This window comes from Streptomyces sp. NPDC005574 (assembly GCF_040605435.1).
Classification (GTDB): domain Bacteria; phylum Actinomycetota; class Actinomycetes; order Streptomycetales; family Streptomycetaceae; genus Streptomyces.
Genome location: NZ_JBEXCW010000003.1, coordinates 170,227 through 227,897 on the forward strand (window position 1 = coordinate 170,227; position 57,671 = coordinate 227,897).

Genomic DNA, 57,671 nt, shown 5'->3' on the forward strand with positions numbered 1-57,671 from the left:
GGTCGTCCCGCCCGTCACCGGTGAGGTCGCGGTAGTACGCCCGGAGAACGGGACACCCACGGCCACTCGCGCCGGTACCGGGTGTGGCCCCCTCGGCCGCCGCCCCGCCCCCGGTCGCCGTCCCGCCGCAGTCGTCCATCCGGCGGACCGTCTCGCGGTAGGTCGCCTTGGGGCCGGTGTACGCGGCCGGGTGCCGGCGGATCTCCGCGCGGACGACATCCACCGGATCCACCCGGTGGATGTCGTCGCCGGGGGCGGTGACGCCCCGCACGAGTTCGGAGTCCCCGTCCTCGTAGTCCCAGGCGGGGCTGGAGGCGGGCCGCAGATCGGGCCACAGCTTGTCGGGACCGGTCGCAGTCGGGGTGGCACCGGCCGCGTGCAGCCCGCCGCCGTCGCCGCAGCCCACGGCGCCGGCCAGCAGGACGGCGGCCGCGGCGGCGGCGCGGACGAGGTGGCGGGGCGGCACGGTGCTCCTGAGGTGACTGGGCAGGGGGCTGGGCCATGGCGGCCTCGCACACCTTATTCGTACGGACGTCCTTTTTGCCTTGCGGACCGCCTCCCCGGGCGAACCGCCCCAGGACCGCGAGGAAACGATTGCTCGCCTACTCGGTGAGCTCCTCCAGGAGCCGGGCCGTCGCCAGCCCCGTCCGCAGGTACTCGACGAAGAGCTCGTTGTGCAGTGCCCAGGGCGAGCGGCGGGCCCGGATCAGCCGGATCGCCTCGTCGCCGGAATGTCCCCGGCGGACCAGCGCGTGCGCGACGACCAGGCCGGAACGGTTGTACCCGTGGTAGCAGCGCACGAGGACCTCGCGGCCGTCGTCCAGCGCGTCGCACGCTGTCTGCGCCAGCCGGATCACGCCCGCGAGCTGCGTCCCGTCCAGCGGGCCGTCCGGAATCGGCCACACATGGTGCTCGACGCCCGGGTCGGGCCCGTGCCCGGGAAGCCTCAGCAGGGTGAGCACCAGATCGAACTGGTCCCGTACGACCGCGAACTCGACCTGTCCCGGAGGCACCCTGAACTCGTGCCCGCCCATCCACAGCCCCGGCACGATCTCGCTCCACGGGCTGTCCGGAGGCGGTACGTCGGACTGCTTCCCGCGCGTCCGCAAGGGTGCCTCCCCGGGGGCCGGCCAACTCCTCACAAAGGTAGCCGGGTTCTTGCCCCCGGAGCACCCCGCCTGTTCCCATGGTCGTGGGGTGATGGTGCATGAACCAGCTGCGCGTCATACCGACCTGGCGACACGGCCAGGAACGGCTGTACGTCTGTCTCCAGGACGGCAGGAACATCGCCTGGTACGACCGTGAGGCCGCCCGGGTCAACCTGCTGAGCGAGGACCGCCGCGACGACGTCCTGGAAGCCCTGGGGCCCTTCCTCACGGGCCAGGTCGCGGTGGGCCCGCCCCCCGTCCCGACCCCGGCGGAGCTCGCCCGCCTCTCCCTCCACCCCGACGACGACCTGGCGCCCAACCGCCCGGGCGAGGCCCTCCAGGTCGCCCTGGACCGCGACCCGGGCCCGCCGCACCGGCTGCGCCCCGACCCCCGCCGCCGCGCCCTGTCGGCGGAACAGACGGTGGGGGAGATGCTGGACCACCTGGACGGCGCCGGCTGGCACGCCCTGCACTCCGTCCCGCTCCCCGGCGGCGACCGCATCCACCACCTGGTGATCGGCCCCGGCGGCCTCTTCGCCATCCACACGCTGTACGCCCACAAGTCCCGGGTGACCGTCGCCGACCCCGTGGTCGCGCTCAGCCGCCGGGACACGAGCCCGGTGCTGCGCCGCGTCCGCGCCGACGCCGACCGGGCCTCCTACGCCCTCACGGCCGAGGTCCACCCGGTCCTCGCCCTGGTCGGCCCCGCGAACGTCACGATCACCACCGAACCGCGCGACGTCCGCGTCCTGACGGACACCGGCATCGCGACCCTGGCGAGACTCGGCGGAGTCCTCAAACCGGCAGACGTGGAATCCCTCCACGCAGCGGCCCGCGACCGGCAGACGTGGGGGCGGGTTTGAGGGGGATGGGGGATGCCGGGTCGGCGTATCCAGCCCGTCCGGCGTTTGAGGACGAGGCCCGGAGGGCCGATGGGGGTCCGGGGGCGCAGCCCCTGGAGGGTGACCGCCCCCACGTCCACTACCTCACCCCGATAGGGCACCGCACCCCGGCAGGGCCCCGCCCCGCCCCCACCTCACGGCAACGGCCCCCCACCCTCGGGATCGAGCAACGCCCCCAACAGGTCCCCGAACTCCTCCACGCGACCCGCGATGTCCTCCGCCCGGAACGCCAGCCGCCCAGGCACCTCGCACCCCTCGACCTCACCCCACGTCACCGGCGCCGACACCCACGGCTCGGCCCGCGCCCGCAGCGTGTAGGGCGTCGCGGTCGTCTTGCGGCCGGCGTTCTGACTCCAGTCGACGAACACCTTCCCGGGCCGCAGGCTCCGCGTCATGCGGTGGACGACGAGGTCGGGCATGGCCTTCTCCGCCTCCACGGCGAGTTCCTTCGCGTACTCGGTGGTCCGCTCGGAGGACGCCCCACGCACCGCCGCCAGCAGATGCAGCCCCTTCGACCCGGAGGTCTTGGCGTACGCCTCGATCCCGTCCGCCGCCAGCCGCTCCCGCAGCCACAGGGCGACCCGGCAGCAGTCCACGACGGTGGCCGGCGGCCCGGGGTCGAGGTCGAAGACGATCCGGTCGGCCTGGCCAGGCGCGTCGATGACCCATTGGTGCGTGTGGAACTCGGTGACCAGGTTCGCGGCCCACATCAGGCTCGGCAGATCCTGCACGAGCACCATCCGGGCCGGCCCCTCCGACCGGGGCACCTCGACGGTGGTGACCCAGTCGGGCGTACCCGGCGGAACGTTCTTGGCGAAGAAGACCTGCCCGCCGGGCCCGTCCGGATACCGCAGGAACGACACCGGCCGGTCCCGCAGATGCGGCAGCAGCACGCCGGCCGTGGTCGCGTAGTAGTGCAGCAGCTCACCCTTGGTGAACCCGGTCGCGGGATACAGCACCTTGTCCAGGTTGCTGAGCGCGAGCCGCCGTCCCTCCACCTCTGTGATCGGCATCATACGATGAGAATCCCACGCATACGCTGACAGAACGGCGGAAACCGATCGAAAGGGTGCGGCACGTGCGATCCATCTGGAACGGCGCCATCTCGTTCGGCCTGGTCAGCATCCCCGTCAAGCTGATGAACGCCACGGAGAGCCATTCGATCTCGTTCCGCCAGATCCACCTGGAGGACGGCGGCCGCGTCCGCTACCGAAAGGTCTGCGAGCTGGAGGACCGCGAGGTCAGCGGGTCGGAGATCGGCAAGGCGTACGAGGACGCCGACGGCACGGTCATCCCGATCACGGACGACGACCTGGCCCACCTGCCGCTCCCGACGGCGAAGACGATCGAGATCGTGGCGTTCGTGCCGGCCGACCGGATCGACCCGCTGCAGATGGACACCGCGTACTACCTCGCGATGGGAAGCGCGCCCGCGGCGAAGCCGTACACCCTGCTGCGGGAGGCGCTGAAGCGCAGCGAGAAGGTGGCGGTGGCGAAATTCGCCCTGCGGGGACGGGAACGCCTCGGCATGCTCCGGGTGGTCGACGACGCCATCGTCCTGCACGGCCTGCTCTGGCCGGACGAGGTCCGCCCCCCGCAGGGCGTGGCGCCCGACGCGAAGGTCACGGTCAACAACAAGGAACTCGACCTCGCGGACGCCCTCATGGACACCCTCGGCGAGATCGACCTCGACGACCTGCACGACGAATACCGCGAGGCCCTGGAAGAAGTGGTCGCCGCGAAAGCCGCCGGTGAATCCCCACCGGAAGCCCCCCACCCCCCGGAGGGCGGCAAGGTCCTGGACCTGACGGCAGCCTTGGAAAAAAGCGTCCAGGCGGCCAGAAAATCAAAATCCCCAGAAACCCAGGCCGAAATAAGGAACCTCCCCCAACCAGCAAAGAAATCCACCGCCCAAAAAAGAACCAAAAAATCCCCCTCCCCCCACCACCACCCCGCCTGACTCACGCTCAGGGGCACGGGAACTGCGCAAAACCCAAACGATCCGGCACCCACTCACGCACCGGAGCCACGATTCTCCCCAGGGGCGCGGGGAACTGCGCAAAAACAACAACGAGCCCGCACAGGCTCACGCCCCGAGCCACAACCCCCTCAGGGGGCGCGGGGAACTGCGCAAAACCCCAACGAACCCGCACTGTTCACCCCCGCAGGCCCCACCCCCACCCCCACCCCCAAACCCCGCAGGACACCCACCGGTTGCCACGATTTAACGTCCGCCCCCTAGGTGACCCGACCTCTACGCGCGTAACTTGAGCCGACCCCCAGGCAATGGTGAAGCCCGTCCCCGACGGCGCACGCCCGTACGCCCCGAGCCCCGCGCCGGACGTACCCGAGGTACGAGGAGACCGCCAGCGTGTCCACCCCCGCAGACGACAGACCCCGCGCGCGCCGAGCCACCTACCCCCTCATCTCCCTCGGCGCGGCCGGCGCCCTCGCCCTCACCGCCCTCCCCACCGCCTACGCCGCCCCCTCGACCACCGCGGTGATCACCGAGGCGTACGGCGGCGGAGGCAACTCGGGAGCCACCCTGACCAGGGACTTCGTGGAACTCGGCAACGCCGGTTCCGCCGCCTACGACCTGTCGGGCTACAGCGTGCAGTACCTGCCGGGTACACCGTCCGCCGGCTCCCTCTGGCAGGTGACCCCCCTCAGCGGAACGATCGCCCCCGGCGCCCGCTACCTCGTCGCGGAAGGCGCGGGCGCGGGCGGCACGACGGCGCTCCCGACCCCCGACGCGAGCGGTTCGGTCGCGATGAGCGCCACGTCCGGCACCGTCGCCCTGGTCACCGGCACCACCGCGCTGACCTGCAAGACGGCGGCGGACTGCGCGGCGGACAGCCGCATCGTCGACCTCGCGGGCTACGGCAGCGCGGTGGTCCGCGAGGGCGGCGGCCCGGCCACCGGCGCCTCGAACACGTCCTCCGTGTCGCGGGCGCCGTCCCTGGCCGACACCGACGACAACGCGGCGGACTTCACCGCAGGCCCACCGTCCCCCGTCAACTCGGCCGGTCAGACGCCGGGTTCGGGTGACGAAGGCGGGGACGGCGGCGGTGGCACCGACCCCGGCACGGTCCGCGTCCACGACATCCAGGGCGGAACCCGCCTCTCCCCGTACGCCGGCCGGACGGTCACCCGTGTCCCCGGCATCGTCACGGGCGTCCGTACGAGCGGCTCCCTCGGGTACTGGATCCAGGACCCGCAGCCCGACACCGACCCCCGTACCAGCGAGGGCGTCTTCGTCTACACCGGTTCCACCGCCCCCACCGTGGCGGTCGGCGACTCGGTTCTGGTCTCCGGCAAGGTCAGCGAGTACTACCCGAGCAGCACCAGCCAGTCCGCCACCGAGATCACCGCCCCTACGGCGACCGTCCTGTCCGGGGGCAACACGCTCCCCGCGGCCGAGACCCTGGACGCCATCACGGTCCCGGACGCCTACATCCCGACGGCGGCCGGTGCGGGCGTGGAGTCCCTCGCCCTCCAACCGGCCGTCTACGCCCAGGACTTCTTCGAGTCGCTGGAAGGCATGAGGGTGACCTTCACGGACGCCCGCGTGGTCGGCGCGACGGACACGTACGGCGAGCTGTGGGTCACGGTGAAGCCGGGGGAGAACACGACGGCGCGCGGCGGCACCCTGTACTCCTCCTACGACCAGCCCAACACGGGCCGTATCGAGGTGATGTCGCTGGACAAGGCTGCCCCCTTCCCCGTGGCGAACGTCGGCGACGACCTGACCGGCCCGACCACCGGCCCCCTCGACTACTCCACCTACGGCGGCTACAACGTCCAGGCCACCCAGCTCGGCACCCTCGTGGACAACGGCCTGAAGCGGGAGGTGACCCGCAGGCAGAAGGGCGACGAGCTCGCGGTCGCCACGTACAACGTGGAGAACCTGGACGCGCTCGACGACCAGGAGAAGTTCGACCGTCTCGCCGAGGGCGTCGCCGTCAACCTCAACTCGCCCGACGTCGTGGCCCTGGAGGAGATCCAGGACGACAACGGCGCGGTGAACGACGGCACGGTGACCGCGGAGGCGACCCTCAGGCGCTTCGCCGACGCCATCCGCGCGGCCGGCGGCCCGAGTTACACCTGGCGCTACGTCGCCCCCGAGAACGACAAGGACGGCGGCGAGCCCGGCGGCAACATCCGCCAGGTCTTCCTCTTCAACCCCAAGCGGGTCTCCTTCACCGACCGTTCGGCCGGCGACGCGACGACGGCCACCAGCGTGGAGAAGACCCGCAAGGGAGTCCAGCTCACCCACTCCCCGGGCCGCATCGACCCGACGAGCGACGCGTGGACCAGCAGCCGTAAGCCCCTGGTCGGCGAGTTCACCTTCCACGGCCGGCAGGTCTTCGTGATCGCCAACCACTTCACGTCGAAGGGCGGCGACCAGCCCCTGCACGGCCGCTACCAGCCGCCGGCCCGCAGCTCGGAAACCCAGCGCGCGTAGCAGGCGGCCGAGGTCAACACCTTCGTGAAGACACTCCTGGCCGCCGACAGGAACGCCAAGGCGGTCGTACTGGGCGACCTCAACGACTACGAGTTCTCCCCGACGCTCACCGCCCTCACCGCCGCCCGGGTCCTCAAGCCGCTGATCACCACACTCCCGGCCGCCGAGCGCTACACCTACGTCTACGACGGCAACTCCCAGACCCTGGACCACATCCTGACGACCCCGTCGATCACGTCGCTCGACTACGACGTGGTCCACATCAACGCGGAGTTCGCCGACCAGGCGAGCGACCACGACCCGCAGATAGTCCGGATCGACGTGTCGAAGTGCCGCAACCACTGAGAACACAACGCCGAAGCGGGCGCCCACGTCCACCTGACCGACCCGGGCGCACCTGACTTCGGCCGGCCCCGTAGTCTCGTCCCTTTCGATCACGAGGACGGGGGCGTCGCACGATGGCGAAGCCGGTACGAGCAGCACTGGGGGACGTCTGGCTCACCTGCCAGGTCTGCAAGGGAGACCGGTTCCGGGAGCGGGGCGTCCTGCTCAACAGCACGGGCATGGAGTTCATGAAACTGGCCTGGGCCGACGAGAACGCCACCGGCCTGATCTGCTGGCAATGCGGCTACGTCCACCTCTTCGTCAACAAAAACATAAAGCTATACAAAGCAGACAAATAGCCGACGCCAACTTCCGGCCACTCGCCCACACGGACGCTGTCAGCTCACAGCACCCGCTTCCGGATGAAGGCTGGACCCCGCTTCGGAGCGAGCTTCTCAGCAACATCTGCGCCGAGCCGAAACCGCGACCGCCCGACAGCGGTTTCACCTTTGGCGAAGAGCGCAGCTTCCGATTCTCGCTACCCCTCGGACGAGCACGTCGAGCCGGCGCTGTCGGCGTCCTGCTGACCCGCTGAGCGAAGTGCCTCGACGGACGGCAGGACGTCGCCAACTGGCGTATCGAGGACCTGCTGCGCGAATACGAGTGACAGGACCTGATCATTTCCGAGGCCCCTGAGCGTTCTGGCCAGGGGCCTCGGGGTTCGGACTATGCGCTATGCAGATCGGTTGGCGTGCGTCTGCTCTGAGTTGAGTTGACGTTCAAGGCTTTTCCGCTCAGTGTCGAGGACGGTGAGACCCCGCATGCGAGAGCGCTCGAAGTCGGGTTTTACCTCGACACCGAGGTCATGTCGCAAAGTGACCCGCAGTAGATACACGCCGTCGGACAGCGGACCGCTGAACCAGGTATTTGCCCGACTGTATGCGACTTCTGAACCGGGGCCGCTCGGCAACCGTTTTACAACGGTGTACCCGGCGCCCAAGGCCCGGTTAAGGGTCGAGGTCACCTCCAGGACGTCCTTCGTCAGTGCCATCTGTGCCTGAGAATATTCGTCTGCCCAGGCCTCTTTGGCGGCGTCGAGGACGGATGAATCGATGGTTTCACCTCGCTCGGCTGCTCGGACTGCATCTCTGGCAGCTACTCGATAGGCGCGAGCCGTGGTGTTCAGACGGGCATAGAGATCACGTCTTGCCTGCTGCACTCCGTCGTCGCGTTCCTGCACCCGTTGTTGATCAGCGCGCCTTTCGCGCTTCTGGCTGGCGAACTCGTTGAACATCGCCCCACCCAGAGTTCCTCCAGCGGTGATCAGCCCAACAGCCAGAGTGGTCACGTCCATGAGTCCCCCAACTCGTCTCTTCATCCGCCTTGAGCCAGCGTTTGTAGGCAGCTCGACAGCCCGCCTCCGCCAGCCCGATGTCCCCTCCGCGGCGGCCCCCAGGGCCAGCACGACGATAGCGAGGAGCCGGCCTACTCGACTCGGATCAGACTCACTACTTGCGGGAACGCTCCAAGATCCCGTCGACCCCTCGCCCACAGACCGGACATGGAGCCGCTTCGGGCTGCATCCGCCTGCACATACGCGAAGACCCCGGCCTCAGCGTTTCCGCTGGTGACGGGGTCTTTGGGCACCTCATGAGGGGTGCCCCCGGCAGGATTCGAACCTGCGCACACGGCTCCGGAGGCCGTTGCTCTATCCCCTGAGCTACGGGGGCGTGTCGGTCGCGGTGTTCGCGGCGACGGGTAGAACCCTACCAGCTCGTCAGGGGTGTTCATCAACGCGTTTTGGCGCGTCGGGGAGGTCATGGGTGGGGCGTGCGGGGCGGGTGGTTCGACGGCTCCGGAGGGGGGAGGGGCGGAAGTGGGGAAAAGCCGGACGCGGTGGCCGGTCCCCACCTACTCTCGAGTTGTGCCAGGCGCTTCGGGCCGGGTGCTTGTTGTGGACGACAACAAGGTCATCCGGCAGTTGATCAGGGTCAATCTCGAGCTTGAGGGGCTTGAGGTCGTGACCGCGGCCGATGGTGCCGAGTGTCTGGATGTCGTGCATCAGGTGCGCCCCGATGTCGTCACCCTCGATGTCGTGATGCCCCGTCTGGACGGTCTCCGGACCGCCGCCCGGCTGCGTTCCGATCCTCGGACCCGTCACCTTCCCCTCGCCATCGTCAGTGCCTGTACGCAGTACGAGGTCGAGAGCGGACTCGATGTCGGCGTCGACGCCTTCCTCGCCAAGCCCTTCGAACCCGCCGAACTCGTGCGGCTCGTACGGCAGTTGGTCGAGCGGACGCGGAGTGTGCCGGCTGCGGACGGTGAGGCCTCGGTGCTCGGGGGCGATGACGTCTTCGACGTACCGGAGGGCGAGCGCCCCGACCCCGTCGATCGGCACCCTGATCGACACACCGAAGGGCCTGACCGACACACCGAACGCGCCCCGCACAGTGAACGGGCCCCGTACGGAGAACGAGCCCCGCACGGAGAACGCGCCGGTCAGGCCGGCGGGTGACCTGAGGGCCGGTGGCACGAGCCCCGAGGACCCACGTCCGTCTCCCGGCCGTCCATCATCGGCCGCCCCCGCCAGTGTCCCCGCCGCCACCGTCACCCCACCGCACGCATCCCCACCCACCCCCGTCCACATCCCAAACCACTTCGCGCCCCCACCCCCCCTCCTCCCCTACGCTGGTCCCGTGACCCCCGTCGAGCTGTCCCGTACCGTGCTGGGCGCGGTGCGTCGTGCCGTGGACGAGGGGGAGCTACGCGTGACCGTGCCCGGGCGGGCTGTCGTGACGCCTCCCGGGGCCGGGGGGTGCGGTGACTACGCCACCAGCATCGCGCTGCAGCTGTCGCGGCCGGCCGGGCGGGCCCCGTTGTGGGTCGCCGAGGTGGTGCGGGCGCATCTGATCTCCGCCCCCGGCATCGCCGACGTGGTCGTCACCGGGGCGGGATTCCTCAACATCAGCCTGGAGCGCTCCGCCTCAGCCGGCCTCGTCGGGGAGATCCTGCGGCTCGGGCCGCGGCGGTACGGGTTGGCCGAGGCGCCCACCGGGCAGCTCGTGCGGCTCCACGCGGCCCACGAGGTCCGTGCCGCCGTCGTCACCGAGGTCACCGCGCGGCTGCTGCGCTCGCAGGGCGCCGACGTCCGCACCAGCCGCGACGCACCACCGGAACCACGGTGGACCGACGGCCTCGACCTCGATCCCGACCTCGGACCCGGACCCGACCTCGACCTCGGACCCGACCTCGACCTCGGACCCGCAGCCGACCTCGACCTCGGACCCGGACCCGACCTCGATCCCGACCTCGGACTCGGACCCGGCCTCGGACCCCGCCTCGGCCGAGACACCGACGCCCACCACACCCCGCAGCCACCGTCACCCCTGTCACCGTCACCCCTGTCACCGGCACCGGCACCCGCACCCGCACCCGAAGCCACCCCCGCACCCCCCTCCCCCCACCCCCTCACCATCCGACCGGTCCCCGCCCCCGCCGACCCCGTTTCGCTCGGGCGGGACGCCGGGCGGTGGGCGTTGCTGTACCCCGCCGCCCACGACCGGCCCCGTGTCGGTGACGAGCACCTCGTCCAGCGGGAGAGCAACCCTCTCTTCCGCGTCCGGTACGCGCACGCCCGCACCCGGGCCCTCAGCCGCAACGCCGACGACCTCGGCTTCGCCGCCGAACCCGGCCCCACCCCCGGGGCCGAAGCCCTGCTCGCCGCTCTCGCCGATCACCCCCGGGTGCTCGGTGCCGCCGCGGCGCACCACGCCCCCGACCGCCTCGCCCGGCACCTCGTCACCGTCGCCGATGCCGCGCTGCCCTTCCTGCTCACCGTCCTGCCGTACGGCGAGGAGAAACCCTCGGCCGCCCACCGGGCCCGGCTCGCGCTCGCCGAAGCGACCGGGACGGTGCTGGCCGGCGGCCTGACCCTGCTCGGTATCGACGCCCCCGACCACCTCTGATCAGAGCCTTCGGCCCGCCACCCCGGGTGTTCCGGGAGACCTCGGCGGGCCAGGCCGCGACCGACCGCGGGACACCGCGAGACACAGAGAGCCACCGAAGAACATGAGCCGTTCCGCACACCCCGCCGGGCCCCGTCACGCCGACGTCCTTCCCGAGGGCCACTACGCCGCCCCGGCCGCCGACCTCAACGCCCTGGACCCCAAGGTGTGGGCGCAGACCGTCGGGCGGGACGCCGACGGGGTCGTCCGCGTCGGCGGGGTCGACGTCAAGAGCCTCGCCGAACAGCACGGCACCCCCGCCTACGTCGTCGACGAGACGGACTTCCGCGCCCGGGCCCGCGCCTGGCGCAGCGCGTTCGGGACCGACGCCGACGTCTTCTACGCCGGCAAGGCGTTCCTCTCCCGCGCGGTCGTGCGCTGGCTGCACGAGGAGGGGCTCAACCTCGACGTCTGCTCCGGCGGCGAACTCGCCACCGCGCTGTCCGCCGGGATGCCCGCCGACCGCATCGCCCTCCACGGCAACAACAAGTCGCCGCGGGAGATCGAGCGCGCGATCGAGGCCGGGGTCGGGCGGATCGTCCTCGACTCGTTCCAGGAGATCGTGCGGGTCGCGCACATCGCGCAGTCCCTCGGGAAGCGGCAGCGGGTGCAGATCCGTGTCACCGTCGGCGTCGAGGCCCACACGCACGAGTTCATCGCGACCGCCCACGAGGACCAGAAGTTCGGCGTCCCGCTCGCCGGCGGGCAGGCGGCCGAGGCGGTGCGGCGGGCCCTGCAGCTCGACGGGCTCGAACTCATCGGGATCCACTCCCACATCGGGTCGCAGATCTTCGACATGTCCGGCTTCGAGGTCGCCGCCCACCGGGTGGTCTCGCTGCTGAAGGAGATCCGCGACGAGCACGGCGTGGAGCTGCCCGAGATCGACCTCGGCGGCGGACTCGGCATCGCCTACACCAGTTCCGACGACCCGCGTGAGCCGCACGAGATCGCCAAGGCGCTCACGGACATCGTGACCCGCGAGTGCGAGGGGGCGCGGCTGCGCACCCCCCGGATCTCCGTCGAGCCGGGACGGGCCATCGTCGGCCCTACCGCGTTCACGCTCTACGAGGTCGGCACGATCAAGCCGCTCGACGGGCTGCGGACGTACGTCTCCGTCGACGGCGGCATGTCCGACAACATCCGCACCGCGCTGTACGACGCCGAGTACAGCGTGGCCCTGGTCTCCCGCACCTCGGACGCCGAGCCGATGCTCGTGCGGGTGGTCGGCAAGCACTGCGAGAGCGGTGACATCGTGGTGAAGGACGCGTTCCTGCCGGCCGACCTGGCACCGGGTGACCTGATCGCCGTACCGGCCACGGGTGCGTACTGCCGGTCCATGGCCAGCAACTACAACCACGTGCTGCGGCCGCCGGTCGTCGCCGTGCGCGACGGCGAGGCCCGGGTCATCGTCCGCCGCGAGACGGAGGAGGACCTGCTGCGCCTCGACGTCGGGTGAGGAGCCGCCCGTTCCGGAATTGCCGGCGGAAGATCTCCTGTCTTTCACCCCGGTACAAATGAAATAGATATCTCACAATCCGGACGAGGGATAGAAACTCCCGTCCGGTGAGTGAGACTGGTCCCACCGATGACGGTATGAGGAAACGAGGTCGGATGATGCGTACGCGTCCGCTGAAAGTGGCGCTGCTGGGCTGCGGAGTGGTCGGCTCAGAGGTGGCGCGCATCATGACGACGCACGCCGACGACCTCGCCGCCCGGATCGGAGCGCCCGTGGAGCTCGCGGGTGTGGCCGTACGGCGGCCCGGCAAGGTCCGGGACGGCATCGAGGCGAGCCTGGTGACCACCGACGCCACCGCCCTCGTCAAGCGCGGGGACATCGACGTCGTCATCGAGGTCATCGGCGGTATCGAGCCGGCCCGGACCCTCATCACCACCGCATTCGAGCACGGCGCCTCCGTGGTCTCCGCCAACAAGGCCCTCCTCGCCCAGGACGGCGCCGCGCTGCACGCGGTGGCGGAGGAGAACAAGAAGGACCTCTACTACGAGGCCGCCGTCGCCGGGGCCATTCCGCTGATCCGGCCGCTGCGCGAGTCCCTCGCCGGCGACAAGGTGAACCGGGTGCTCGGCATCGTCAACGGCACCACGAACTTCATCCTCGACAAGATGGACTCGACGGGCGCGGGATACCAGGAGGCACTCGACGAGGCCACCGCCCTCGGGTACGCGGAAGCCGACCCGACCGCCGACGTCGAGGGCTTCGACGCCGCCGCCAAGGCCGCGATCCTCGCCGGCATCGCCTTCCACACGCGGGTGCGCCTCGACGACGTCTACCGCGAGGGCATGGCCGAGGTCACGGCCGCCGACTTCGCCTCGGCGCGGGAGATGGGCTGCACCATCAAACTGCTCGCCATCTGCGAGCGGGCGGCCGACGGCGGCTCCGTCACCGCGCGCGTGCACCCCGCGATGATCCCGCTCAGCCACCCGCTGGCCTCCGTGCGCGGCGCGTACAACGCCGTCTTCGTGGAGTCCGACGCCTCCGGACAGCTCATGTTCTACGGGCCCGGTGCCGGCGGCGCCCCCACCGCCTCGGCGGTGCTCGGCGACCTGGTCGCCGTCTGCCGCAACCGGCTCAGCGGGTCCACCGGACCCGGCGAGTCCGCGTACGCGGCGCTGCCCGTGTCGCCCATGGGCGAGGTCGTCACGCGCTACCACATCAGTCTCGACGTTGCCGACAAACCGGGTGTTCTCGCCCAGGTCGCGACCGTGTTCGCCGAACACGGCGTTTCGATCGATACGGTTCGCCAGCAAGGCAAGGACGGCGAGGCCTCCCTGGTCGTCGTCACCCATCGTGCGTCCGACGCGTCCCTCACCGGGACCGTCGAGGCGCTGCGCAGCCTCGACACCGTGCGGGGTGTCGCCAGCATCATGCGGGTTGAAGGAGAGTAACCAGCAATGACCCACCAGTGGCGCGGAATCATCGAGGAGTACCGGGACCGGCTGCCGGTGTCCGACGCGACGCCGGTCGTGACGCTCCGTGAGGGCGGCACGCCCCTCGTCCCCGCGCAGGTGCTCTCCGAGCGCACCGGCTGCGAGGTCCACCTCAAGGTGGAGGGGGCCAACCCGACCGGGTCCTTCAAGGACCGCGGCATGACGATGGCGATCACCCGGGCAAAGGAGGAGGGCGCCAAGGCCGTCATCTGCGCCTCCACCGGCAACACGTCGGCGAGCGCCGCCGCGTACGCGGTGCGCGCGGGCATGGTCTCGGCCGTCCTCGTGCCGCAGGGCAAGATCGCGCTCGGCAAGATGGGCCAGGCCCTCGTGCACGGCGCGAAGATCCTCCAGGTCGACGGCAACTTCGACGACTGCCTGACGCTCGCCCGGTCGCTGAGCGACAACTACCCGGTGGCGCTGGTCAATTCGGTCAACCCGGTGCGCATCGAGGGGCAGAAGACCGCGGCCTTCGAGATCGTGGACATGCTCGGGGACGCGCCCGACATCCACGTCCTGCCGGTGGGCAACGCGGGCAACATCACCGCGTACTGGAAGGGGTACACGGAGTACGCCGCCGACTCCGTCGCCTCGCACACCCCGCGCATGTGGGGCTTCCAGGCCTCGGGCAGCGCCCCGATCGTGCGGGGCGAGGTCGTCAAGGACCCCTCGACCATCGCCACCGCCATCCGGATCGGAAACCCCGCGTCCTGGCAGTACGCGCTGGCCGCGCGGGACGAGTCCGGTGGCCTCATCGACGAGGTGACGGACCGTGAGATCCTGCGCGCCTACCGGCTGTTGGCCGCGCAGGAGGGTGTCTTCGTGGAGCCGGCGTCCGCCGCGTCCGTCGCCGGTCTGCTGAAGGCCGCCGAGCAGGGCAAGGTCGACCCGGGCCAGCGGATCGTGTGCACCGTCACCGGCAACGGCCTCAAGGACCCCGACTGGGCCGTCGCGGGTGCGCCGCAGCCGGTCACCGTCCCGGTCGACGCCGTGACGGCCGCCGAGCGCCTCGGCCTCGCCTGAGCGTCCCGCGCGCGGGGGCAGGCCGGCCCCCGCGCCGGGGGGAATCCCCTTCGGGGGTGCACAGGGGGCTTACGACACGCATCGTGCGCCTCCTGTGCGCCCTATGTCGCCACAGAACCTTCCTTCGATAAGCTGTACCGAACCCGCCCGCCGCATATGCCCTCGCATATGGCTCGGCACCGCGCCGTCTCCACGGCCCGAGGGTCCTCATCAGGTACCTATCGAATGTCATTCGACAATCCCGCAGCTCAAGGAGAGTCATCGAAAGATGGCCGGTCCCGCTTTCCGCGCCGCCGCCGTCCGGGTGCGCGTTCCCGCCACCAGTGCCAACCTCGGCCCGGGCTTCGACGCCTTCGGCCTGTCACTGGGGCTCTACGACGACGTGGTCGTCCGCGTGGCCGACTCCGGGCTGCACATCGACATCGCCGGCGAGGGCGGCGAGACCCTCCCGCGCGACGAGAGCCATCTGCTCGTACGGGCCCTGCGCACCGCCTTCGACCTGCTCGGCGGACAGCCCCGCGGCCTTGAGATCGTCTGCGCCAACCGCATCCCGCACGGCCGCGGCCTCGGCTCCTCCTCGGCCGCGATCTGCGCCGGGATCGTCGCCGCGCGCGCGGTGACCATAGGCGGCGAGTCCAGGCTCGACGACGCAGCGCTGCTGGAACTCGCCACCGAGATCGAGGGCCACCCCGACAATGTCGCGGCCTGTCTGCTCGGCGGATTCACCCTTTCCTGGATGGAACGCGGCGCGGCACGGGCGATCAGGACGGACCCGGCCGATTCCATCGTTCCGGTGGTTTTCGTACCCGGAAAGCCGGTATTGACGGAGACGGCGCGCGGACTGCTCCCGCGCACCGTGCCGCACGTCGACGCCGCCGCCAACGCGGGCCGCGCCGCCCTGCTCGTCGAGGCGCTCACCCGGCGCCCCGAACTGCTGCTGCCGGCCACCGAGGACCGGCTCCACCAGGAGTACCGCGCCCCGGCGATGCCGGAGAGCGCCGCGCTGGTGGAGAGGCTGCGGGCCGATGGCGTACCCGCGGTGATCTCCGGCGCGGGACCCACCGTGCTGGCGCTGGTCGACCACGAGAGCGCCGACAAGGTCGCCCATCTGGCGGGCGAGGGCTGGGCCGCGAACAGGCTCGAACTCGACGCGCGGGGAGCGAGTGTGCTGCCGCTCGCGCCCGTCAGTGTCCATTAGCAGCGCGCGGTCGCCGGATTTCGAGAGGGGGAATGTTTGTTGGATCCGGTAGTGTTAATCTCAAGTCTGCACCCGACCCCACCATGGCGAGGTGCTTCGTGTCCCCGTCCGGGACAGACATTCTTCCGGGAGCCTCCCAAGCCGCACCGTGTTCCGTATGTCGTACGTGGGCAGTACGCCGTACGCGGGCACTGAGCGACCTGCCGGGCACGCTCCGGAACCGGTGCGACCAAGCCGCGTGACACGGACACTCAGTGCCACGGCTCAGGGAAGCGCCGTCACCACATTCCTCCGCCGTCCAGGCGGACCACCGCCCCGGCACGGTCCACACAGCAAGGACCGAAGCCGGACAGCACAAACGGTCGCCGAGCCAGACAGGCCGACGTCCGCTCCAGGGAAGGACCCTTCGTGAGCGACACCACCGATCTGATGGGCGCACGTGTCGAGGAGACCGCCGCGCCCGCCACGGACGCCTCCGCGCCTGCCACCGGTGCCGGCTCCCGGCGGCGCCGTGGTACCGGCCTCGACGGCATGGTGCTGGCCGAGCTGCAGCAGGTCGCCTCGGGCCTCGGTATCAGGGGCACCGGGCGCATGCGCAAGAGCCAGCTGATCGAGGTCATCAAGGAGGCGCAGGGCGGCGGCTCGCAGGCCGGCGCCGAGGCCAAGGCCGACGCCGCCGAGAGCAAGCCGAAGCGCCGCGCCACCTCCAAGGCCCGTACGGGTGAGGAGGCCCCCGCCGCCGGGAAGAAGGCGTCGGCCGAGGCCCCCGCCGAGAAGGCCGTGGCCCAGCAGCAGATCGAGATCCCCGGCCAGCCGGCCGGCGGCCCCTCCCGTGCGAGCGAGGCCGAGCGTGGGGCAGACGCCGAGCGCGGGGCGGACGACGCCCCCGTGGAGCGCCGTCGCCGCCGTGCCACCGCCGACGCGGGCAGCCCGGAGACGGTCACCGCCGAGGCGAAGAGCGAGTCGCAGTCCGAGTCGCCCGCCCAGGCGCAGGGCGACTCCACCGACGCCGACGGCCGTCAGGGCCGTCAGAACCGCCGCGACCGTGACCGGGGCGGCCGTGACCGCGACCGCCGGGGCACCAAGGGCGACGAGCAGCAGCAGGGCGGCGGCCAGGGTGGCGGCCAGCAGCGCCCCGACCGGCAGGAGCGCCAGGACCGGCCGGACCGTCAGCAGCAGGGCGGTGGACGGCAGGACCGTCAGGACCGCCAGCAGCGCGACAACGGCCCCCAGGACGACGACGACTTCGACGGCGGACGCCGTGGCCGCCGCGGCCGTTACCGCGACCGCCGTGGCCGTCGCGGCCGCGACGAGATCGGCACGCCGGAGCCGCAGCTCGCCGACGACGACGTCCTGATCCCCGTCGCGGGCATCCTGGACATCCTCGACAACTACGCCTTCATCCGCACGTCGGGCTACCTGCCGGGCCCCAACGACGTGTACGTCTCCCTCGCCCAGGTCCGCAAGAACGGCCTGCGCAAGGGCGACCACGTCACCGGCGCGGTCCGGCAGCCGAAGGAGGGCGAGCGCCGCGAGAAGTTCAACGCGCTCGTGCGCCTCGACTCGGCGAACGGCATGGCGGCCGAATCCGGGCGCGGGCGACCGGAGTTCAACAAGCTGACGCCTCTGTACCCGCAGGACCGGCTCCGTCTGGAGACCGACCCGGGCGTGCTGACGACGCGGATCATCGACCTCGTCGCGCCGATCGGCAAGGGCCAGCGCGGTCTGATCGTGGCCCCGCCGAAGACCGGCAAGACCATGATCATGCAGGCGATCGCCAACGCGATCACGCACAACAACCCCGAGTGCCACCTGATGGTCGTCCTGGTCGACGAGCGTCCGGAAGAGGTCACCGACATGCAGCGCTCGGTCAAGGGCGAGGTCATCTCCTCGACCTTCGACCGTCCGGCCGAGGACCACACCACGGTCGCCGAGCTGGCCATCGAGCGCGCCAAGCGTCTGGTGGAGCTGGGTCACGACGTCGTCGTGCTGCTCGACTCCATCACGCGTCTGGGCCGTGCCTACAACCTCGCCGCCCCCGCCTCCGGCCGCATCCTGTCCGGTGGTGTCGACTCGACCGCGCTGTACCCGCCGAAGCGGTTCTTCGGCGCCGCGCGCAACATCGAGGACGGCGGCTCGCTGACGATCCTCGCGACCGCGCTCGTCGACACCGGGTCCCGCATGGACGAGGTCATCTTCGAGGAGTTCAAGGGCACCGGCAACGCCGAGCTCAAGCTCGACCGGAAGCTCGCCGACAAGCGCGTCTTCCCGGCGGTGGACGTCGACGCGTCCGGCACCCGTAAGGAAGAGCTGCTGCTCGGCAGCGACGAGCTGGCGATCACCTGGAAGCTGCGCCGTGTGCTGCACGCGCTCGACCAGCAGCAGGCGATCGAGCTGCTCCTCGACAAGATGAAGCAGACCAAGTCGAACGCCGAGTTCCTGATGCAGATCCAGAAGACGACCCCGTCGCCGGGCAACAGCGACTGACGTCAGCGCACCAGCGGACTCACCCAGGGGCCGCCTCCCGCCACAGCAGTGGCGCGAGGCGGCCCCTGCCGTTCCCCGGGCGGGACGCGGGCGCCGGCGGTGCGATCACGGCCGTATGGGCGGCCGGCGGGCCGCCACGACCGGCTGCCCTACGAAGGCGGACCGCCCCCGACCGTCCGCCCTGCGAAGGCGGACCGCCCCCGACCGGCTGCCCTGCGAAGGCGGACCGCCCCCGACCGTCCGCCCTGCGAAGGCGGGCCGCCCCCGACCGGCTGCCCTGCGAAGGCGGACCGCCCCCGACCGTCCGCCCTACGAAGGCGGACCGCCCCGACCGGCCGCCCTGCGAAGGCGGACCGCCCCCGACCGTCCGCCCTACGAAGGCGGACCGCCCCGACCGGCCGTCCCACGAAGGCGGACCGCCCCGACCGTCCCGTCCGTCCTACGACGGTGAGCGGCCCGCGGAGGTCTGCCGGGGCGGCGCTCCCGCCCCGCCGCCGACCTCACCCGACGACCTCACCCGGGGGCGCCGCGCCCCGCGACGGGGCGGATCCCTGTGGCAAAGATCTCGCGGGAGGTACCGGCGCCGGTTTTCCCGCGGTGCCGCTTCCTCGGCCGAAACCGCAGGTGAGCGCCGCCCGACCCGGTTTCCGCGCCCTCCGCCCGTGCCCGGCGCTGCCCGGAAGCGGCCACAGCGCGCCGTGCAACCCTTTGCCGGGTTCCGCTGTCTGACCAGGTGGAGCGACGCAGGTAGAGCGACGATGGAGCGGTACGGGTCGCGAGCGACCAGGCCTGACCCTGAAAACAGGGGGTATCCGACCGGACGAGATTCGAGGAGCACATGTCCGCCGAGAGCACGCCGGAGCCCGGAATACCGGGGGACACCGGCACCGACGGCCCACGCCAGGGCACCGCAGGCCGACGCCGCAAACCCCGCGCCAAGCGCCGCAGGGGCCTCGTGGTGACGGCCTGGACCGCCGCCGGGATCGTGGTCCTGGGCGGCACCGGGGTGGGGTACCTGTACTTCAAGCTCAACGGCAACATCAAGAGCGTGGACATCGACCAGGCCCTCGGCACCGACCGGCCCACCAAGGTCGACAACGGCTCGGAGAACATCCTCGTCCTCGGCTCGGACACCCGCTCCGGCGGCAACAAGGCGCTCGGCGGCGGCACCGACGACGGCAGCGCCCGCTCCGACACCGCGATGGTCGTGCACGTCTACCGGGGCCACAAGAAGGCCAGCGTGGTCTCCATCCCGCGCGACACCCTCATCGACCGGCCCGCGTGCACCGACACCAAGGGCGACACCCACGACGCCGCGTCCGGCGTGATGTTCAACTCCGCGTACTCCACCGGCGGCGCGGCCTGCGCGGTGAAGACCGTCGAGTCGCTCAGCGGCATCCGCATGGACCACTACCTGGAGGTCGACTTCTCCGGCTTCCAGAAGCTGATCGACGAGCTCGGCGGGGTCCGGGTGACGACCAGCAAGGCCATCAAGGACACCGACAGCCACCTGAACCTGAAGGCCGGCACGCACCAGCTGGACGGCGAGCAGGCCCTCGGCCTGGTCCGCACCCGGCACGGCGTCGGCGACGGCTCCGACCTGGGCCGCATCCAGCTCCAGCAGGCGTTCGTCAAGGCGCTGGTCGACCAGGTCAAGCACGTCGGCCTCCTCACCAGCCCGAAGAAGCTCTACGACCTCGCCGACACGGCCACCAAGGCCGTCACGGCCGACTCCGACCTGGGCTCGGTGAACTCGCTGATGTCCTTCGCGAGCGGCCTCAAGGGCATCAGCTCCTCGCACATGCACATGGTCACGATGCCGGTGCAGTACGACCCGGCGAACATGAACCGCGTCATCGTGCAGAAGGCCAAGGCGAAGCAGGTGTGGACCGCCCTGGAGAACGACCGGGCGATCCCGAAGTCCGCCACCAGGGGCAACGCCACCGGCGACGCCAAGGGCGTCGTGACCTCCTCCTAGCAGGGCCACCGTTGGCCCGCGGCCCCTCCCGCCGCCGTTCCGCGGCCCGTCCGCGGCCGGCCGGGGAGTGGTTTCCGCGGGCCCCGGACGCCCCCGGGGAATAGATCACCGCGGCCCCCGGTTTTGGGGGATGCGCCCAGTCCTGGCAGACTGGTACGTCGGCTCCGGTTCACGCCTCCGCAATCCGCGGCTGCGACCCGGCGCCCTCCCGAAACTAGGAGACACCTTGAAGCGCGACATCCACCCCGAGTACGTCGAGACGCAGGTCAGCTGCACCTGTGGCGCGTCGTTCACCACCCGCAGCACGATCTCCAGCGGCACCGTCCGTGCCGAGGTCTGCTCCGAGTGCCACCCGTTCTACACGGGCAAGCAGAAGATCCTCGACACCGGTGGCCGTGTGGCCCGCTTCGAGGCCCGCTTCGGCAAGGCCGCCGGCTCCAAGAAGTAGCGAGCCGCCAGCGCCGGTCCACGGCTGCCCCTGCTCGGGGTGCCCGGGGACCGGCGTTTTTGGTCGCCCGCCTTCCCTTTTCGTCCGCAGTACAGGAGCCCAAGATGTTCGAGGCCGTCGAGGATCTCGTCGGTGAGCACGCCGACCTGGAGACCAGGCTCGCCGACCCGGCGGTCCACTCCGACCAGGCCAACGCGCGCAAGCTGAACAAGCGTTACGCCGAGCTCACCCCCATCGTCGCCACGTACCGCTCCTGGAAGCAGACCGGCGAGGACATCGTGACCGCGCGCGAGTTCGCCGCCGACGACCCGGACTTCTACGCCGAGGTCAAGGAGCTGGAGAAGCAGCGCGAGGAGTACACGGAGAAGCTGCGGCTGCTCCTGGTCCCGCGCGACCCCAGCGACGACAAGGACGTCATCCTCGAGATCAAGGCGGGCGCGGGCGGCGACGAGTCGGCCCTGTTCGCCGGCGACCTGCTGCGGATGTACCTGCGCTACGCCGAGCGCGTCGGCTGGAAGACCGAGATCATCGACGCCACCGAGTCCGAACTGGGCGGCTACAAGGACGTCCAGGTCGCCGTGAAGACCAAGGGTGGCCAGGGCGCGACCGAGCCCGGCCAGGGCGTCTGGGCCCGCCTGAAGTACGAGGGCGGAGTGCACCGCGTGCAGCGGGTGCCGGCCACCGAGTCCCAGGGCCGTATCCACACCTCCGCGGCCGGCGTGCTGGTCACGCCCGAGGCCGAGGAGGTCGACGTCGAGATCAACCCCAACGACCTGCGCATCGACGTGTACCGGTCCTCCGGCCCCGGCGGCCAGTCGGTCAACACCACCGACTCCGCCGTGCGCATCACGCACGTTCCCACCGGAGTCGTCGCCTCCTGCCAGAACGAGAAGAGCCAGCTGCAGAACAAGGAGCAGGCGATGCGTATCCTGCGCTCCAGGCTGCTCGCCGCGGCGCAGGAGGAGGCGGAGCGGGAGGCGGCCGACGTGCGCCGCAGCCAGGTCCGCACCGTGGACCGTTCCGAGAAGATCCGTACGTACAACTTCCCGGAGAACCGCATCTCGGACCACCGTGTCGGCTTCAAGGCGTACAACCTGGACCAGGTCCTGGACGGCGACCTCGACGCGATGATCCAGGCCTGCGTCGACGCGGACTCGGCCGCCAAGCTGGCAGCCGCGTAAGCCCCGTACACCTACCGGAGGACGAGCGTGAACCTGCTGCTCGCAGAGGTGGCCCAGGCCACCCAGCGGCTGGCCGACGCGGGCGTGCCCTCGCCGCGCAACGACGCCGAGGAGCTCGCCGCGTTCGTGCACGGCGTGAAGCGCGGCGCGCTGCACTCCGTGAAGGACTCGGACTTCGACGCCCGCTACTGGGAGGCAATCGCGCGCCGTGAGCAGCGCGAGCCGCTCCAGCACATCACCGGCCACGCCTTCTTCCGCTACCTGGAACTCCAGGTCGGCCCCGGGGTGTTCGTGCCGCGCCCCGAGACGGAGTCCGTCGTCGGCTGGGCCATAGACGCCGTCCGCGCGATGGACGTCGTGGAGCCGCTGATCGTGGACCTGTGCACGGGCTCCGGCGCGATCGCGCTCGCCCTCGCCCAGGAGGTCCCGCGCTCGCGGGTGCACGCCGTGGAGCTGTCCGAGGACGCCCTCAGGTGGACCCGCAAGAACATGGAGGGGTCGAGGGTCGACCTGCGCCAGGGCAACGCCCTGGACGCCTTCCCCGACCTCGACGGCCAGGTCGACCTGGTCATCTCCAACCCGCCGTACATCCCGCTCACCGAATGGGAGTACGTCGCTCCCGAGGCGCGGGACTACGACCCCGAACTCGCCCTGTTCTCCGGCGAGGACGGCCTCGAACTCATCCGCGGCCTGGAGCGCACCGCGCACCGCCTGCTGCGCCCCGGCGGTGTCGTCGTCGTGGAGCACGCCGACACCCAGGGCGGCCAGGTGCCGTGGATCTTCACCGAGGAGCGGGGCTGGGCCGACGCGGCCGACCACCCCGACCTCAACAACCGGCCGCGCTTCGCGACCGCCCGCCGGGCGATGCCGTGAGCGCGCACCGAACTTCCGTCCCGCAGTACGTGTACGAGGAGGCCCGCTAGATGGCACGGCGATACGACACCAACGACGCGACCGACCGCGCGACCGGTCTGCGCGAGGCCGCCTCCGCCGTCCGCCGTGGCGAGCTCGTGGTGCTGCCGACCGACACGGTCTACGGCATCGGCGCCGACGCGTTCTCCTCCGAAGCGGTGTCCGACCTGCTCGACGCCAAGGGCCGGGGCCGCAACATGCCCACGCCCGTCCTCATCGGCTCCCCGAACACGCTGCACGGCCTCGTCACGGACTTCTCCGAGCTGGCCTGGGAGCTGGTCGACGCGTTCTGGCCGGGCGCGCTCACGCTCGTCGCCAAGCACCAGCCGTCGCTCCAGTGGGACCTGGGGGACACCCGGGGCACGGTCGCCGTGCGCATGCCGCTGCACCCCGTCGCCATCGAACTGCTGAACGACTTCGGGCCGCTGGCGGTGTCCTCGGCGAACCTGACGGGCCACCCGGCGCCGGAGGACTGCGACGCCGCCCAGGAGATGCTCGGCGACTCCGTCTCCGTCTACCTCGACGGCGGCCCGACCCCCGGCAACGTCCCCTCCTCGATCGTCGACGTCACCCGTGAGGTGCCGCTGCTGCTGCGCGCGGGCGCGCTCTCCGCGGAGGAGCTGCGCAAGGTCGTACCCGACCTCGAGGTGGCGAATTGACAGCCCCTGACGCGGGGCGTGGCATAGGCAACGGGGAAGAGAGGGGAAGCCTGTTCGAACAGGGTCTTCCCCGCGACAGCTTCCGCATCCTCCACGTCAGCACCGGCAACGTGTGCCGCTCACCGATCACCGAGCGGCTGACCCGTCATGCCCTGGCGGACCGGCTCGGCGACCCGCTGTGGGGCGGGCTGATCGTGGAGAGCGCCGGCACCTGGGGCCACGAGGGCGCCGCCATGGAGGCCAACGCGGAGACCGTGCTGGCCGAGTTCGGCGCGGACCCCTCCGGGTTCACCGGCCGGGAGCTGCTGGACGAGCACGTGATCAGGGCGGACCTGGTGCTGACCGCCACCCGCGACCACCGCGCCCAGGTGATCTCGATGGGGCACTCGGCGGGCCTGCGGACCTTCACGCTCAAGGAGTTCACCCGCCTGGTCCGGGCGATAGACACCGCGACCCTGCCCCCGCTGGAGGACGGCGTGATCGCGCGCGCGCGAGCGCTCGTGCGCGCGGCGGCGGCGCTGCGCGGCTGGCTGCTGGCGCCGACCGCGGAGGCGGACGAGGTGTACGACCCGTACGGGGCGCCGCTGCCGTTCTTCCGGTCCATCGGGGACGAGATACACCAGGCGCTGGACCCCGTGGTGACGGCGCTGACGGGCGTCCCCGCGAAGACGTAGGCCCCCTCCGGGGCGCGCGTGCACGGGGGCGGACCCGGTCGGCCGCGGCAGCCGGGCACCCCGCCGGTGCCGGGCCTACATTGGACGTACGTCACCGTCGACGCCCCGGAGTCCACCATGTCGGTCACCCGTGCCCCAGAGGCCGATGTCCTGCTGCGGCAGGACCCCGAACTGGCCGAGATCCTGCTCGGCGAACGCGACCGGCAGTCGACGTCGCTCCAGCTCGTCGCCGCCGAGAACTTCTGTTCCCCGGCCGTGCTGGCGGCCCTCGGCTCGCCCCTCGCCAACAAGTACGCCGAGGGCTACCCCGGCGCCCGGCACCACGGCGGCTGTGAGTTCGCCGACGTCGCCGAGCGGCTGGCGGTGGAGCGCGCCAAGGCGCTGTTCGGTGCCGAGCACGCCAACGTGCAGTCCCACTCAGGGTCTTCCGCCGTGCTCGCCGCGTACGCCGCCCTGCTGCGGCCCGGTGACACCGTCCTCGCCCTCGGCCTGCCCCACGGCGGTCACCTCACCCACGGCTCGCCCGCCAACTTCTCCGGCCGCTGGTTCGACTTCGTCGGCTACGGGGTCGACGCGGAGAGCGGCCTCATCGACTACGACCAGGTGCGCACCCTGGCCCGCGCCCACCGGCCCAAGGCGATCGTGTGCGGTTCCATCGCCTATCCGCGGCACATCGACTACGCCCGCTTCCGGGAGATCGCCGACGAGGTCGGCGCGTACCTCGTCGCGGACGCCGCCCACCCGATGGGGCTGATCGCCGGGGGAGCGGCGCCCAGTCCGGTGCCGTACGCCGACATCGTGTGCGCCACCACCCACAAGGTGCTGCGCGGGCCGCGCGGCGGGATGCTGCTGTGCGGGCCGGAGCTTGCCGAGCGCGTCGACCGGGCCGTGTTCCCGTTCACACAGGGCGGCGCGCAGATGCACACCGTCGCGGCCAAGGCCGTCGCGTTCGGCGAGGCGTCGACGCCGGCCTTCGGCGCGTACGCCCACCAGGTGGTCGCCAACGCACGGGTGCTCGCGGCCGGGCTGGCCGCCGAGGGGCTGGTGGTCACGACCGGCGGCACCGACACCCACCTGATCACCGCCGACCCCGCGCCGCTGGGCGTCGACGGGCGCACCGCCCGAGGCCGGCTGGCGGCCGCCGGGATGGTCCTGGACTGCTGCGCGCTGCCGCACGCCGACGTCCGCGGTCTGCGGCTGGGCACGGCGGCGGTGACCACGCAGGGCATGGGCGGCCCGGAGATGACCAGGATCGCCGCGCTGTTCGGGCGGGTGCTGCGGGGCGGGGCGGAGAGCCAGGCCGTTCGTGAAGAAGTCCGGGAGCTGGTCGGCGGATTTCCGCCCTATCCGGGCTGAGCGGGGGTAGGCGCACCCGTGTGCGCCCCCGCGCACAGCCACTCGTGCAACCATCGTCGCTACCCGGAAGTCCTCATACGTATGCGTCCATCGCTAGGGTGTGGGGCTGAGATGGCCAGCGAGACCTGTGGGGAAGCCCGTGCGTGAATACCTGCTGACGCTCTGCATCACGGCCGCGGTGACGTATCTGCTGACAGGGCCGGTGCGGAAGTTCGCGATCGTGGCCGGAGCGATGCCGGAGATCCGGGCACGTGACGTGCACCGGGAGCCCACTCCGCGGCTCGGCGGGATCGCCATGTTCTTCGGACTGTGCGCCGGCCTGCTGGTGGCGGACCACCTGACCAACCTCAACGAGGTGTTCGAGAAGTCCAACGAACCGCGCGCCCTGCTCTCCGGGGCCGCCCTGATCTGGCTGATCGGCGTCCTGGACGACAAGTTCGAGATCGACGCCCTGATCAAGCTGGGCGGCCAGATGATCGCCGCCGGCGTCATGGTGATGCAGGGTCTGACGATCCTGTGGCTGCCGATCCCGGGTGTCGGCTCGGTGGCGCTGACCCAGTGGCAGGGCACCCTGCTGACGGTCGCGCTCGTCGTCATCACCATCAACGCGGTCAACTTCGTCGACGGCCTCGACGGCCTGGCCTCCGGCATGGTGTGCATCGCGGCCGCCGCGTTCTTCCTGTACGCCTACCGGATCTGGTACTCCTACGGCGTCGAGGCCGCCGCCCCGGCCACGCTGTTCGCGGCGATCCTGATGGGCATGTGCATTGGCTTCCTGCCGCACAACATGCACCCCGCGCGGGTGTTCATGGGGGACTCCGGCTCGATGCTGATCGGGCTCGTGCTGGCCGCGGGCGCCATCTCGGTGACCGGGCAGGTCGACCCGGACGCGCTGAAGCTGTTCGCCGGGTCGGAGAAGGCGGCCGTGCACCAGACGGTGCCCGTCTACATCCCGCTGCTGCTGCCGCTGACGATCATCGCCGTGCCGGCCGCCGACCTGGTGCTGGCCATCGTGCGCCGTACCTGGCGTGGCCAGTCGCCGTTCGCCGCGGACCGCGGTCATCTGCACCACCGGCTGCTGGAGATCGGGCACTCGCACAGCAGGGCGGTGCTGATCATGTACTTCTGGTCGGCGCTGATCGCCTTCGGCGCGCTCGCCTACTCGGTCAACTCCGGTGCCATGTGGAGCGTGCTCGGGGTGGCGGCGCTCAGCGCGATCGGGCTGCTGCTGCTTCTGCTGCCGCGCTTCACCCCGCGCACCCCGCGCTGGGCCGAGGCGTTCGTGCCGCCCCGCTACCGCCGCCGGCGTGACGGCGGCGCGGAGGCCCCGGCCGACGCGGTGGAGTCCGCCGAGGGGGAGGACGAGCAGCGCACCCCGGTCGGCGTCGGGGTGTCGGGAGTCAACGGGGCGACCGCCGTCGGCCCCCGTCCACACGTCCCGGACCGGGGCAAAGCGGAATCGTCGCGCTGACGCGCAAGGTAAGAATCTGACGAGAGCATTGCCAAATCGTGGGGGAGCAAAGTTCCCCAATACCAGACAGCTCGGTCGCGTTCTTGCGCAGACGGGCAGCTTCACTCTCATGTGTGACAGCGAGCACACCCACTTGGTAAAGACCGCATCAAATAGTTTGTGATACGGTTCACGAGAACCCGGGATAGAGCCGAAGGACCGTAGTACGAAGGTCCATTGGCGCGAGGTCATCGACACTCGGCCCCGGGACTACGCTCGTCCATGACGACACCTGCCCCCTGTGAAAGCGGAGTTGCCGCCATGCCGTCCAATGACGTCCGGATCCTCCTCCAGGCTGCCGTGCCCACGGCTGCCGTCGGCGCTGTTGCCGCCGTCGTCAGCGCCGTGGTGGCCGGCGGCAAGGGAGCGATCGGGGCGGCCGTGGGGACGCTGGTGGTGATCGCCTTCATGGGGCTCGGTCTCTATGTACTGCAGCGCACTGCCAAATCCCTTCCGCACTTGTTCCAGGCGATGGGTCTGCTGCTCTACACGACACAGATCCTTCTGCTGTTCGTCTTCGTCGCGGTCTTCAAGAACACGACGCTGTTCAACCCACGGGCCTTCGCCATCACACTTCTCGCGACCACCCTCACGTGGATCGGCGCGCAGGCGCGTGCGCACATGAAGTCCAAGATCCTGTATGTCGAACCCGATTCGACCGTTTCTTCGACGGGTGGCAAGTCCGAGAAGTCGGAGCACTCGTCGTGAGGGGTAGGGCCGGGATAAGCAGGCAGGAGAGACCCTGCTATCGTCCGGTGCCAACTGCGGCATCGCGGGCGCGGGCATCTGAGCTGACGCCTGCTCAATCGCGAGGCTTGATGCCCCACAGCCGCCCCCACATCCGTAACACCAGTCCAGTGCCGAACCGCGGCCGTGTGCCGCGCCGACACAACGAGGTTGCCGTACCCATGCGCCACGCTGAAGGAGCCCGCGGTGAGTGCTGACCCGACGCAGGTGCTCGCCTTCGAGACCGACTGCCACATCTTCGACGGCTGTGGCTTCCCGGCTCCCGGCCTGCACTCGTTCCTGTTCGAGCCCCTCTGGGGCGACGGTGACAGCAACGTGTACTTCAACAAGACGATGCTCCTGGCGCTGCTCGGCTCGCTCGTCATCGTCGGCTTCTTCTGGGCCGCCTTCCGCAAGCCGAAGGTCGTCCCGGGCAAGCTGCAGATGGTCGCCGAGGCCGGCTACGACTTCGTCCGCCGCGGCGTCGTGTACGAGACGATCGGCAAGAAGGAGGGCGAGAAGTACGTCCCGCTGATCGTCTCGCTGTTCTTCTTCGTCTGGATGATGAACCTCTGGTCGATCATCCCGCTGGCCCAGTTCCCGGTCACCGCGATCATCTCGTACCCGCTGGTGCTGGCCCTGATCGTCTACGTCCTCTGGGTCTCGCTGACCTTCAAGCGGCACGGTTTCGTCGGGTTCTTCAAGAACGTCACCGGCTACGACAAGTCGCTCGGCCCGGTTCTTCCGCTGGCCATGGTCATCGAGTTCTTCTCGAACCTGCTCGTCCGTCCGTTCACGCACGCGGTGCGACTGTTCGCGAACATGTTCGCGGGCCACACGCTGCTGCTGCTGTTCACGATCGCCAGCTGGTACCTGCTCAACGGCATCGGCATCGCCTACGCGGGCGTCTCGTTCATCATGACCCTCGTGATGACGGCCTTCGAGCTCTTCATCCAAGCCCTGCAGGCCTATGTCTTCGTGCTGCTGACCTGCACCTACATCCAGGGCGCGCTGGCCGAGCACCACTGAGCGCCCCCCTCTGGACCCCGCAGTCGTCCGGTGGCCAACCCCCACCGGTCCGTAAAGAAAAGGAAGAACTGGCATGTCCCAGACCCTTGCCGCTGTCTCCGGCTCGCTCGGCTCGATCGGTTACGGCCTCGCGGCCATCGGCCCCGGCGTCGGCGTCGGCATCATCTTCGGTAACGGCACCCAGGCGCTCGCCCGCCAGCCTGAGGCCGCCGGTCTGATCCGCGCCAACCAGATCCTCGGCTTCGCCTTCTGTGAGGCGCTCGCCCTCATCGGTCTGGTCATGCCGTTCGTCTACGGCAAGTGATCCTCGGATCCGCTACAGCCCACTAGACGAAAGGCACTGACATGAGCCAACTGCTCATTCTGGCGGCCGAGGAGACCGAAAACCCCCTCGTCCCGCCGATCCCCGAGCTTGTCATCGGCCTGCTCGCCTTCGTCATCGTCTTCGGCTTGCTGGCCTGGAAGCTTCTCCCGAACATCAACAAGGTTCTGGAGCAGCGTCGCGAGGCCATCGAGGGCGGTATCGAGAAGGCCGAGGCCGCGCAGACCGAGGCCCAGAGCGTCCTCGAGCAGTACAAGGCCCAGCTCGCCGAGGCCCGCCACGAGGCCGCGCGGCTGCGCCAGGAGGCGCAGGAGCAGGGCGCCACGCTCATCGCTGAGATGCGCGCGGAAGGCCAGCGGCAGCGCGAGGAGATCGTCGCCGCCGGTCACACGCAGATCGAGGCCGACCGCAAGGCCGCCTCGTCCGCGCTGCGCCAGGACGTCGGCAAGCTCGCGACCGATCTGGCCGGCAAGCTCGTCGGTGAGTCCCTCGAGGACCACGCCCGGCAGAGCCGTGTCATCGACCGCTTCCTCGGCGAGCTCGAGGAGAAGGCCGAGGCGGCTCGATGACTGCCCACGGAGCCAGCCGCGAGGCACTCGCAGCAGCCCGTGAGCGTCTCGACGCGCTGACGGACAGCACGTCCGTGGACGCGGCCCGGCTCTCCGACGAGCTGGCCGCCGTCACCGCGCTGCTCCACCGCGAGGTGTCGCTGCGTCGGGTCCTCACCGACCCGGCGCAGCCCGGCGAGGCCAAGGCCGACCTGGTCAGGCGCGTTCTCGGCACCCAGGTCGGGGGCACGACCCTCGACCTGGTGTCCGGCCTGGTGCGCTCGCGCTGGTCGCTGTCGCGTGACCTGGTGGACGCGCTGGAGGTACTGGCGGACACCGCCGACCTCACCGCGGCCCAGCGGTCGGGTGTCCTCGACGACGTCGAGGACGAGCTGTTCCGCTTCGGCCGGATCGTCTCCTCCAGCACCGGACTGCGCTCCGCGCTGACCGACCGCAAGGCCACCACCGCGGCAAAGACCGAGTTGCTGCACCGGCTGCTCGGCGGTCGTGCGAAGACGACCACCGAGCGTCTGGTGACGCGCCTGGTGACCGCGCCGCGGGGACGTAGCCTGGAAGCGGGACTCGAGTCCCTGTCCAAGCTCGCCGCCGAGCGCAGGAACCGCCTGGTGGCCGTCGTCACCTCGGCGGTACCGCTGAGCGACGTGCAGAAGCAGCGCCTGGGCGCCGCCCTGGCGAAGCTCTACGGCCACCCGATGCACCTCAACATCGACGTGGACCCCGAGGTCCTCGGCGGTATCCGGGTGCAGGTCGGCGACGAGGTCATCAACGGCTCCATCGCGGACCGCATCGAGGACGCCGGCCGCCGCCTGGCGAGCTGAACCCAACTTCACAAGCAGTAAGTACGCACCTACGGCCCGGTTGGGCCGTGCAGAGGATTCACCTCTTTTACGGGGGGAGTCCGTACCCCCCAAAGTGAAACTTCGGGCCCAACAAGGAGAGCAGGGAACCCAGATGGCGGAGCTCACGATCCGGCCGGATGAGATCCGGGACGCGCTGGAGAACTTCGTCCAGTCGTACAAGCCGGACGCGGCCTCGCGCGAGGAGGTCGGTACGGTCACGCTGGCCGGCGACGGCATCGCGAAGGTCGAGGGCCTCCCCTCGGCCATGGCCAACGAACTGCTGAAGTTCGAGGACGGCACCCTCGGTCTCGCGCTCAACCTCGAAGAGCGTGAGATCGGTACCGTCGTCCTCGGTGAGTTCAGCGGCATCGAAGAGGGCCAGCCGGTCACCCGCACCGGCGAGGTCCTGTCCGTCGCGGTGGGCGAGGGCTACCTCGGCCGCGTCGTGGACCCGCTCGGCAACCCGATCGACGGCCTCGGCGAGATCGAGACGTCCGGCCGCCGCGCCCTGGAGCTGCAGGCTCCGGGCGTCATGGCGCGCAAGTCGGTGCACGAGCCGATGGAGACCGGCTACAAGGCCGTCGACGCGATGACCCCGATCGGCCGCGGCCAGCGTCAGCTGGTCATCGGTGACCGCCAGACCGGCAAGACCGCCCTGGCCGTCGACACGATCATCAACCAGCGCGACAACTGGCGTTCGGGCGACCCGAAGAAGCAGGTCCGCTGCGTCTACGTCGCCATCGGTCAGAAGGGCTCGACCATCGCCTCCGTGCGTGGCGCCCTCGACGAGGCCGGCGCGCTGGAGTACACGACCATCGTCGCCGCCCCGGCGTCCGACCCGGCCGGCTTCAAGTACCTGGCGCCGTACACGGGTTCGGCCATCGGTCAGCAGTGGATGTACGAGGGCAAGCACGTCCTCATCATCTTCGACGACCTCTCCAAGCAGGCCGACGCCTACCGCGCCGTGTCCCTGCTGCTGCGCCGCCCGCCGGGGCGCGAGGCCTACCCCGGTGACGTCTTCTACCTGCACTCCCGTCTCCTGGAGCGCTGCGCGAAGCTCTCCGACGAGCTGGGCGCGGGCTCGATGACCGGTCTGCCGATCGTCGAGACGAAGGCCAACGACGTCTCGGCGTTCATCCCGACCAACGTCATCTCCATCACCGACGGCCAGTGCTTCCTGGAGTCGGACCTGTTCAACGCCGGTCAGCGCCCCGCGCTGAACGTCGGTATCTCCGTCTCCCGAGTCGGCGGTTCCGCGCAGCACAAGGCGATGAAGCAGGTCTCCGGCCGGCTTCGCCTCGACCTCGCCCAGTACCGTGAGCTGGAGGCGTTCGCCGCCTTCGGTTCCGACCTGGACGCCGCGTCGAAGTCGCAGCTGGAGCGCGGTCAGCGACTGGTCGAGCTGCTGAAGCAGGCCCAGTACCAGCCGATGCCGACCGAGGACCAGGTCGTCTCCGTGTGGGCCGGCACCACCGGCAAGATGGACGACGTCCCGGTCGCCGACATCCGCCGCTTCGAGAAGGAGCTGCTGGAGTACCTGCACCGCAAGGAGCAGGGCCTCATGACCTCCATCAAGGAGGGCGGCAAGATGTCGGACGACACCCTCACCGCCATCGCCGACGCGATCGCCGAGTTCAAGAAGCAGTTCGAGACCTCGGACGGCAAGCTCCTCGGCGAGGACGCCCCGGCCGCGGCCAAGTGACGTAAGGAAGGGACCTGACTCATGGGAGCCCAGCTCCGGGTCTACAAGCGTCGCATCCGATCCGTCACCGCGACCAAGAAGATCACCAAGGCGATGGAGATGATCGCCGCCTCGCGCGTCGTCAAGGCGCAGCGCAAGGTGGCGGCCTCCGCGCCGTACGCGACCGAGCTCACCCGCGCGGTCACGGCGGTCGGCACGGGTTCGAACACCAAGCACCCGCTGACCACGGAGGCGGAGACGGCGACCCGCACCGCGGTGCTGCTCCTCACGAGCGACCGCGGTCTGGCCGGCGCCTTCAACTCCAACGCCATCAAGGCGGCGGAGCAGCTGACCGAGCGTCTCGAGGCCGAGGGCAAGGAGGTCGACACGTACATCGTCGGCCGCCGTGGTCTGGGCCACTACAACTTCCGCGAGCGCAAGGTCGTGGAGTCGTGGTCGGGATTCACCGACGAGCCCACGTACGCGGACGCCAAGAAGGTCGCGGGTCCGCTGATCGAGGCCATCGAGAAGGAGACGGCGGAGGGCGGCGTGGATGAACTCCACATCGTCTACACCGAGTTCGTCTCGATGATGACGCAGACGGCCATCGACAGCAGGCTGCTGCCGCTCCGCCTCGAAGAGGTCGCGGAGGAGTCGCCCGCCCAGGGCGAGATCCTCCCGCTGTACGACTTCGAGCCGTCGGCGGAGGACGTCCTCGACGCCCTGCTGCCCCGGTACGTCGAAAGCCGTATCTACAACGCGCTGCTCCAGTCGGCTGCCTCCAAGCACGCCGCCACCCGCCGCGCGATGAAGTCGGCCACCGACAACGCGGGAGACCTGATCACCACGCTCTCCCGACTTGCCAACGCGGCCCGCCAGGCCGAAATCACCCAGGAAATCAGCGAGATCGTCGGTGGCTCCGCAGCCCTCGCCGACGCGACCGCGGGGAGTGACAAGTAATGACGACCACTGTTGAGACGGCCGTTGCCACGGGCCGAGTCGCCCGGGTCATCGGCCCGGTCGTCGACGTGGAGTTCCCCGTCGACGCGATGCCGGAGATCTACAACGCCCTGCACGTCGAGGTCGCCGACCCGGCGAAGGACGGCGAGCTGAAGACGCTGACCCTGGAGGTCGCCCAGCACCTGGGTGACGGCCTGGTCCGCACCATCTCGATGCAGCCCACCGACGGTCTGGTCCGCCAGGCCGCGGTGACCGACACCGGCACGGGCATCACCGTCCCGGTCGGCGACTTCACCAAGGGCAAGGTGTTCAACACCCTCGGTGAGGTGCTCAACACCGACGAGACCTACGACGGTGAGCGCTGGTCGATCCACCGCAAGGCCCCGCGGTTCGACGAGCTCGAGTCGAAGACCGAGATGTTCGAGACCGGCGTCAAGGTCATCGACCTTCTCACCCCGTACGTCAAGGGTGGAAAGATCGGTCTGTTCGGCGGTGCCGGCGTCGGCAAGACGGTGCTCATCCAGGAGATGATCTACCGCGTCGCCAACAACCACGACGGTGTCTCCGTGTTCGCCGGTGTCGGCGAGCGCACCCGTGAGGGCAACGACCTCATCGAGGAGATGGCGGAGTCCGGCGTCATCGACAAGACCGCGCTGGTCTTCGGTCAGATGGACGAGCCCCCGGGCACCCGTCTGCGCGTGGCCCTGGCCGGTCTGACCATGGCGGAGTACTTCCGCGATGTGCAGAAGCAGGACGTGCTGTTCTTCATCGACAACATCTTCCGCTTCACGCAGGCCGGCTCCGAGGTCTCGACCCTGCTCGGCCGGATGCCCTCCGCGGTGGGTTACCAGCCGAACCTGGCCGACGAGATGGGTCTCCTCCAGGAGCGCATCACCTCGACCCGTGGTCACTCGATCACCTCGATGCAGGCGATCTACGTCCCCGCGGACGACCTGACCGACCCGGCCCCGGCCACCACCTTCGCCCACCTCGACGCGACGACGGTGCTCTCCCGTCCGATCTCGGAGAAGGGCATCTACCCGGCCGTGGACCCGCTGGACTCCACGTCCCGCATCCTGGACCCGCGGTACATCGCGGCGGACCACTACAACACCGCCATGCGCGTCAAGACGGTGCTGCAGAAGTACAAGGACCTCCAGGACATCATCGCGATCCTCGGTATCGACGAGCTGGGCGAGGAGGACAAGCTCACCGTCCACCGTGCCCGTCGCGTGGAGCGCTTCCTGTCCCAGAACACCCACGTCGCCAAGCAGTTCACCGGCGTCGACGGGTCGGACGTGCCGCTGGACGAGTCGATCACCGCGTTCAACGCGATCATCGACGGTGACTACGACCACTTCCCGGAGCAGGCGTTCTTCCTGTGCGGTGGCATCGAGGACCTCAAGGCCAACGCCAAGGAGCTCGGCGTCTCCTGAGCACGTGCTCGTGAGGAGGGGCGGGGTGCGCCCGTGCGGGGTGTGTCCCGCCCCTCTTCGTACGCCTACTAGAATTGACCCCAACACCCGGCACTACCGCCGGGTGGTGACCCGAGGAGCCACCCTTGGCTGCTGAGCTGCACGTCGCGCTGGTCGCGGCCGACCGTGAGGTCTGGTCCGGCGAGGCCACCCTGGTCGTCGCGCGCACCACGTCCGGCGACATCGGCGTCATGCCCGGTCACCAGCCGCTGCTCGGTGTGCTGGAGTCGGGCCCGGTGACCATCCGTACGAGTGATGGTGGAACGGTCGTCGCCGCGGTGCACGGCGGTTTCATCTCGTTCGCCGACAACAAGCTGTCGCTGCTGGCCGAGATCGCCGAGCTGTCGGACGAGATCGACGTCCAGAGCGCGGAGCGGGAGCTGGAGCGCGCGAAGGCCGAGGGCGACGCCTCCGCCGAGCGCCGTGCGGACGTCCGACTGCGTGCGGCGGCGGGGCACTGATCCCGCCCGCCACACGATGACGTCACTCAGCCGCGGCTGGGACCGGAGGAATCCGGCACCCAGTCGCGGCTGAGGCGAATACGGGTCTTTTTTCCATTCCGTTACCTAGGAGACGAGGAGGTCGGTGTCGATGGTCCTCGCTCTGACTGTGTGCGGTGTGGTCGTGGCCCTCGTGGTGCTGGGGCTGTTCGTCTTCGGCCTGCGGCGCAGACTCATCCAGCGCTCCGGCGGAACCTTCGACTGCAGTCTGCGCTGGGACGTACCGGAGAAGACCGACATCAGCGGCAAGGGCTGGAGCTACGGCGTCGCCCGCTACAACGGCGACCGCATCGAGTGGTACCGCGTCTTCTCCTACGCGCCCCGCCCGCGCCGTGTCCTGGAACGCTCCTCGATCGAGGTGGCCGGCCGCCGCGTCCCCGAGGGCGAGGAGGAGCTGGCCCTGCTGTCCGACGCGGTGATCCTCACCTGTCTGCACCGGGGCACGCGCCTCGAACTCGCCATGAGTGACGACGCGCTGACCGGTTTCCTCGCCTGGCTCGAGGCGGCGCCGCCCGGACAGCGGGTGAACGTGGCGTAGCCACGTCCACCCGCCGGTCGACGCTCCCCTGGACCTGGTCCGGAGGAGCGTCGTTGTCGCCCGGTTGTGCTACGACAGTCCGCTGTTGATCGCGCTCACCAGCTCACCGTTGCTGGTGTCGCCGCTGAACTCCCAGAAGAACGCGCCGCCCAGACCCTGGTTCTTGGCCCAGGTCATCTTCGATCCGATGGTGGCCGGGGTGTCGTAGGACCACCAGTTGTTGCCGCAGTAGGCGTAGGCCGTGCCGGCGATGGTGCCGTTGGCCGGGCAGGACGTCTTGAGGACCTTGTAGTCCTCGATGCCCTGCTCGTAGGTGCCGGGCGCCGGTCCGGTCGCCGAGCCGCCGGGCGCCGCCTGGGTGACGCCGGTCCAGCCGCGGCCGTAGAAGCCGATGCCGATGAGCAGCTTGCTCGCGGCCACGCCCTTCGACTTGAACTTGGCGATCGCGTCGGCCGTGGTGAACCCGGCCTGCGGGATGCCGCTGTAGGTGGTGAGCGGGGAGTGCGGGGCGGTCGGGCCGTCCGCGTCGAAGGCGCCGAAGAAGTCGTACGTCATCACGTTGTACCAGTCGACGTACTGTGCGGCGCCCGCGTAGTCGGCGGCGTCGATCTTGCCGCCGGAGGTGCCGTCGGCCGTGGTGGCCGCGGTGACCAGGTTGCCGCTGCCGAACTTGGCGCGCAGGGCCTGCATCAGGTTCTTGTAGGCCGCCGCCCCGCTGGTGTCACAGGACAGACCGCAGGCGTTCGGGTACTCCCAGTCGATGTCGATGCCGTCGAAGACGTCGGCCCAGCGCGGGTCCTCGACCAGGTTGTAGCAGGACTGCGCGAACGCGGCCGGGTTGGCCGCGGCCTGGGCGAAGCCGCCGGACCAGGTCCAGCCGCCGAAGGACCACAGCACCTTGATGTTCGGGTACTTGGCCTTCAGCTCGCGCAGTTGGTTGAAGTTGCCGCGCAGCGGCTGGTCCCAGGTGTCGGCGACGCCGCTGACCGACTGGTCGGCGGTGAAGGCCTTGTCGTAGTCGGCGTAGGAGTCACCGATCGCGCACTGGCCGCCTGTGACGTTGCCGAAGGCGTAGTTGATGTGCGTGATCTTGGCGGCCGAGCCCGACGTCACCAGGTTCTTGACGTTGTAGTTGCGGCCGTAGATGCCCCACTCGGTGAAGTAGCCGAGCTTGACCTTGTTGCCGGTGGGCGGGGGAGTGGTGCCGCCGCCGGTGGTGTGCACCGCGACCGCGCCGCTGGCCGGACCGGTCTGGTCGGCGGTGTCCCGGGCCCGGACGGTGTAGGAGTAGTCGGTGCCGGCGGTGAGGCCGGTGTCGGTGTACGAGGTGGTCGTCACCGTGGCGACCTTGGCGCCGTCGCGCAGGACGTCGTAGTTCTTGACGCCCTTGTCGTCGGTCGCCGCGCTCCAGGCGAGTTTGACCGAGGTGTCGGTGATCGAGGAGGCGGTCGGGGTGCCCGGCGCCGACGGGGAGGCGTCACCGGGGACGGTCGTGCCGTCGCAGCTGTCGCCGTTCAGCTTGCAGTTGGAGGGGGAGCCGGAACCGGCGCCGTTGAAGCCGAAGGAGACCGAGGCGCCGGCGGCGAGGGAGCCGTTGTAGGACTTGTTCTTGGCCGTCCAGTGGGTGCCGGAGGACGTGACGTCAGCGTCCCAGGCGGAGGTGACGGACGTGCCGGAGGGGAAGTCCCACTCGATCGTCCAGGAGCTGATGGCGGTGGTGCCGGTGTTCTTCACCGTCCACTTGCCCTCGAAGCCGGTGCCCCAGTCGGAGCTCTTGGTGTAGGTGGCGGTGGCGGTCGTCGCGGCCTGGGCGGGGCTCGCGAGACCGACCAGGCCGGCCAGCGGGAGCAGCAGTGTCGCGAACCCTGCCGCGGCTCTGTGTCTGAAGCGCATGCTGCGCCTCCTCGTCGGGGATCGTCGGAGGGGGCGTGACTGAGCCTTCACACCCCACAGTGCCGCGAGAATAGAAAGGTCTGGACCATAGGTCAATAGGTCTGGACCACTGCTCCGCTACGCGTGGAGGATCCCCAACTCCGTTGTCAGCGCCGCCGCTTGAACCCGACGGCTCCACCCCGGCGGGCCCGGTGGGCGGCTGACGTGCGCAGGGCCGCTCTCAGCGCTCCCCGCCCGGGACCCACAGCACGTCCCCGATGTCCTTGTTGGCCGTGCGCGCCAGAATGAAGAGCAGGTCCGACAGACGGTTGAGGTAGGTCGCCGTGAGCGGGTTCATCACCTCGCCGTGCGCCTCCAGCGCGGCCCACGTGGAGCGCTCGGCCCGCCGTACGACCGTGCACGCCTGGTGCAGCAGGGCCGCGCCCGCGGTGCCGCCCGGAAGGATGAAGGAGCGCAGCTTCTCCAGCCGTTCGTTGAAGCGGTCGCAGTCCGCCTCCAGCTTGTCCACGTAGAACTGCTCGACCCGCAACGGCGGGAACTGCGGGTTCTCCACCACCGGCGTCGACAGGTCGGCGCCCACGTCGAACAGGTCGTTCTGGACGCGGGTGAGGACCTTCACGACCTCCTCGTCCAGACCGCCTAGGGCGATCGCGGTGCCGATCACCGCGTTCGCCTCGTTGGCGTCCGCGTACGCGGAGATCCGCAGATCGGTCTTGGCAACCCGGCTCATGTCGCCGAGTGCGGTGGTGCCCCGGTCGCCGGTCCGGGTGTAGATGCGCGTCAGATTGACCATGGGGCCAGCGTAGTTACGCGGCACCGGTTCGGGCGACGCGCGGGCCCGCCCGCGGTGCCGGCCGGCCGTGGGGCGAGCGCCGGGCGCAATCCCGGACGAAGTGTCACGTCCGCACCCACGCGCTCCTCGGCGACATAGCGGAGTTGTTGCGCGAAAAGGGGCTCAACTAGGCCGTACGAGGGGAGCGGTGACCCCTGCCGGTGTGACGTCCGTCAGATGAGACGTGACGCGCATTACTTAGCGGTCACACGCCGTCGCACGAGCGCTAGTGTCCGCCGAAGAGTCATACGTCAACAGTGTGTAAGCGTTCACAGGGGAGTCGCACAGTGGCACGGAAGCTTGCCGTCATCGGCGCCGGGCTCATGGGTTCCGGTATCGCCCAGGTCTCCGCACAGGCGGGCTGGGACGTCGTCCTGCGCGACGTCACCGACGAGGCGCTGACACGCGGTACCGACGGCATCAAGGCCTCCTACGACAGGTTCGTCGCCAAGGGGAAGCTGGAGGCGCACGACGCCGACGCCGCCATCTCCCGGATCACCGCGACCACCGACCTGGACGCCGTCGCGGACGCCGACGTCGTGATCGAGGCCGTCTTCGAGAAGCTGGAGGTCAAGCACGAGATCTTCCGCGCGCTCGACAAGATCGTGCGCGAGGACGCCGTGCTGGCCTCCAACACCTCCGCCATCCCGATCACCAAGATCGCGGCGGCCACCGAACGCCCGGAACGCGTCGTCGGCGTGCACTTCTTCTCGCCGGTGCCGATGATGCAGCTCGTCGAGCTGGTCCGCGGCTACAAGACCAGCGACGAAACCCTCGCCACCGCGCGGGAGTTCGCCGAGTCCGTCGGCAAGACCTGCATCGTCGTCAACCGGGACGTGGCCGGGTTCGTGACCACCCGTCTGATCTCCGCGCTCGTCGTCGAGGCGACCAAGCTCTACGAGTCGGGCGTCGCCACCGCCGAGGACATCGACCTCGCCTGCAAGCTGGGCTTCGGTCACGCGATGGGCCCGCTGGCCACGGCGGACCTGACCGGCGTCGACATCCTGCTGCACGCCACCAGCAACATCTACACCGAGTCCCAGGACGAGAAGTTCGCACCGCCGGAGCTGATGCGCCGGATGGTTGACGCCGGTGACATCGGACGCAAGAGCGGGCAGGGCTTCTACAAGCACTGAAACCGCACGCACCTCGGGCGTATCACCCGCCCGAGTGAATTGGGTATCGGTTCGCTCACGGACGGCAACCTCTGAGGGTCTCACGCCGTCAGAGGTTGCATCACCGAACACATCAGACACGGAGCACGCACGCACTCTCGGGGAGCGCATATGTTCATCAGGGGCGACCACGCCGAGCTGGTCGTCGGGGGCCGCCTCGACGTCCGCAGCGCGGCGGACGCCCGTACGGTCCTGCACTCGGCCGTCGACGACGGAGTCGGCGACCTCGTGCTCGACCTGTCCGAGCTGGACTCCTGGGACGCCACCGGGCTCGGGGTGATCATGGGAGCGCACCGGCGGGCCGGCCGCTGCGGCCGACGGCTGGTCCTGCGCGACGTGCCGCTGCAGATGCAGCGCCTGCTGGTCGCCACCCGGCTGCACCGCATCCTGGCGATCGAGGGCGGCATCGGCGTGGAGTCCCTGCCCCGCGTGTGACCCCCCGCGTGATGTGACGCGCACCACTGGTGTGGCGCGGCGGGTGGGGGAGACCCGGTCGGAGCACCGCGAACCGGACGCGGGCAGTCCTCATGAGACCGTGATGTCCCGGACGGCGCGGTACCCCGGACTGTCGGAGATACTGACTAAAGGTTTAAGGTTCGGTCGCCCGCTGCGTGACAACCCTTGAGCGGGCCCGGACCAGAAGCGACAGCGCGGTGTGCGGCAAGGCCGGGAGGGGCTCGGCACACGACGCTTTTGGGGGGCTCGAACCTATGGACCCGAACAACCGGGGACCCGAGGAGCACGGCCACGACGGTGACGGCGACGCGCCGCGCCAGCGCCAGCCCAGGGAGGCCCTCACATCGGACTTCGGGCAGCACGCTCCCGCGCTCGCCCGCACCGTGCGGCTGGTCGCCGGTGACTTCCTGCTCACCGTCAACCCCGTCGACGGCAGCGAGATAGAGGCCTGCCCGCCGGGCGAGCGGCCGGAGCGGCCCCGTAAGCGCGCCCTCGCCGAACGCTTCGACGTCGCCCGTGCCGCGAGGCCGCCCGTGCCGCCCGGCCCGACACCCACCGTGCTGCCCCTCCTGGCCCGCCAGGACGAACGCGAACAACTCGTGCGCCTGCTCGCCCGCGGCCGTTCCGTGCGCCTCACCGGACCCGCCGGCTCCGGCCGCACCAGCCTCCTCGCCCTCGTCGCCGACGACTGCGAGGACCTCGCCCCCGACGGCGTGATCCGCCTCACCGGCTTCCGCCGCTCCACGGACGACCTGCTCCACGAGCTCTTCCACGCCGTCCACGACGCGCCCCGCCACCGCCCCGGCCCGGACGAACTGCGCGCCTGCCTCAGGGACGTCGGCGCGGTCGTCGTCCTGGACGACCTGGAGTTCGGCGGTGCCGCCCTCGACGAGCTCATCGAAGCCACCCCCGAGTGCGCCTTCCTGATGGCCGCCACCCCCGACGTGCCCGCACCGTCGGCCGGCTCCGCCGTCTAGGAGGTCGTGCTCGGCGGCCTCGACCGCGCCGACGGCCTGGCACTCCTGGAACGCTCCGTCGGCCGCGTCCTCACCGAGGAGGAGGCCAACTGGGCCGGCGACCTCTGGTTCGAGTCCGAGGGCCTGCCGCTGCGCTTCGTCCAGGCCGGCGCCCTGCTGCGCCGCCGCGACGAGGTGCGGGCCGGCACCAGCGCCGTCGACGAGTTCGGCGTCTTCGCGGACGCGCCGGTCGCCGACGCCCCCGTGGAGGCCGAGGACGGCGACAGCGTCCCGCTGCCCTCCCTCGGCGAGGCCGCCGCGCCCGCCCCGCTGCTGGCCTCCCGGCTCAGCGCCTCGGCGCGGGGCACCCTGCGCTTCGCCGTCGCGCTCGGCGGGGAGGTGCCGCACCAGGCGCACCTGCCCGCCCTCGTCGGCGACACCCACGCGGACGCCGCCCTCGGCGAACTGGTGGCCTGCGGACTGGTCTCCCCGGTCGGCGCCCGCTACCGGCTCGCGGCGGGCGTCCAGACCCAGCTGGAGGCCGCCGGATACGGCGACGAGGCCGACGCCCTGGCCCTGGCCGCCGCCCAGCACTACACCTGGTGGGCCGGACACCCCTCGGTCGGCCCGGAGCGGGTGTGCGCCGAGTCGGACGCCCTGCTCGCCGCCCTCGGCGTGCTCGCGCCGGCCACCACGGCACCCGGCGAGGGCCAGGAGAGCGCCACGGTCCAGCTGGCCCGCACGGCGGCGCCCGCGTTCGCCGCGGGCCTGGACTGGAGCGCCTGGGAACAGACCCTGCAACTCGGTGACGAGTCCGCCCGGCTCGCGGAGGACGTCGCCGAGCGGGCGTACTTCCACCACGAACTCGGCGTGCTCGCGCTGTGCGGCGGAGAGCTCGACCGGGCCCGCAGCGAACTGGAGACCTCGGTCGGCCTGCGCGGCGCCCTCGCCGACAAGCGCGGCACCGTCGCGAGCCGCCGCGCCCTCGCCCTGGTCGCCGACCGCTCCGGCACGCCCTCCGGCCTCGCACTGCCGGCCGGCCTCGGCTCCGCGGCCGGCGAGGAGGTGTCCGACGCGCGCCACGACGAGTCGGCGTCCCCGGCGCGCGGCATACCCACGCCCTTCCCGCCGCTGCGCCCGCCGGCCCGTGACACCACGTCCGTGGCCGTCCAGCAGACCGGCGCGCCGCGGGCCCCGAAGCGCGAGGAGCGGGGCATCCGGGCATACGCCCGCCGCAACCTGGTCGCGGCCGGCGCGGGAGCGCTCCTGGTGGCCGTGCTGGGCACGGTGGTGACGCTCGGCGCCACCTCCAACAACGACGCGAACGACCCCTCCGACCGGGTGGGCGTCAACCCGACGGCCGGCCAGGGCGCCGGTGACGACAGCCTGGGCGCCGACAAGGCGGCGAAGGACGGCACGGGCTCCGGCGACACCGGCCCCGCGACGAGCCGGCCGACCGACCCGGGCCCGGACGGCACGCTCGGCACGTCGGACGACCCGACGCCGAAGCGGACGGCGGGACCCTCGGACGATCCGAGCGGGACGCGGGGGTCGCAGAGCAGTCCGTCGAGTTCGCCGTCCACGCCCTCCACGAGGCCCTCGACGTCCAGGCCGGCCTCACCGACCGGGAAGCCCACCGGCTCCTCCGGCAGCCCCAGCCCGTCGACCTCGGGTTCGCCCTCGCCGACCGGCAGCGGATCGCCGTCCGGTTCGCCGACGTCGACCGCCCCGAGCACCGGCAACTCCGCCAGCGGACCCGCCTCCTCCAGCGCCCCGGCCGCGACGAGCCGTTCGGCGAGCGCCCCGGTGAGCGGCGGTCAGGACACGCCGCCGACCGGTTCGGACCCGCTGATCTGACACCGCTCGGGACGCGGTGGGGCCGGGTCCGTCCGCCGGACCCGGCCCCTGACCGCCGTACCTCCCGCGAGGGCCGTCGGGCGGCGTCGTACGGCCGCCCGGGCCGTCGGTCAGAACAGGCGCAGCTTGTCGTCCTCGATGCCCCGCAGCGCGTTGTAGTCGAGGACCTGGCAGCCGATGCCCCGGTCGGTGGCGAGGACGCGGGCCTGCGGCTTGATCTCCTGCGCGGCGAAGACACCGCGGACCGGGGCGAGATGTGGATCGCGGTTCAACAGCTCCAGGTAGCGCGTGAGTTGCTCCACGCCGTCGATCTCGCCGCGCCGCTTGATCTCGACCGCGACGGTCTGCCCGGTCGCGTCCCGGCACAGGATGTCGACGGGTCCGATCGCCGTCATGTACTCGCGGCGGATGAGCGTGTAGCCCTCGCCGAGCGTGTCGATGCGGTCGGCCAGGAGTTCCTGGAGGTGCGCTTCCACGCCGTCCTTGATCAGGCCGGGGTCTACGCCCAGTTCGTGCGAGGAGTCGTGGAGGACTTCCTCCATGGTGATGATGAGCTTCTCGCCCGCCTTGTTGACGACGGTCCAGACGCCTTCCTCGTCCCCGCTGCCCTCCTTGAGGGTGCAGGGCGGCGACATCCAGTTGAGGGGCTTGTAGGCCCGGTCGTCCGCGTGGATCGAGACGCTTCCGTCCGCCTTGACCAGGATCAGCCGGGGTGCGGAGGGGAGATGGGCGGTGAGCCGGCCCGCGTAGTCGACGGAGCAGCGGGCAATGACGAGACGCATGGTCGGCAACGCTACTCGACGGGCCGGGGTGCACGCGATTCGCCTCCCCTCCGCCCGCCCTCGCCGGGAGGGCCGGAACGGGCCGCGCCTGTGGTGGTGGACGACCCGGGTCACCCCTGTTCACCAGTGGCCGATTGTGTGCCTATTGAGGTCGCCCTATGTACGCAATCTCCTGGTGCCGCCCCCGTTGGCTGCTTACCGTATAAACGGGAGGTCGCGAGACGTGTACTCAGCGTGTTCGGCAGCGCGGACTCCCTCATCTGTCCGGCAACCCCTGCTCGTCGGGGGTGCGAGAGGAGAACCCATGTCGCTCGACGTCTCACCGGCCCTACTCGAAAAGGCCGAGCGAGGCGAGGTCGACGAAGCGGAATTCGTCGACTGCGTCCGGACCTCCCTGCCTTACGCATGGGAGATGATCAGCTCCCTGGTGGCCCAGCTGAAGGTGGACGGCGGACAGTTCGCCGACAACCAGACGCCTCCGCCGGACGAGCAGGCACGCGGTCAGCTGCTGCGTGCACTTGCGAGTGACGCGATACGCGGTGCGCTGCAGAGGCATTTCGGTGTGCGACTGGCCTTCCAGAACTGCCACCGGGTGGCGGTGTTCCCGGCTGACTCCTCGGTCGACGAGACGCTGGCCCGCTTCACCTCGGTGCGCAGTCAGTTGCTGAACCAGTCACCGGAGTTCAGGGACTGCTGACGCGGTGAGCCCGTCTGCTTGCCGCTCCGTACGTGGGAGGTGCGTTCGGTACCGGGGCGGCAAGCGGTCCGCAGGGGGCATATTCAGCCGAGGTGCGGAAGCACCTCGGCGCCCAGTCGCCTGAGGTTCTCCTCGGTCGCGGCGAGATCCCCCGACCCCTCGACGAGCAGTGCGAAGCGCGAGATGCCGGTGCGCTCGCTGGTCGCCGCGAGCCGGTCCGCGCACAGCCGCGGAGTGCCCACCGGGTGCAGCCCGCAGAGCAGTTCGGTGTACGCCAGCGGGTCGCGCATCGAACGCCGCCGCCCGTCCACCGTGACATGGGCCTCCAGGCCCTGCCTGAGCCAGCCGGGCATCGCCTTCGTCAGCGTCTCCACCGCGTCGGGGCGCCGGTCGGCGATCTGGCACACGCCGGCCGACACATGGGCCGCGCCGAGGATCTCCTCGGCCGGCCGGCCCGCCGCCCGCGCGTGCCGCCGCCACAGAGCGACCATCTCCGCCTTCTCCTCGTCCCCCACGTGCATCCCGAGCAGCATCGGCAGCCCGCGCTCGGCCGCGAGCCGCACGCTCGCGGGGGAGGTGCAGGCGACGACGACCTCGGGACCCGCGGTCTCCGACAGGGACTCCGACGGCCGCGGTACGACGGGCACTTCGCGAAACGAGTAGCGCTCCCCGGCGGCCCCGACCGACGCCTCGCGCAGCCAGCGAACCAGCAGATCGAGTGATTCCGGGAACCCTTTCTCGTACGCCTCCAGGCCCGCCCCGAACACCTCCAGGTCGACCCACGGTCCGCCGCGCCCCACCCCCAGCGAGAAGCGCCCGCCGCTCGCCACGTGCAGCAGCGCGGCCTGCTCGCCGAGCGCCACCGGATGGACGATGGGCAGCACACTGACCGCGGTGCCCACATGGATCCGGCGGGTGCGGCCGAGCAGCAGGGCCGCCAGGGTGATCGCCGACGGACAGGTGCCGTACGGCACGAAGTGGTGCTCGGCCAGCCAGACCGTGTCGAGCCCCGCCTCCTCGGCCACCTCGGCCGAGCGGACCGCGCGGTGCAGCGCCTCCCCCTGGCCCTGTCCCGGGAACTGGGCGGCCAACACGAAACTTCCTACGCGCATTGCTCTTCCTGCTTCCTTGGCTCCGACGCGGAGCTCCCCCACCGGGCATAACCGTGTGACACGTGCCGAGGACACGGCCTGGCGAAGAGATTTGCGGATTGTCTGCAGAATGGGTCGTATGGGAGGGTGACTTGAGGGGGTTGGTCCCCTACGCCTGGCCCTGTCCGTGCCGCGTAGGCTGGACGCGGCCCCTGCATCCTGTATAGCCCCGTGAGGTGTCCCGTGTCCCCGCGTCGCAACCGACCCAAGGAAGGCGCCCCGGCCGCCCGCGGCGCCGAGGACGACCGCGCGGGCCGCTACGGGGGCTGGCAGGCCACGGAGGGCTGGCAGGGCGAGCAGTGGAGCGTGCGCCATGTGGCCGGGGCGAGCGCGCAGGGCAAGACCTACCGCTGCCCCGGCTGCGACCAGATGATCGCCTCCGGGGTCCCGCACGTCGTGGCCTGGCCCGAGCACTCCGGCGTCGACGAACGCCGGCACTGGCACAAGGCGTGCTGGAACGCGAAGGACCGCCGCACCACGCGGGTGCAGCGGTCCCGTAACGCGCCCAGGTTCTGACGCCGTCCTCGTCCCTCCCTACACGTCCCGCTTCTCCAGCAGCGCGTAGGCACCGGCGAACGCCACCGCCGTCACCCCGAGGACGATCCACAGCGGGTCCCAGCCCGACGGGCCCGTGTCCGTCAGGGAGTTGGAGTAGAACACGCTCAGCTGGTTCGGGATCGAGTACTCGAACAGGGCCTGGCGCACGCCCTCCAGCGACCGCGAGAACATGAACAGCGCGATCACCAACGGGGCCAGCACGGCGCCGATCATGATGGTGATCGCGCCCGCCGAGTGCCGGATGATCGAGCCGACGACGAGCGAGAGCAGCCCGAGCAGCGCCAGGTAGAGCGAGACGCCGACCGTGGCCTTCAGCCATTCCTGGCCCGTCGGGTCCTTGGCGCCGGTGCCGTCCAGCAGCGGGATCTGCATCAGGGCCACGAAGCAGGAGGCGACCAGCGTGACGACGAACGCCACCGCGAAGAACACGATCGCCTTCGCCGCCAGCACCCGGCCGCGGGTCGGGCAGGCGGTCATCGTGGTGCGGATCATGCCGGTGCCGTACTCCGAGGCCGTGGTCAGCACGCCCAGCGTGATGAGGCACATGCTGCCCAGCAGCAGCCCGAAGAAGCCCATGGACAGCGGGTTCTCACCCGACAGGTCCGAACTCGACGAGCCGACCACCACCCCGGTCAGCAGGCCGATGCCGACCACCAGCAGGACGAACACACCGAGCGTCCACATCGTGGAGCGCACCGACCTGATCTTCGTCCACTCGGAGGCGAGCGCGTGCCCGAGGTGCGTGCGCACCACCGGGATCGGCGAGGTGTACGTGGGGTACGACGAGGGACCGGGCGCCGCCTGCCAGGCGGGCGCGCCCTGCTGCGTCGGGGGCTGGGGGGTGCTCATCGGGCGTCCTCGGGCTTGGTCAGGTCGGCTGCGGGGGCGGTGGGCCGGGCGGGGGCCGGGGCGGCGGGAGGCTGCGCGGCGGCGGCCGGCTGCGCGTACGGGTTGGGATGACCCGCGCCCGCGGCGGCACCCGGCCCGCCGGGAGCGCCGTACGGCCCGGGCGGCGGCTGTCCCGGGAGCCCCGGAGGTGCCTGCGGCGCCGGCTGTCCCTGGGGCATCGCGAAGGGCTGCCCGCCCTGCTGGGGCGGCGGCGGGGCGTACCAGCCCGGCTGGCCCTGCCCCGGCACCGGCGTCGGCGGCTGCGCGCCGGGAGGCAGCGGCTGCATCAGCCCGGCCTTCTGGTCTGTGGTCGAGCGGTAGTCGACGGCGCCCTGCGTCATCCGCATATACGCCTCCTCCAGCGAGGCCTGGTGCGGCGACAGCTCCCACAGGCGTACGTCGCAGTCGTGGGCGATGTCGCTGATCCTGGGCAGCGCCAGCCCCGTGACGCGCAGCGCGCCGTCCTGCTCCGGCATGACGTGGCCGCCCGCCTCGGTCAGCGCGACCGTCAGCTTCTCCCGTACCTGCGGCTCGGTGTCCGGCGTGCGCACGCGGGCGAAGTCGGCCGAGTTCGCCGAGATGAAGTCCCGGATGCTCATGTCGGACAGCAGCTGCCCGCGCCCGATGACGATCAGGTGGTCGGCCGTCAGCGCCATCTCGCTCATCAGGTGGCTGGACACGAAGACGGTCCGGCCCTCCGCCGCGAGGGCCCGCATCAGGTTGCGCACCCAGAGGATGCCCTCGGGGTCGAGGCCGTTGACGGGCTCGTCGAACAGCAGCACCTGGGGGTCACCGAGCAGCGCGGCCGCGATGCCGAGCCGCTGGCCCATGCCCAGGGAGAAGCCCTTGGACCGCTTCCGTGCCACGTCCTGGAGCCCGACGACGCCCAGCACCTCGTCCACCCGGCGGGCGGGGATGCCCGACAGCTGGGCCAGGCTCAGCAGGTGATTGCGGGCGTGCCGGCCGCCGTGCACCGCCTTGGCGTCCAGCAGGGCGCCGACCTGGCGGGGGGCGTTGGGCAGCTTGCGGTACGGGAAGCCGCCGATCGTGACCTGGCCCGAGGTGGGGTTGTCCAGGCCGAGGATCATCCGCATGGTCGTCGACTTGCCCGAGCCGTTGGGCCCGAGGAAACCGGTGACGGCACCCGGCCGCACCTGGAAGGAAAGGTTGTACACAGCGGTCTTGTCGCCGTAGCGCTTGGTCAGGCCGACTGCCTCGATCATGCTCCGCACCCATCGAAAGGTTCAGGACAGCGGGGCACACGCCCCCCGTAAGGGTTAGGAGCTTATCGGGGAGCTGACGGTTCCACCCAAGGGAAGGCAAAGCCCCGGGCGGGTCGGCTACGCGTCGCGCCGCTTGAGCAGGACGTATCCGCCCGCAAGAGCCGCAAGCACCCAAAGCGCCATGATGCCCAGCCCGCCCCAGGGACCGTACGGCGTGTCGTCGAGGGGGGTCACCACCCGCAGGATCCTGCTGCCGGCCTGGTCCGGCAGGAACCGGCCGATCTTCTTCGTCGCCGACACGTTGCCGAGGATGTTGGAGATCAGGAAGAAGAACGGCATCAGGATGCCCAGCGACAGCATCGGCGAGCGCAGCATCGCCGCCACACCCATCGAGAACATCGCGATCAGGGCCATGTAGAGGCCGCCGCCGAGCACCGCGCGCAGGACCCCCGTGTCGCCGATCGACGCCCGGTGCGAGCCGAGCATCGCCTGCCCTAGGAAGAAGGCGAGGAAGCTGGTCACCAGGCCCACGGCGAGGGACAGCCCGGTGGCCACCGCGATCTTGCTGAACAGGAACGTGCCGCGCTGCGGTACGGCGGCCAGCGAGGTGCGGATCATGCCGGTGCTGTACTCGTTCGACACGACGAGCACCCCGAACACGATCATCGCGAGCTGCCCGAGGCTCATGCCCGCGAAGCTGATGAACGTCGGGTCGAAGGAGACCTGGTCCTTCGCGCTCATGGTGTCGAACTCATTGCGCGACAGCGCCGAGATCAGCATGCCGAGCGCGAGGGTGACGACCACGGCGAGGGACAGCGTCCACACCGTGGACGCCACCGACCGGATCTTGGTCCACTCGGACCGGACGACCTGGATCGCCGCCATCTTCAGCTCCTCGTCCGGTCGTCGCCCCACGGCCGGTCCGCGGGCTCCTGCGAATGCGCGTGGTACTCCACCGACTCCGCGGTCAGCCGCATGAACGCCTCCTCCAGGGAGGCCTGCTGGGGGCTCAGCTCGTGCAGCACGAGCTGGTGTCGCGCGGCCAGCTCCCCGATGAGCTCGGACTTGCCGCCGTCGACCTCCAGCGTGCCGCCGCCCGCCTCGACCACGGTGATCCCCGCGCCGTGCAGCACGTCGAGCAGCCGCTCGCGCTGGGGGGAGCGGACACGGACGTACGACCGCGAGTTCTGGTCGATGAAGTCGGCCATGGAGGTGTCGGCGAGCAGCCGGCCCTGGCCGATGACCACGAGGTGGTCGGCGGTCAGCGCCATCTCGCTCATCAGGTGGCTCGACACGAACACGGTCCGCCCCTGGGCGGCCAGGGACTTCATCAGGTTGCGGATCCAGTGGATGCCCTCGGGGTCGAGGCCGTTGACCGGCTCGTCGAACATCAGGATCCGCGGGTCGCCGAGCAGCGCGCCCGCGATGCCGAGCCGCTGGCCCATGCCGAGGGAGAAGCCCTTGGCCTTCTTCCTGGCGACCGACGTGAGACCGACCGTGTCCAGCACCTCGTGCACCCGGCCGGTCGGGATGCCGTTGCTCTGGGCCAGGCACAGCAGATGGTTGAAGGCGCTGCGGCCGCCGTGCGTGGCCTTGGCGTCCAGCAGGGCGCCGATGTGGCGCAGCGGGTCCCTGAGCCGGTCGTAGTGCGTGCCGTCGATGCGGACGTCACCGGCGGTGGGGCGGTCGAGGCCGAGCATCATCCGCATGGTCGTCGACTTGCCGGCGCCGTTCGGCCCGAGGAAGCCCGTGACGATGCCGGGCCTGACGGTGCAGGTGAGGTGGTCGACCGCCACCTTGTCGCCGTACCGCTTCGTCAGGCCCTCGAGCTCGATCATGCGGCCACGCTAGAACGCGGCAAAGCCCCCTGCCACCGGAGTGGCAGAGGGCTTCGCGGGAGTTCAGCTGCCGGATGCCCGGAGGTCACCGGTGCCCGGAGGCAGCCGGCGGCCGACGGCTACCGGGACTGCTGAGCCGGAACGCCCCGGGAGATCGGCTCGTCCTCGGCCGGCGTCGCGGCGGCCACCGCGGCACCGGTCAGCGTCGCCAGCATCTCGCGCACGTTCGTCAGCTGGGCGTTGATCGAGTCGCGGCGGTTGGTGAGCGCCGCGAGCTCACGCTCGGACTCCGAACGGATGCGGTCGGCCTTGGCGTTCGCGTCGGCCACGATGTCCTCGGCCTGGCGCTGCGCCGTCTCGACGGTCTGACGGGCGCGGCGCTCGGCGTCCGTGCGCAGCTTCTCCGCCTCCAGCCGCAGCTGCTCCGCGCGGTGCTCGATCTCCGCGAGGCGCTTCTCCGCCTTCTGCTGACGCGAGGCCAGGTCGCGCTCGGACTGCTCGCGGCGCTTGGCGAGGTTCGTCTCGAAGTCGGCGGCGGCCTGAGCGGCCTTGGCGCGGGTCTCCTCGAAGAGGGCGTCGGCCTCCTCACGCTTCGACTGCGCGTCCTTCTGCGCCTCCGAACGCAGCTGCGAGGCGTCGCTCTTGGCCTTCTCGACGATCCGGACGCCTTCGTCCTCCGCCTTGGACTTGCGCTCCGCGGCGAACGACTCCGCGTCGTTGCGAACCTGCTGGGCCGCCGACTCGGCGAGCTCACGGTGCTGCTCGGAGGCGCGACGGGCCTCCTCGCGCAGATCCTTGGCCTCCTCCTCGGCGAGGCGGAGGATCTTCTCGACACGCGCGCCGAGACCGGCGTACGACGGCTCGGCGTCGCTTACCTGGGCCTGGGCGTTCTGCGTCTCGAGGTGGAGCTCCTCGATGCGCTTTTCCAGAGCGGTGATGCGGGCGAGAGCGCTGTCACGGTCGGAGACGAGCTTCGAGATCCGTTCGTCCACCTGCGCGCGGTCGTACCCACGCCGCACAAGCTCGAAGCCGTAGGGGGAAGTGTCGCTCATGGGGTTCCTGTCGAATGAGACCGGTGAGGTGATAGGTGGAATCCTAGGGCCGGAAGCGGTGTGTCATCGAGCGGATGCGCGTTTGATCTGGAGAATGACACCCCTTTTGAGTGGCTAACCGGCGGACGGCTTGCCAAAGACTGGCTCAAAGGCGTCAGAAGGCTCCCAATTCGACCTGCGCGTCAGCTGTCTGACGCCTTGCCGCCCGAACGGGGAGCGCCGACCGTGGCACCCGCCTTCACGCCGCCGTCCTTGCCCGCCGCCGGGGCCTCGAAGGACTCCAACGCCTCCAGGACGTCCTGGACACGGGAGATCTCGGCGTTGATGTCCTCGCGCCGGCGCACCAGGATCTCCAGTTCGCGCTTTCCCTCCTCGACCGTGCGCCGCGCCTCGCGGATCGCCTCGGCCTTGAGCTCCTCCGCCTCCCGGATCAGCGTGGCCTTCTTCGTCTCGGCCTCCTTGAGGAGACCCTCGGCCTTCTTCACGGCGGCGATACGCACCTTGCCGGCCTCCGAGTTGGCCTCCGAGACCAGCTCCTTCGCCTTCGCCTGCGCCTTGCCCAACTGCTCCTCGGCGGCCTTGATGAGCGCGTCGCAGCGGTCGCCCGTCGACCTCATCGTCTCGGCGGCCTCACGCCGGGCCCGCTCGTGCAGCTGCTCGATCTCGGTGGTGATCCGCTCGCGCAGCTCCTCCGCGCGCTCCCGGATCGCGGTCGCGTCCCTGCGGGCGCCGACGAGCAGGTCGTCCGCGTCCGTACGGGCCTTCTCCACCGCCGAGTTGCCCTCGACCGTCGCCTCCGACACCAGCCGGTCGGCCTCGCTGCGGGCCGCGCCGACCATGCTGTCGGCCTGCGCCTCCGCGTCGGCCGTCGTCCGCTGCGCCTGCTGCTGGGCCTCGGTGAGCAGCTTGTCGGCCTCCGCCGCGGTCTCGGTGATGAGCTTGTCGACCTGCTCGGCCGCCTCGGAGCGCCGCTTGTTGGAGTCCCGGCGGACCTCGTCGAGGGTGCGCTCGGCCTCCTCGCGCGCGGCCGACACCAGACGCTCCGCCTCCGCCTCGGCCGCCGCCTTGGTGCGCTGCGACTCGCCGCGGACCCGCTCCGCGTGCTGCTGCGCCGAACCGACCGTCTCCGCGGCCTCGGCCCGCAGCCGCTCCGCGTCCCCGGCGGCGTCCGCGATCAGCCGCTCGGCCTTCGTGACCGCCTCGACGCGGACCCGCTCGGCCTCGGCCGCCGTCTCCGTCGTGAGCCGCTCGGCCTCGGCGAGGGTCTCCGTCTGGAGCCGCTCCGCCTCCGAGCGCGCCTCGTTGATGAGGGTGTCCGCCTGGTTCGCCGCGTCCGACCGGATGCGGTTGGCGTCCTCGCGGGCGTCCGCCCGGGTGCGTGCCGCGGCCTGGTCCGCCTCGGCGACCAGGTCCGACACCTCGGTGCGCACCCGCTGGGCGTGCTCCGACGCGTCCGACCGCAGCCGCTCCGCCTCGGCGATCGCCTCCGAGACCGTGTGCTCGGCGAGCGACTTGGCGGCGTCCGTCTCCTCGTTCGCCTCGCGCCGGATCCGGGTCGCGTCCTCCGCGGCCCGCTCCCGCTCGGCGTAGGCGTCGCCGCGGACCCGGCCCGCCTCCTCCTCGGCCTCGCGGCGGACCCGGCCCGCCACGTGCTCGGCGGCCGAACGCAGCCCGGAGATCTCCTCCTGGGCCTGCTCGTGCAGCCCGGCGACCGCGTCCCGCACCTGCTGGGCGTGCTGCTCGGCGGCCGAGACCATCTCGTTGGCCCGCCGGTCGGCCTCCTCGACCAGACGGACCGCCTCGGCCTGCGCGTCCTCCACCCGGCGGCGCGCCGAGGCCAGCAGCTCCTCGCTCTGCTCCCGGGCCTGCTCGCGTTCCTGGCCGGCCTCCTGGCGGGCGCTGCCGAGGAGTTCCTCGGCCTCGCGGCGGCGCCGGGCGGCCTCCTCCTGCGCGGCGGCCAGCGTCTCCGACGCCTCGGCGGCCAGCCGCTCGGCGGCGGCCTGCGCCTCCGCCCGCATCCGGTCGGCGCTGTCCTGCGCCTCCGCCTTCAGCTGCTCCGCCTCGGTGACCGCGTCCGACCGCAGTCGTACGGCGATGGCCTCGCCCTCCGCCCGGGACGCGGACGCGTCCGCCGCGGCCTCGGTGCGCAGCCGGTCGGCCTCCTCGGCGGCCTGCGCCTGGAGGGTGCGGACGCGCTCCGCGGCCTCGGCGCGCAGCCGTTCGTTCTCCTCGGCGGCCTCCCGGCGGATCCGCGAGGCCTCCTCGCGGGCGTCGGTGAGGGCCTGCTCGGCGACGGTGAGGCGCTCCTCGGCCTCGGTGTGCAGCCGGGTCAGCTCCTGGGCGGCCTCGGCCCGGCGGGTCTCTATGGCCCGCTCGGTCTCCTCGCGCAGCTCGCGGCCGGCCTGCTCGGCGTCGTTCCTGATGCCCTCGGCCTGCTCCAGGGCCTCGTCGCGGTGCCGCTCGGCCTCCTTGCGGGTGCGCTCCAGGGTGTCCTCGGCCTGCCGGCGCAGCGCGGTGGCGCGCTCGATGGCCTCGGTGCGGACCTTCTCGCTGTCCGCGGTGGCGCTCTGCCGCAGCTCGTCCGCGTCGGCCTTGGCCTTGCCCAGCAGGTCCTCGGCGGTCCTGGCCGCCTCCTCGATCTGCTGGACGGCCTCCCGCCGCGCCTCTGCCCGGATCTTCTCGCCCTCGGCGACCGCGTCGGCGCGCAGCTGCTCGGCCTCGCCGCGCAGCCGGCGCGCCTCCTCCTGCAGCTCGACCGTCTTGGCGCGGTACTCCTTGGTGTCGTCCTTCGCGGAGCCCTTGAGCTGCTCGGCGATGTCGTGCGCCTCGGCGCGCAGCCGGTCGGCCTCGGTCTCCGCCTCCGTGCGGATCCGCTCGGCCTCCTCGGCGGCCGCCCGGGTGGTCTGCCGGGCGTCCTCCTGGGCCTTGTTGAGGACGTCCTCGGCGGTCTTGGCGGTCTTGGCGAGCTGGGAGGCGGTCTCCTCGGCGGTGAGACTGCGGGCCTTCTCCGCGGCCTCGGCGAGGATCTTCTCCGCCTCGGCGCGGGCGTCGGCGACCAGCTGCTCGGCGTCCGACTTGGTGGTCTCGGCCTCCTTGGTGGCCTCGCCGACCAGGCGGGCGACCTGCTCCTTGGCCGTACGGGTGCGCTGCTCGTTGGCCGACTCGGCGCTGGAGAGCGCCTTCGCGGCGGCCTCCTTCGCCTCCGTGAGGACCTTCTCGGCCTCGGCGCGCGCCTCACGCAGTGCCGTGTCGGCCTCCGCGATGCGCTGCTCGGCGGTCCGGCTCAGTTCCTGGGCGGTGCGGCGCGCGCTGTCGGACTCGCTGGCGGTGGAGGTGCGCAGCTGCTCGGCGTGCTCGGTGGCCTCCTGGGCCTGCGTCGAGGCGGCGTTGAGCAGCCGCTCGGCGTCGGCGCGGGCGCGGCGCAGCAACTGCTCGGCCTCCGCGCGGGCCGCCTCGGCGTCGCTCTGCAGCCGCTGGCGGGCCTCGGCGGTGACCCGCTCGGCCTCGGCCCGGGCGGCGGCCATGGCCTGCTCGGCCTCGGCCCGCGACTCCTCCAGCAGGCGGCGGGCCTGCTGCTCGGTGCGGGCGCGCAGCTGCTCGGCCCACGCGACGTTCTCGTTGACGTGCGACTCGACGGTCTGCCGGCGCTCGGCGAGCTCCTGGTCCAGCTGCTGCCGGCGGGTGACCGCCTCCTGGTGCAGCTCCGCCTGGAGCCGGGCCGCCTGCTCGGCGTGCTCCTGGAGGATGCGCTGGGTCTGCGACCGCGCCTGGCTCAGCTCCCGCTCGGCGTCCAGCCGCAGCTGGTCGGCCTGGATCTGGGCGTTACGGAGCAGCTGCTCGGCCTGGTAGCCGATGTCACCGCCGTCGTAGGCCGGTCGGGACATGAGGGTGCGCCGCGCCTCGTGCAACTTGGCGCGCAGCACCTCGACCTGGTAGCCGAGGTCCTCGGCGTGCTGGATCGCCTTTTCCCGCTCGGTCTTCAGCCGATCCATCTCGGCCTCGAACCGAGAGAGGTGGTCGACGTCAGCCGCCGGCTCTCGCTCCTGGCGTTCGTAGCCCCGCACTGCGCGGTCCCATCCGTCCCCTGGTCACAAGTATGGCCAAACGAGCTCCGTCCATACGCCCGAACGGGGCCCCCGGGGAATGGTGTCAGATCAACGGCGGAGCACGGGCTGTCGCCCCGACGCTCGTCCCCCGAAACCCGGACCCCGGCCCGCGGTCACCCTCTCGGAGCGGCGACCGCCCCCAACCCTACCGGCCCATATGTACGAGGGTCAGTGCTCAGGTGACTCAACAGGCGCCGAAGTGACCAGTTCTGTCAGTACGCCGTGGCAGTCCTTCGGGTGCAGGAAGGTGATCCGCGACCCCATGGAGCCGCGTCGTGGCTCCTCGTACAGAACGCGTACGCCCTTGTCGCGGATGTCCGCGGCGTCCGCGTCGACGTCTGCCGTACCGAAAGCGATGTGGTGCACGCCCTCGCCGTTCTTGGCGAGCCACTTCGCGACGGTGGAGTCCTCCCGGGTGGGTTCCAGAAGTTGCAGATAAGAAGCCCCGCCGTCGGACGTCCCGTTGATCCTGAGCATGGCCTCGCGCACGCCCTGCTCCTCGTTGACCTCGGAGTGGAACACCTCGAAGCCGTAGGTGGCCCGGTAGAACTCGACGCTCTTGTCGAGGTCGAAACAGGCGATTCCGATGTGGTCGATTCGCGTCAGCATGCTGCCAGTGCAGCGCTCCGGAGGTGGTTACGCAACGTGCGCGCGATCACACTGACGGCCGGGTGACGTGATGGTCTACCGCTCAGTACATTCGAAGTAAACCCTCGTTCACTCACTTCTCGGCTGTGCAAGCTGGAAGGGGATCGCACCTCATGTCTGGAACGAACAGCACTACCTCGGTGATCGTCGCGGGCGCCCGGACGCCCATGGGACGACTGCTGGGCTCGCTGAAGTCCTTCTCGGGAGCCGAACTCGGCGGCTTCGCCATCAAGGCCGCCCTCGACCGTGCGGGGATCGGCGGCGACCAGGTGCAGTACGTGATCATGGGCCAGGTGCTCCAGGCCGGGGCCGGGCAGATCCCGGCCCGCCAGGCCGCCGTCAAGGCCGGCATCCCGATGAGCGTCCCGGCGCTCACCATCAACAAGGTGTGCCTGTCGGGCCTCGACGCCATCGCGCTGGCCGACCAGCTCATCCGCGCCGGCGAGTTCGACGTGGTGGTCGCGGGCGGCCAGGAGTCCATGACCAACGCCCCCCACCTGCTGCCGAAGTCCCGTGAGGGCTACAAGTACGGCGCGATCGAGATGCTCGACGCGATGGCCCACGACGGCCTGACCGACGCCTTCGAGAACATCGCCATGGGCGAGTCGACGGAGAAGCACAACACGCGCCTGGGCATCAAGCGCCCCGAGCAGGACGAGTTCGCGGCGCTCAGCCACCAGCGGGCCGCCGCCGCGCAGAAGAACGGCCTCTTCGAGGCGGAGATCACCCCGGTCGAGATCCCGCAGCGCAAGGGCGAGCCGGTCGTCTTCAGCAAGGACGAGGGCATCCGCGGCGACACCACCGCCGAGTCCCTCGGCAAGCTGCGTCCGGCGTTCACCCGGGACGGCACGATCACTGCCGGTTCCGCCTCGCAGATCTCGGACGGCGCGGCCGCCGTGGTCGTGATGAGCAAGGCCAAGGCGCTGGAGCTCGGTCTGGACTGGATCGCGGAGATCGGCGCGCACGGCAACGTCGCGGGCCCGGACAACTCTTTGCAGTCGCAGCCGTCGAACGCGATCCTGCACGCCCTCAAGAAGGAGGGCCTGGAGGTCTCCGATCTCGACCTCGTCGAGATCAACGAGGCGTTCGCCGCGGTCGCCGTCCAGTCAATGAAGGACCTCGGCGTGTCCACGGAAAAGGTGAACGTCAACGGGGGTGCCATCGCCCTCGGCCACCCCATCGGGATGTCCGGCGCCCGCCTGGTCCTGCACCTCGCGCTCGAGCTGAAGCGGCGCGGCGGCGGGGTCGGCGCGGCGGCCCTGTGCGGCGGCGGCGGTCAGGGCGACGCGCTGATCGTGCGGGTGGCCAGGGCCTGAGACGCTTTTCCGGTACCCGACTGCTAGCGAACGGAGCTGTGATGCAGGACGTCTCCACCCTGGTGGCCCAGGCCAGGGAAGGCCGGCCGCGGGCCGTGGCCCGGCTGATCTCCCTGGTGGAGGGGGCGTCCCCGCAACTCAGGGAGGTCATGGCGGCGCTCGCGCCGCTGACCGGCAACGCCTACGTCGTCGGCCTCACCGGATCGCCGGGCGTCGGCAAGTCCACGTCGACCTCGGCGCTGGTGACGGCGTACCGCAGGCAGGGCAGGCGGGTCGGCGTCCTGGCCGTCGACCCGTCCTCGCCGTTCTCCGGCGGGGCGCTGCTGGGCGACCGGGTGCGGATGTCGGAGCACGCCTCCGACCCCGGGGTCTACATTCGCTCGATGGCC

At 70.8% G+C, this 57,671-nt stretch carries 49 protein-coding genes, 1 tRNA gene and 2 pseudogenes (2 of these 52 only partly in view); 36 read left to right on the forward strand and 16 right to left on the reverse strand.

Going from position 1 to position 57,671, the window contains the following annotated elements:
- A protein-coding gene (locus ABZT03_RS03700; protein ID WP_356032981.1) for a hypothetical protein crosses the window boundary here: on the reverse strand, positions 1-466 show its 5' portion. Its footprint begins 389 nt before the window's first position; 466 of the gene's 855 nt are visible here — the first part of the coding sequence; it begins with the start codon at positions 464-466; its stop codon lies beyond the left edge, outside the window.
- A 136-nt stretch (positions 467-602) separates the two neighbouring features.
- On the reverse strand, positions 603-1,109 hold the full coding sequence (locus ABZT03_RS03705) for a protein phosphatase (protein WP_356032983.1): 507 nt from the start codon (positions 1,107-1,109) through the stop codon (positions 603-605).
- Between the two features lie 98 nt (positions 1,110-1,207).
- Here ABZT03_RS03705 and ABZT03_RS03710 point away from each other — a divergent pair, with 98 nt between their 5' ends.
- Positions 1,208-2,011, forward strand: coding sequence for a nuclease-related domain-containing protein (locus ABZT03_RS03710; protein WP_356032985.1), 804 nt, complete (start codon positions 1,208-1,210; stop codon positions 2,009-2,011).
- 173 nt (positions 2,012-2,184) lie between these two features.
- Here ABZT03_RS03710 and ligD read toward each other — a convergent pair whose 3' ends face one another.
- A complete protein-coding gene (gene ligD / locus ABZT03_RS03715; protein WP_356032987.1) occupies positions 2,185-3,066 on the reverse strand; it encodes a non-homologous end-joining DNA ligase in 882 nt (293 codons plus the stop codon).
- 53 nt (positions 3,067-3,119) lie between these two features.
- Between ligD and ABZT03_RS03720 the strand changes: the two genes are divergently transcribed.
- The 3 genes and pseudogenes from ABZT03_RS03720 (at position 3,120) to ABZT03_RS03730 (ending at position 7,198) form a co-directional block, all read left to right on the forward strand.
- Positions 3,120-4,010, forward strand: a complete 891-nt coding sequence (locus tag ABZT03_RS03720; protein ID WP_356032990.1) for a Ku protein — start codon at positions 3,120-3,122, stop codon at positions 4,008-4,010.
- A gap of 465 nt (positions 4,011-4,475) precedes the next feature.
- Positions 4,476-6,860, forward strand: a pseudogene (locus ABZT03_RS03725) (endonuclease/exonuclease/phosphatase family protein).
- Between the two features lie 113 nt (positions 6,861-6,973).
- Positions 6,974-7,198, forward strand: a complete 225-nt coding sequence (locus ABZT03_RS03730) for a hypothetical protein (protein WP_356032993.1) — start codon at positions 6,974-6,976, stop codon at positions 7,196-7,198.
- Between the two features lie 374 nt (positions 7,199-7,572).
- Here ABZT03_RS03730 and ABZT03_RS03735 read toward each other — a convergent pair whose 3' ends face one another.
- Together ABZT03_RS03735 and ABZT03_RS03740 are read right to left on the reverse strand one after the other, a co-directional pair.
- Positions 7,573-8,193, reverse strand: a complete 621-nt coding sequence (locus ABZT03_RS03735; protein ID WP_356032996.1) for a hypothetical protein — start codon at positions 8,191-8,193, stop codon at positions 7,573-7,575.
- A gap of 304 nt (positions 8,194-8,497) precedes the next feature.
- Positions 8,498-8,569, reverse strand: a tRNA-Arg gene (locus ABZT03_RS03740).
- 89 nt (positions 8,570-8,658) lie between these two features.
- Between ABZT03_RS03740 and ABZT03_RS03745 the strand changes: the two genes are divergently transcribed.
- The 25 genes from ABZT03_RS03745 (at position 8,659) to ABZT03_RS03865 (ending at position 35,854) form a co-directional block, all read left to right on the forward strand.
- Complete coding sequence (locus ABZT03_RS03745; protein WP_356033178.1) at positions 8,659-9,354, forward strand: response regulator; 696 nt, start codon at positions 8,659-8,661, stop codon at positions 9,352-9,354.
- 181 nt (positions 9,355-9,535) lie between these two features.
- Complete coding sequence (nrtL, locus tag ABZT03_RS03750) at positions 9,536-10,804, forward strand: ArgS-related anticodon-binding protein NrtL (RefSeq protein WP_356032999.1); 1,269 nt, start codon at positions 9,536-9,538, stop codon at positions 10,802-10,804.
- Between the two features lie 103 nt (positions 10,805-10,907).
- A complete protein-coding gene (gene lysA / locus ABZT03_RS03755) occupies positions 10,908-12,299 on the forward strand; it encodes a diaminopimelate decarboxylase (RefSeq protein WP_356033001.1) in 1,392 nt (463 codons plus the stop codon).
- Between the two features lie 155 nt (positions 12,300-12,454).
- Positions 12,455-13,747: a homoserine dehydrogenase gene (locus ABZT03_RS03760; RefSeq protein ID WP_356033004.1), complete on the forward strand. Its 1,293-nt coding sequence runs from the start codon at positions 12,455-12,457 to the stop codon at positions 13,745-13,747.
- A gap of 6 nt (positions 13,748-13,753) precedes the next feature.
- The gene (thrC, locus tag ABZT03_RS03765; protein ID WP_356033007.1) at positions 13,754-14,812 is read left to right on the forward strand and encodes a threonine synthase; all 1,059 of its coding nucleotides are present in this window, start codon (positions 13,754-13,756) and stop codon (positions 14,810-14,812) included.
- 268 nt (positions 14,813-15,080) lie between these two features.
- Complete coding sequence (gene thrB, locus ABZT03_RS03770; RefSeq protein WP_356033011.1) at positions 15,081-16,010, forward strand: homoserine kinase; 930 nt, start codon at positions 15,081-15,083, stop codon at positions 16,008-16,010.
- A gap of 408 nt (positions 16,011-16,418) precedes the next feature.
- The gene (gene rho / locus ABZT03_RS03775) at positions 16,419-18,497 is read left to right on the forward strand and encodes a transcription termination factor Rho (protein ID WP_356033013.1); all 2,079 of its coding nucleotides are present in this window, start codon (positions 16,419-16,421) and stop codon (positions 18,495-18,497) included.
- Positions 18,498-19,335: 838 nt separating this feature from the next.
- Entirely contained in the window at positions 19,336-20,475 is a 1,140-nt protein-coding gene (locus ABZT03_RS03780; RefSeq protein ID WP_356033016.1) for an LCP family protein, read from the forward strand.
- 226 nt (positions 20,476-20,701) lie between these two features.
- Positions 20,702-20,923, forward strand: a complete 222-nt coding sequence (gene rpmE, locus ABZT03_RS03785; RefSeq protein WP_016438250.1) for a 50S ribosomal protein L31 — start codon at positions 20,702-20,704, stop codon at positions 20,921-20,923.
- A 104-nt stretch (positions 20,924-21,027) separates the two neighbouring features.
- Positions 21,028-22,104, forward strand: coding sequence for a peptide chain release factor 1 (gene prfA, locus ABZT03_RS03790; RefSeq protein ID WP_356033020.1), 1,077 nt, complete (start codon positions 21,028-21,030; stop codon positions 22,102-22,104).
- 27 nt (positions 22,105-22,131) lie between these two features.
- Positions 22,132-22,977 carry a peptide chain release factor N(5)-glutamine methyltransferase gene (gene prmC, locus ABZT03_RS03795; RefSeq protein ID WP_356033023.1) on the forward strand — a complete coding sequence of 282 codons (846 nt, stop codon included), beginning with the start codon at positions 22,132-22,134 and terminating at the stop codon, positions 22,975-22,977.
- A gap of 50 nt (positions 22,978-23,027) precedes the next feature.
- Positions 23,028-23,675, forward strand: coding sequence for an L-threonylcarbamoyladenylate synthase (locus ABZT03_RS03800; protein WP_356033026.1), 648 nt, complete (start codon positions 23,028-23,030; stop codon positions 23,673-23,675).
- Positions 23,672-24,349 (forward strand): protein-tyrosine-phosphatase, encoded by a 678-nt coding sequence (locus tag ABZT03_RS03805; protein WP_356033028.1) that lies wholly within the window; start codon positions 23,672-23,674, stop codon positions 24,347-24,349. Before ABZT03_RS03800 ends, ABZT03_RS03805 begins: the two co-directional genes overlap by 4 nt.
- Positions 24,350-24,466: 117 nt before the next feature.
- A complete protein-coding gene (gene glyA / locus ABZT03_RS03810) occupies positions 24,467-25,705 on the forward strand; it encodes a serine hydroxymethyltransferase (protein ID WP_356033031.1) in 1,239 nt (412 codons plus the stop codon).
- 139 nt (positions 25,706-25,844) lie between these two features.
- The gene (locus ABZT03_RS03815; RefSeq protein ID WP_356033034.1) at positions 25,845-27,176 is read left to right on the forward strand and encodes an MraY family glycosyltransferase; all 1,332 of its coding nucleotides are present in this window, start codon (positions 25,845-25,847) and stop codon (positions 27,174-27,176) included.
- A 300-nt stretch (positions 27,177-27,476) separates the two neighbouring features.
- On the forward strand, positions 27,477-27,923 hold the full coding sequence (locus ABZT03_RS03820; RefSeq protein WP_356033036.1) for a hypothetical protein: 447 nt from the start codon (positions 27,477-27,479) through the stop codon (positions 27,921-27,923).
- Between the two features lie 225 nt (positions 27,924-28,148).
- Positions 28,149-28,970 (forward strand): F0F1 ATP synthase subunit A, encoded by an 822-nt coding sequence (atpB, locus tag ABZT03_RS03825; RefSeq protein ID WP_356033039.1) that lies wholly within the window; start codon positions 28,149-28,151, stop codon positions 28,968-28,970.
- 73 nt (positions 28,971-29,043) lie between these two features.
- The gene (gene atpE / locus ABZT03_RS03830; RefSeq protein WP_024884520.1) at positions 29,044-29,274 is read left to right on the forward strand and encodes an ATP synthase F0 subunit C; all 231 of its coding nucleotides are present in this window, start codon (positions 29,044-29,046) and stop codon (positions 29,272-29,274) included.
- A gap of 41 nt (positions 29,275-29,315) precedes the next feature.
- Positions 29,316-29,861 (forward strand): F0F1 ATP synthase subunit B, encoded by a 546-nt coding sequence (locus ABZT03_RS03835; protein ID WP_356033041.1) that lies wholly within the window; start codon positions 29,316-29,318, stop codon positions 29,859-29,861.
- Positions 29,858-30,679 (forward strand): F0F1 ATP synthase subunit delta, encoded by an 822-nt coding sequence (locus ABZT03_RS03840; RefSeq protein ID WP_356033043.1) that lies wholly within the window; start codon positions 29,858-29,860, stop codon positions 30,677-30,679. The genes ABZT03_RS03835 and ABZT03_RS03840 overlap by 4 nt, the downstream gene beginning before the upstream one ends.
- Before the next feature lie 133 nt (positions 30,680-30,812).
- Entirely contained in the window at positions 30,813-32,402 is a 1,590-nt protein-coding gene (gene atpA / locus ABZT03_RS03845; protein WP_356033045.1) for a F0F1 ATP synthase subunit alpha, read from the forward strand.
- A gap of 21 nt (positions 32,403-32,423) precedes the next feature.
- Complete coding sequence (locus tag ABZT03_RS03850) at positions 32,424-33,341, forward strand: F0F1 ATP synthase subunit gamma (protein ID WP_356033048.1); 918 nt, start codon at positions 32,424-32,426, stop codon at positions 33,339-33,341.
- Positions 33,341-34,777 (forward strand): F0F1 ATP synthase subunit beta, encoded by a 1,437-nt coding sequence (gene atpD / locus ABZT03_RS03855; RefSeq protein WP_355704142.1) that lies wholly within the window; start codon positions 33,341-33,343, stop codon positions 34,775-34,777. The genes ABZT03_RS03850 and atpD overlap by 1 nt, the downstream gene beginning before the upstream one ends.
- A gap of 125 nt (positions 34,778-34,902) precedes the next feature.
- Positions 34,903-35,277, forward strand: a complete 375-nt coding sequence (locus tag ABZT03_RS03860; RefSeq protein WP_356033050.1) for a F0F1 ATP synthase subunit epsilon — start codon at positions 34,903-34,905, stop codon at positions 35,275-35,277.
- A gap of 130 nt (positions 35,278-35,407) precedes the next feature.
- Positions 35,408-35,854 carry a DUF2550 domain-containing protein gene (locus tag ABZT03_RS03865; RefSeq protein ID WP_356033053.1) on the forward strand — a complete coding sequence of 149 codons (447 nt, stop codon included), beginning with the start codon at positions 35,408-35,410 and terminating at the stop codon, positions 35,852-35,854.
- Positions 35,855-35,923: 69 nt separating this feature from the next.
- Here ABZT03_RS03865 and ABZT03_RS03870 read toward each other — a convergent pair whose 3' ends face one another.
- Positions 35,924-37,747 carry a glycoside hydrolase family 18 chitinase gene (locus ABZT03_RS03870; protein WP_356033056.1) on the reverse strand — a complete coding sequence of 608 codons (1,824 nt, stop codon included), beginning with the start codon at positions 37,745-37,747 and terminating at the stop codon, positions 35,924-35,926.
- Between the two features lie 220 nt (positions 37,748-37,967).
- The gene (locus ABZT03_RS03875) at positions 37,968-38,540 is read right to left on the reverse strand and encodes a cob(I)yrinic acid a,c-diamide adenosyltransferase (RefSeq protein ID WP_356033059.1); all 573 of its coding nucleotides are present in this window, start codon (positions 38,538-38,540) and stop codon (positions 37,968-37,970) included.
- A gap of 326 nt (positions 38,541-38,866) precedes the next feature.
- Between ABZT03_RS03875 and ABZT03_RS03880 the strand changes: the two genes are divergently transcribed.
- The 3 genes and pseudogenes from ABZT03_RS03880 to ABZT03_RS03890 all read left to right on the forward strand — a co-directional run bounded on the left by ABZT03_RS03880 (position 38,867) and on the right by ABZT03_RS03890 (position 43,023).
- On the forward strand, positions 38,867-39,715 hold the full coding sequence (locus tag ABZT03_RS03880; RefSeq protein WP_356033061.1) for a 3-hydroxyacyl-CoA dehydrogenase family protein: 849 nt from the start codon (positions 38,867-38,869) through the stop codon (positions 39,713-39,715).
- Positions 39,716-39,865: 150 nt separating this feature from the next.
- The gene (locus tag ABZT03_RS03885; protein WP_356033063.1) at positions 39,866-40,189 is read left to right on the forward strand and encodes an STAS domain-containing protein; all 324 of its coding nucleotides are present in this window, start codon (positions 39,866-39,868) and stop codon (positions 40,187-40,189) included.
- Positions 40,190-40,464: 275 nt separating this feature from the next.
- A pseudogene (locus ABZT03_RS03890) lies at positions 40,465-43,023 on the forward strand (ATP-binding protein).
- Between the two features lie 110 nt (positions 43,024-43,133).
- Here ABZT03_RS03890 and nucS read toward each other — a convergent pair.
- Positions 43,134-43,805 (reverse strand): endonuclease NucS, encoded by a 672-nt coding sequence (gene nucS, locus ABZT03_RS03895; RefSeq protein WP_356033066.1) that lies wholly within the window; start codon positions 43,803-43,805, stop codon positions 43,134-43,136.
- A gap of 304 nt (positions 43,806-44,109) precedes the next feature.
- Here nucS and ABZT03_RS03900 point away from each other — a divergent pair, with 304 nt between their 5' ends.
- Positions 44,110-44,502: an SCO5389 family protein gene (locus ABZT03_RS03900; RefSeq protein WP_356033069.1), complete on the forward strand. Its 393-nt coding sequence runs from the start codon at positions 44,110-44,112 to the stop codon at positions 44,500-44,502.
- An 83-nt stretch (positions 44,503-44,585) separates the two neighbouring features.
- Here ABZT03_RS03900 and ABZT03_RS03905 read toward each other — a convergent pair whose 3' ends face one another.
- Positions 44,586-45,614, reverse strand: coding sequence for an LLM class flavin-dependent oxidoreductase (locus tag ABZT03_RS03905; protein WP_356033072.1), 1,029 nt, complete (start codon positions 45,612-45,614; stop codon positions 44,586-44,588).
- A gap of 222 nt (positions 45,615-45,836) precedes the next feature.
- On the opposite strand from ABZT03_RS03905, the gene ABZT03_RS03910 reads away from it, so the two are divergent.
- Positions 45,837-46,169: an ATP/GTP-binding protein gene (locus ABZT03_RS03910; RefSeq protein ID WP_356033074.1), complete on the forward strand. Its 333-nt coding sequence runs from the start codon at positions 45,837-45,839 to the stop codon at positions 46,167-46,169.
- Between the two features lie 18 nt (positions 46,170-46,187).
- Here the strand turns inward: ABZT03_RS03910 and ABZT03_RS03915 are convergent, their stop codons facing one another.
- The 7 genes from ABZT03_RS03915 to mce all read right to left on the reverse strand — a co-directional run bounded on the left by ABZT03_RS03915 (position 46,188) and on the right by mce (position 55,927).
- Positions 46,188-47,060, reverse strand: a complete 873-nt coding sequence (locus ABZT03_RS03915) for an ABC transporter permease subunit (RefSeq protein ID WP_356033077.1) — start codon at positions 47,058-47,060, stop codon at positions 46,188-46,190.
- A complete protein-coding gene (locus tag ABZT03_RS03920; RefSeq protein WP_356033080.1) occupies positions 47,057-48,322 on the reverse strand; it encodes an ABC transporter ATP-binding protein in 1,266 nt (421 codons plus the stop codon). The genes ABZT03_RS03915 and ABZT03_RS03920 overlap by 4 nt, the downstream gene beginning before the upstream one ends.
- A gap of 117 nt (positions 48,323-48,439) precedes the next feature.
- Positions 48,440-49,207, reverse strand: coding sequence for an ABC transporter permease (locus ABZT03_RS03925; protein ID WP_356033181.1), 768 nt, complete (start codon positions 49,205-49,207; stop codon positions 48,440-48,442).
- Between the two features lie 2 nt (positions 49,208-49,209).
- On the reverse strand, positions 49,210-50,160 hold the full coding sequence (locus tag ABZT03_RS03930; protein ID WP_356033082.1) for an ABC transporter ATP-binding protein: 951 nt from the start codon (positions 50,158-50,160) through the stop codon (positions 49,210-49,212).
- A 119-nt stretch (positions 50,161-50,279) separates the two neighbouring features.
- The gene (locus ABZT03_RS03935) at positions 50,280-51,212 is read right to left on the reverse strand and encodes a cellulose-binding protein (protein ID WP_356033085.1); all 933 of its coding nucleotides are present in this window, start codon (positions 51,210-51,212) and stop codon (positions 50,280-50,282) included.
- A 182-nt stretch (positions 51,213-51,394) separates the two neighbouring features.
- Positions 51,395-55,276 (reverse strand): polarized growth protein Scy, encoded by a 3,882-nt coding sequence (scy, locus tag ABZT03_RS03940; protein ID WP_356033088.1) that lies wholly within the window; start codon positions 55,274-55,276, stop codon positions 51,395-51,397.
- Between the two features lie 210 nt (positions 55,277-55,486).
- Complete coding sequence (mce, locus tag ABZT03_RS03945) at positions 55,487-55,927, reverse strand: methylmalonyl-CoA epimerase (protein WP_356033090.1); 441 nt, start codon at positions 55,925-55,927, stop codon at positions 55,487-55,489.
- Between the two features lie 152 nt (positions 55,928-56,079).
- On the opposite strand from mce, the gene ABZT03_RS03950 reads away from it, so the two are divergent.
- Together ABZT03_RS03950 and meaB are read left to right on the forward strand one after the other, a co-directional pair.
- Positions 56,080-57,282: an acetyl-CoA C-acetyltransferase gene (locus tag ABZT03_RS03950; protein WP_356033093.1), complete on the forward strand. Its 1,203-nt coding sequence runs from the start codon at positions 56,080-56,082 to the stop codon at positions 57,280-57,282.
- Between the two features lie 41 nt (positions 57,283-57,323).
- On the forward strand, positions 57,324-57,671 hold the 5' portion of the coding sequence (meaB, locus tag ABZT03_RS03955) for a methylmalonyl Co-A mutase-associated GTPase MeaB (protein ID WP_356033097.1). It continues 612 nt past the right edge of the window; the window shows 348 of its 960 coding nt (coding positions 1-348); its start codon is at positions 57,324-57,326; its stop codon lies beyond the right edge, outside the window.

Bases quoted from the DNA above. Each gene is read 5' to 3' on its own strand.
- ABZT03_RS03900 (WP_356033069.1), top strand. From the start codon at position 44,110: ATGTCGCTCGACGTCTCACCGGCCCTACTCGAAAAGGCCGAGCGAGGC.
- ABZT03_RS03800 (WP_356033026.1), top strand. From the start codon at position 23,028: ATGGCACGGCGATACGACACCAACGACGCGACCGACCGCGCGACCGGT.
- ABZT03_RS03820 (WP_356033036.1), top strand. From the start codon at position 27,477: ATGCCGTCCAATGACGTCCGGATCCTCCTCCAGGCTGCCGTGCCCACG.
- ABZT03_RS03935 (WP_356033085.1), bottom strand. From the start codon at position 51,212: ATGAGCGACACTTCCCCCTACGGCTTCGAGCTTGTGCGGCGTGGGTAC.
- atpD (WP_355704142.1), top strand. From the start codon at position 33,341: ATGACGACCACTGTTGAGACGGCCGTTGCCACGGGCCGAGTCGCCCGG.
- atpE (WP_024884520.1), top strand. From the start codon at position 29,044: ATGTCCCAGACCCTTGCCGCTGTCTCCGGCTCGCTCGGCTCGATCGGT.
- prfA (WP_356033020.1), top strand. From the start codon at position 21,028: ATGTTCGAGGCCGTCGAGGATCTCGTCGGTGAGCACGCCGACCTGGAG.
- ABZT03_RS03870 (WP_356033056.1), bottom strand. From the start codon at position 37,747: ATGCGCTTCAGACACAGAGCCGCGGCAGGGTTCGCGACACTGCTGCTC.
- glyA (WP_356033031.1), top strand. From the start codon at position 24,467: ATGTCGGTCACCCGTGCCCCAGAGGCCGATGTCCTGCTGCGGCAGGAC.
- atpA (WP_356033045.1), top strand. From the start codon at position 30,813: ATGGCGGAGCTCACGATCCGGCCGGATGAGATCCGGGACGCGCTGGAG.
- ABZT03_RS03745 (WP_356033178.1), top strand. From the start codon at position 8,659: ATGGGTGGGGCGTGCGGGGCGGGTGGTTCGACGGCTCCGGAGGGGGGA.
- mce (WP_356033090.1), bottom strand. From the start codon at position 55,927: ATGCTGACGCGAATCGACCACATCGGAATCGCCTGTTTCGACCTCGAC.
- ABZT03_RS03850 (WP_356033048.1), top strand. From the start codon at position 32,424: ATGGGAGCCCAGCTCCGGGTCTACAAGCGTCGCATCCGATCCGTCACC.
- thrB (WP_356033011.1), top strand. From the start codon at position 15,081: ATGGCCGGTCCCGCTTTCCGCGCCGCCGCCGTCCGGGTGCGCGTTCCC.
- ABZT03_RS03730 (WP_356032993.1), top strand. From the start codon at position 6,974: ATGGCGAAGCCGGTACGAGCAGCACTGGGGGACGTCTGGCTCACCTGC.
- ABZT03_RS03780 (WP_356033016.1), top strand. From the start codon at position 19,336: ATGTCCGCCGAGAGCACGCCGGAGCCCGGAATACCGGGGGACACCGGC.
- ABZT03_RS03875 (WP_356033059.1), bottom strand. From the start codon at position 38,540: ATGGTCAATCTGACGCGCATCTACACCCGGACCGGCGACCGGGGCACC.
- ABZT03_RS03915 (WP_356033077.1), bottom strand. From the start codon at position 47,060: ATGAGCACCCCCCAGCCCCCGACGCAGCAGGGCGCGCCCGCCTGGCAG.
- ABZT03_RS03760 (WP_356033004.1), top strand. From the start codon at position 12,455: ATGATGCGTACGCGTCCGCTGAAAGTGGCGCTGCTGGGCTGCGGAGTG.
- ABZT03_RS03930 (WP_356033082.1), bottom strand. From the start codon at position 50,160: ATGATCGAGCTCGAGGGCCTGACGAAGCGGTACGGCGACAAGGTGGCG.
- ABZT03_RS03735 (WP_356032996.1), bottom strand. From the start codon at position 8,193: ATGGACGTGACCACTCTGGCTGTTGGGCTGATCACCGCTGGAGGAACT.
- ABZT03_RS03920 (WP_356033080.1), bottom strand. From the start codon at position 48,322: ATGATCGAGGCAGTCGGCCTGACCAAGCGCTACGGCGACAAGACCGCT.
- lysA (WP_356033001.1), top strand. From the start codon at position 10,908: ATGAGCCGTTCCGCACACCCCGCCGGGCCCCGTCACGCCGACGTCCTT.
- ABZT03_RS03840 (WP_356033043.1), top strand. From the start codon at position 29,858: ATGACTGCCCACGGAGCCAGCCGCGAGGCACTCGCAGCAGCCCGTGAG.
- ABZT03_RS03885 (WP_356033063.1), top strand. From the start codon at position 39,866: ATGTTCATCAGGGGCGACCACGCCGAGCTGGTCGTCGGGGGCCGCCTC.
- ABZT03_RS03710 (WP_356032985.1), top strand. From the start codon at position 1,208: ATGAACCAGCTGCGCGTCATACCGACCTGGCGACACGGCCAGGAACGG.
- ABZT03_RS03950 (WP_356033093.1), top strand. From the start codon at position 56,080: ATGTCTGGAACGAACAGCACTACCTCGGTGATCGTCGCGGGCGCCCGG.
- nucS (WP_356033066.1), bottom strand. From the start codon at position 43,805: ATGCGTCTCGTCATTGCCCGCTGCTCCGTCGACTACGCGGGCCGGCTC.
- thrC (WP_356033007.1), top strand. From the start codon at position 13,754: ATGACCCACCAGTGGCGCGGAATCATCGAGGAGTACCGGGACCGGCTG.
- ABZT03_RS03865 (WP_356033053.1), top strand. From the start codon at position 35,408: ATGGTCCTCGCTCTGACTGTGTGCGGTGTGGTCGTGGCCCTCGTGGTG.
- ABZT03_RS03905 (WP_356033072.1), bottom strand. From the start codon at position 45,614: ATGCGCGTAGGAAGTTTCGTGTTGGCCGCCCAGTTCCCGGGACAGGGC.
- ABZT03_RS03835 (WP_356033041.1), top strand. From the start codon at position 29,316: ATGAGCCAACTGCTCATTCTGGCGGCCGAGGAGACCGAAAACCCCCTC.
- ABZT03_RS03925 (WP_356033181.1), bottom strand. From the start codon at position 49,207: ATGGCGGCGATCCAGGTCGTCCGGTCCGAGTGGACCAAGATCCGGTCG.
- ligD (WP_356032987.1), bottom strand. From the start codon at position 3,066: ATGATGCCGATCACAGAGGTGGAGGGACGGCGGCTCGCGCTCAGCAAC.